The organism is Sunxiuqinia dokdonensis (assembly GCF_001270965.1).
GTDB classification, from domain to species: domain Bacteria; phylum Bacteroidota; class Bacteroidia; order Bacteroidales; family Prolixibacteraceae; genus Sunxiuqinia; species Sunxiuqinia dokdonensis.
On sequence record NZ_LGIA01000148.1, the window covers coordinates 1 to 57,671 of the forward strand.

Annotated in this window: 51 protein-coding genes (1 of these 51 running past the window's edge); 25 read left to right on the forward strand and 26 right to left on the reverse strand. The window is 44.5% G+C overall.

Features of this window, described 5'->3' with window-relative positions; genetic code table 11:
• Positions 1-161: 161 nt before the first annotated feature.
• The 3 genes from NC99_RS08915 to NC99_RS08930 all read right to left on the reverse strand — a co-directional run bounded on the left by NC99_RS08915 (position 162) and on the right by NC99_RS08930 (position 2,576).
• On the reverse strand, positions 162-563 hold the full coding sequence (locus NC99_RS08915) for a hypothetical protein (protein WP_053182528.1): 402 nt from the start codon (positions 561-563) through the stop codon (positions 162-164).
• 261 nt (positions 564-824) lie between these two features.
• Entirely contained in the window at positions 825-1,691 is an 867-nt protein-coding gene (locus NC99_RS08925) for a transglutaminase-like domain-containing protein (RefSeq protein ID WP_053182534.1), read from the reverse strand.
• A gap of 15 nt (positions 1,692-1,706) precedes the next feature.
• Positions 1,707-2,576: a nucleoside phosphorylase gene (locus NC99_RS08930; RefSeq protein WP_053182537.1), complete on the reverse strand. Its 870-nt coding sequence runs from the start codon at positions 2,574-2,576 to the stop codon at positions 1,707-1,709.
• A 177-nt stretch (positions 2,577-2,753) separates the two neighbouring features.
• On the opposite strand from NC99_RS08930, the gene NC99_RS08935 reads away from it, so the two are divergent.
• Positions 2,754-3,572: a prohibitin family protein gene (locus NC99_RS08935; protein ID WP_053182540.1), complete on the forward strand. Its 819-nt coding sequence runs from the start codon at positions 2,754-2,756 to the stop codon at positions 3,570-3,572.
• Between the two features lie 63 nt (positions 3,573-3,635).
• Positions 3,636-4,115, forward strand: coding sequence for a PaaI family thioesterase (locus NC99_RS08940; RefSeq protein WP_053182543.1), 480 nt, complete (start codon positions 3,636-3,638; stop codon positions 4,113-4,115).
• 33 nt (positions 4,116-4,148) lie between these two features.
• Here the strand turns inward: NC99_RS08940 and NC99_RS08945 are convergent, their stop codons facing one another.
• The 3 genes from NC99_RS08945 to NC99_RS08955 form a co-directional block, all read right to left on the reverse strand.
• Positions 4,149-4,412: a hypothetical protein gene (locus NC99_RS08945; protein ID WP_053182546.1), complete on the reverse strand. Its 264-nt coding sequence runs from the start codon at positions 4,410-4,412 to the stop codon at positions 4,149-4,151.
• Positions 4,413-4,629: 217 nt separating this feature from the next.
• Positions 4,630-5,667: a Gfo/Idh/MocA family protein gene (locus NC99_RS08950; protein WP_053182549.1), complete on the reverse strand. Its 1,038-nt coding sequence runs from the start codon at positions 5,665-5,667 to the stop codon at positions 4,630-4,632.
• A 78-nt stretch (positions 5,668-5,745) separates the two neighbouring features.
• Positions 5,746-6,279 (reverse strand): hypothetical protein, encoded by a 534-nt coding sequence (locus NC99_RS08955; protein ID WP_053182552.1) that lies wholly within the window; start codon positions 6,277-6,279, stop codon positions 5,746-5,748.
• Positions 6,280-6,651: 372 nt separating this feature from the next.
• Here NC99_RS08955 and rlmF point away from each other — a divergent pair, with 372 nt between their 5' ends.
• A complete protein-coding gene (gene rlmF, locus NC99_RS08960) occupies positions 6,652-7,623 on the forward strand; it encodes a 23S rRNA (adenine(1618)-N(6))-methyltransferase RlmF (RefSeq protein ID WP_053182555.1) in 972 nt (323 codons plus the stop codon).
• A gap of 8 nt (positions 7,624-7,631) precedes the next feature.
• Here rlmF and NC99_RS08965 read toward each other — a convergent pair whose 3' ends face one another.
• The 3 genes from NC99_RS08965 to NC99_RS08985 form a co-directional block, all read right to left on the reverse strand.
• Entirely contained in the window at positions 7,632-8,330 is a 699-nt protein-coding gene (locus NC99_RS08965) for a PhnA domain-containing protein (protein ID WP_204374954.1), read from the reverse strand.
• 457 nt (positions 8,331-8,787) lie between these two features.
• Positions 8,788-9,279, reverse strand: a complete 492-nt coding sequence (locus NC99_RS08975; protein ID WP_157624726.1) for a leucine-rich repeat domain-containing protein — start codon at positions 9,277-9,279, stop codon at positions 8,788-8,790.
• Positions 9,280-9,715: 436 nt separating this feature from the next.
• Positions 9,716-12,970 carry a S41 family peptidase gene (locus tag NC99_RS08985; RefSeq protein ID WP_053182570.1) on the reverse strand — a complete coding sequence of 1,085 codons (3,255 nt, stop codon included), beginning with the start codon at positions 12,968-12,970 and terminating at the stop codon, positions 9,716-9,718.
• A 258-nt stretch (positions 12,971-13,228) separates the two neighbouring features.
• Between NC99_RS08985 and NC99_RS08990 the strand changes: the two genes are divergently transcribed.
• From NC99_RS08990 to NC99_RS09000, 3 genes are all read left to right on the forward strand, one after another.
• The gene (locus NC99_RS08990; protein WP_053182573.1) at positions 13,229-13,837 is read left to right on the forward strand and encodes a histidine phosphatase family protein; all 609 of its coding nucleotides are present in this window, start codon (positions 13,229-13,231) and stop codon (positions 13,835-13,837) included.
• Between the two features lie 215 nt (positions 13,838-14,052).
• Positions 14,053-14,646: an HAD hydrolase-like protein gene (locus NC99_RS08995; protein ID WP_053182575.1), complete on the forward strand. Its 594-nt coding sequence runs from the start codon at positions 14,053-14,055 to the stop codon at positions 14,644-14,646.
• A gap of 22 nt (positions 14,647-14,668) precedes the next feature.
• A complete protein-coding gene (locus tag NC99_RS09000; RefSeq protein ID WP_053182578.1) occupies positions 14,669-15,595 on the forward strand; it encodes an AEC family transporter in 927 nt (308 codons plus the stop codon).
• Here the strand turns inward: NC99_RS09000 and NC99_RS09005 are convergent.
• The 3 genes from NC99_RS09005 to tsaD form a co-directional block, all read right to left on the reverse strand.
• Positions 15,572-16,549: a CobW family GTP-binding protein gene (locus tag NC99_RS09005; RefSeq protein WP_053182581.1), complete on the reverse strand. Its 978-nt coding sequence runs from the start codon at positions 16,547-16,549 to the stop codon at positions 15,572-15,574. The genes NC99_RS09000 and NC99_RS09005 overlap by 24 nt on opposite strands.
• Before the next feature lie 142 nt (positions 16,550-16,691).
• Positions 16,692-16,820 carry a hypothetical protein gene (locus NC99_RS22560; protein ID WP_262509306.1) on the reverse strand — a complete coding sequence of 43 codons (129 nt, stop codon included), beginning with the start codon at positions 16,818-16,820 and terminating at the stop codon, positions 16,692-16,694.
• Positions 16,821-16,957: 137 nt separating this feature from the next.
• Complete coding sequence (gene tsaD / locus NC99_RS09010) at positions 16,958-17,995, reverse strand: tRNA (adenosine(37)-N6)-threonylcarbamoyltransferase complex transferase subunit TsaD (RefSeq protein ID WP_053182583.1); 1,038 nt, start codon at positions 17,993-17,995, stop codon at positions 16,958-16,960.
• 128 nt (positions 17,996-18,123) lie between these two features.
• Here tsaD and NC99_RS09015 point away from each other — a divergent pair, with 128 nt between their 5' ends.
• From NC99_RS09015 to NC99_RS09030, 4 genes are all read left to right on the forward strand, one after another.
• Positions 18,124-22,479: a translocation/assembly module TamB domain-containing protein gene (locus NC99_RS09015; RefSeq protein WP_204374955.1), complete on the forward strand. Its 4,356-nt coding sequence runs from the start codon at positions 18,124-18,126 to the stop codon at positions 22,477-22,479.
• A gap of 150 nt (positions 22,480-22,629) precedes the next feature.
• Entirely contained in the window at positions 22,630-23,337 is a 708-nt protein-coding gene (locus tag NC99_RS09020; protein ID WP_053182590.1) for a MotA/TolQ/ExbB proton channel family protein, read from the forward strand.
• A 5-nt stretch (positions 23,338-23,342) separates the two neighbouring features.
• Entirely contained in the window at positions 23,343-23,753 is a 411-nt protein-coding gene (locus NC99_RS09025; RefSeq protein ID WP_053182593.1) for an ExbD/TolR family protein, read from the forward strand.
• Positions 23,753-24,754, forward strand: a complete 1,002-nt coding sequence (locus tag NC99_RS09030) for a cell envelope integrity protein TolA (protein ID WP_053182595.1) — start codon at positions 23,753-23,755, stop codon at positions 24,752-24,754. Before NC99_RS09025 ends, NC99_RS09030 begins: the two co-directional genes overlap by 1 nt.
• A gap of 9 nt (positions 24,755-24,763) precedes the next feature.
• Here NC99_RS09030 and NC99_RS09035 read toward each other — a convergent pair whose 3' ends face one another.
• From NC99_RS09035 to NC99_RS09050, 4 genes are all read right to left on the reverse strand, one after another.
• Positions 24,764-25,513, reverse strand: coding sequence for a shikimate dehydrogenase family protein (locus NC99_RS09035; protein ID WP_053182598.1), 750 nt, complete (start codon positions 25,511-25,513; stop codon positions 24,764-24,766).
• On the reverse strand, positions 25,510-26,445 hold the full coding sequence (locus NC99_RS09040; RefSeq protein WP_053182601.1) for a DUF368 domain-containing protein: 936 nt from the start codon (positions 26,443-26,445) through the stop codon (positions 25,510-25,512). Before NC99_RS09040 ends, NC99_RS09035 begins: the two co-directional genes overlap by 4 nt.
• Positions 26,446-26,554: 109 nt before the next feature.
• Positions 26,555-27,256 (reverse strand): 16S rRNA (uracil(1498)-N(3))-methyltransferase, encoded by a 702-nt coding sequence (locus NC99_RS09045; RefSeq protein WP_053182605.1) that lies wholly within the window; start codon positions 27,254-27,256, stop codon positions 26,555-26,557.
• A 129-nt stretch (positions 27,257-27,385) separates the two neighbouring features.
• The gene (locus NC99_RS09050; RefSeq protein ID WP_053182607.1) at positions 27,386-27,880 is read right to left on the reverse strand and encodes a SixA phosphatase family protein; all 495 of its coding nucleotides are present in this window, start codon (positions 27,878-27,880) and stop codon (positions 27,386-27,388) included.
• A 128-nt stretch (positions 27,881-28,008) separates the two neighbouring features.
• Between NC99_RS09050 and NC99_RS09055 the strand changes: the two genes are divergently transcribed.
• The 3 genes from NC99_RS09055 (at position 28,009) to NC99_RS09065 (ending at position 29,973) form a co-directional block, all read left to right on the forward strand.
• Positions 28,009-28,518: a metallophosphoesterase family protein gene (locus NC99_RS09055; protein ID WP_053182610.1), complete on the forward strand. Its 510-nt coding sequence runs from the start codon at positions 28,009-28,011 to the stop codon at positions 28,516-28,518.
• A gap of 76 nt (positions 28,519-28,594) precedes the next feature.
• On the forward strand, positions 28,595-29,245 hold the full coding sequence (locus tag NC99_RS09060; RefSeq protein WP_053182615.1) for a helix-turn-helix transcriptional regulator: 651 nt from the start codon (positions 28,595-28,597) through the stop codon (positions 29,243-29,245).
• 5 nt (positions 29,246-29,250) lie between these two features.
• Positions 29,251-29,973: a DUF3307 domain-containing protein gene (locus tag NC99_RS09065; protein WP_162231186.1), complete on the forward strand. Its 723-nt coding sequence runs from the start codon at positions 29,251-29,253 to the stop codon at positions 29,971-29,973.
• Between the two features lie 15 nt (positions 29,974-29,988).
• On the opposite strand, the gene prmA is transcribed toward NC99_RS09065, so the two are convergent.
• Together prmA and tpiA are read right to left on the reverse strand one after the other, a co-directional pair.
• On the reverse strand, positions 29,989-30,819 hold the full coding sequence (gene prmA / locus NC99_RS09070) for a 50S ribosomal protein L11 methyltransferase (RefSeq protein ID WP_157624730.1): 831 nt from the start codon (positions 30,817-30,819) through the stop codon (positions 29,989-29,991).
• Between the two features lie 75 nt (positions 30,820-30,894).
• Entirely contained in the window at positions 30,895-31,653 is a 759-nt protein-coding gene (tpiA, locus tag NC99_RS09075) for a triose-phosphate isomerase (RefSeq protein WP_053182624.1), read from the reverse strand.
• Between the two features lie 444 nt (positions 31,654-32,097).
• Here tpiA and NC99_RS09080 point away from each other — a divergent pair, with 444 nt between their 5' ends.
• Entirely contained in the window at positions 32,098-35,178 is a 3,081-nt protein-coding gene (locus NC99_RS09080; RefSeq protein WP_053182627.1) for a PAS domain-containing protein, read from the forward strand.
• Positions 35,179-35,220: 42 nt separating this feature from the next.
• On the opposite strand, the gene NC99_RS09085 is transcribed toward NC99_RS09080, so the two are convergent.
• The 3 genes from NC99_RS09085 to NC99_RS09095 all read right to left on the reverse strand — a co-directional run bounded on the left by NC99_RS09085 (position 35,221) and on the right by NC99_RS09095 (position 38,973).
• The gene (locus NC99_RS09085) at positions 35,221-35,568 is read right to left on the reverse strand and encodes a DsrE family protein (protein WP_053182631.1); all 348 of its coding nucleotides are present in this window, start codon (positions 35,566-35,568) and stop codon (positions 35,221-35,223) included.
• 21 nt (positions 35,569-35,589) lie between these two features.
• Positions 35,590-38,346 (reverse strand): glycoside hydrolase family 2, encoded by a 2,757-nt coding sequence (locus NC99_RS09090; protein WP_053182634.1) that lies wholly within the window; start codon positions 38,344-38,346, stop codon positions 35,590-35,592.
• Between the two features lie 129 nt (positions 38,347-38,475).
• Complete coding sequence (locus tag NC99_RS09095; RefSeq protein ID WP_053182637.1) at positions 38,476-38,973, reverse strand: YkgJ family cysteine cluster protein; 498 nt, start codon at positions 38,971-38,973, stop codon at positions 38,476-38,478.
• 201 nt (positions 38,974-39,174) lie between these two features.
• Between NC99_RS09095 and purL the strand changes: the two genes are divergently transcribed.
• From purL to rplT, 5 genes are all read left to right on the forward strand, one after another.
• The gene (gene purL, locus NC99_RS09100) at positions 39,175-42,864 is read left to right on the forward strand and encodes a phosphoribosylformylglycinamidine synthase (protein WP_053182640.1); all 3,690 of its coding nucleotides are present in this window, start codon (positions 39,175-39,177) and stop codon (positions 42,862-42,864) included.
• 241 nt (positions 42,865-43,105) lie between these two features.
• The gene (gene thrS / locus NC99_RS09105; protein ID WP_053182645.1) at positions 43,106-45,055 is read left to right on the forward strand and encodes a threonine--tRNA ligase; all 1,950 of its coding nucleotides are present in this window, start codon (positions 43,106-43,108) and stop codon (positions 45,053-45,055) included.
• A gap of 60 nt (positions 45,056-45,115) precedes the next feature.
• On the forward strand, positions 45,116-45,637 hold the full coding sequence (gene infC / locus NC99_RS09110; RefSeq protein WP_082326394.1) for a translation initiation factor IF-3: 522 nt from the start codon (positions 45,116-45,118) through the stop codon (positions 45,635-45,637).
• 36 nt (positions 45,638-45,673) lie between these two features.
• Complete coding sequence (gene rpmI, locus NC99_RS09115) at positions 45,674-45,862, forward strand: 50S ribosomal protein L35 (protein ID WP_449450983.1); 189 nt, start codon at positions 45,674-45,676, stop codon at positions 45,860-45,862.
• 98 nt (positions 45,863-45,960) lie between these two features.
• On the forward strand, positions 45,961-46,305 hold the full coding sequence (gene rplT, locus NC99_RS09120) for a 50S ribosomal protein L20 (protein WP_053182655.1): 345 nt from the start codon (positions 45,961-45,963) through the stop codon (positions 46,303-46,305).
• A gap of 71 nt (positions 46,306-46,376) precedes the next feature.
• Here rplT and NC99_RS09125 read toward each other — a convergent pair whose 3' ends face one another.
• Together NC99_RS09125 and NC99_RS09130 are read right to left on the reverse strand one after the other, a co-directional pair.
• The gene (locus NC99_RS09125) at positions 46,377-47,372 is read right to left on the reverse strand and encodes a Gfo/Idh/MocA family protein (RefSeq protein WP_053182658.1); all 996 of its coding nucleotides are present in this window, start codon (positions 47,370-47,372) and stop codon (positions 46,377-46,379) included.
• Between the two features lie 111 nt (positions 47,373-47,483).
• A complete protein-coding gene (locus NC99_RS09130; RefSeq protein ID WP_053182661.1) occupies positions 47,484-48,023 on the reverse strand; it encodes a 3'-5' exonuclease in 540 nt (179 codons plus the stop codon).
• Positions 48,024-48,212: 189 nt separating this feature from the next.
• On the opposite strand from NC99_RS09130, the gene NC99_RS09135 reads away from it, so the two are divergent.
• From NC99_RS09135 to NC99_RS09160, 6 genes are all read left to right on the forward strand, one after another.
• The gene (locus NC99_RS09135; protein ID WP_053182664.1) at positions 48,213-49,520 is read left to right on the forward strand and encodes an OmpA family protein; all 1,308 of its coding nucleotides are present in this window, start codon (positions 48,213-48,215) and stop codon (positions 49,518-49,520) included.
• 211 nt (positions 49,521-49,731) lie between these two features.
• Entirely contained in the window at positions 49,732-51,525 is a 1,794-nt protein-coding gene (gene argS, locus NC99_RS09140; protein ID WP_053182667.1) for an arginine--tRNA ligase, read from the forward strand.
• Positions 51,526-51,971: 446 nt separating this feature from the next.
• The gene (gene ffh, locus NC99_RS09145; RefSeq protein WP_053182668.1) at positions 51,972-53,300 is read left to right on the forward strand and encodes a signal recognition particle protein; all 1,329 of its coding nucleotides are present in this window, start codon (positions 51,972-51,974) and stop codon (positions 53,298-53,300) included.
• Between the two features lie 18 nt (positions 53,301-53,318).
• The gene (folD, locus tag NC99_RS09150) at positions 53,319-54,194 is read left to right on the forward strand and encodes a bifunctional methylenetetrahydrofolate dehydrogenase/methenyltetrahydrofolate cyclohydrolase FolD (protein ID WP_053182671.1); all 876 of its coding nucleotides are present in this window, start codon (positions 53,319-53,321) and stop codon (positions 54,192-54,194) included.
• 97 nt (positions 54,195-54,291) lie between these two features.
• Positions 54,292-55,104, forward strand: a complete 813-nt coding sequence (locus NC99_RS09155; RefSeq protein WP_053182673.1) for a M48 family metallopeptidase — start codon at positions 54,292-54,294, stop codon at positions 55,102-55,104.
• A 118-nt stretch (positions 55,105-55,222) separates the two neighbouring features.
• Entirely contained in the window at positions 55,223-55,621 is a 399-nt protein-coding gene (locus NC99_RS09160; protein ID WP_053182675.1) for a DUF3276 family protein, read from the forward strand.
• Between the two features lie 46 nt (positions 55,622-55,667).
• On the opposite strand, the gene NC99_RS09165 is transcribed toward NC99_RS09160, so the two are convergent.
• The 3 genes in view from NC99_RS09165 to NC99_RS09175 are tightly spaced (at most 4 nt apart) and all read right to left on the reverse strand, a layout consistent with a single transcriptional unit that may run on beyond the window.
• Positions 55,668-56,405: a TerB family tellurite resistance protein gene (locus NC99_RS09165; protein WP_053182678.1), complete on the reverse strand. Its 738-nt coding sequence runs from the start codon at positions 56,403-56,405 to the stop codon at positions 55,668-55,670.
• Positions 56,398-56,985, reverse strand: a complete 588-nt coding sequence (coaE, locus tag NC99_RS09170) for a dephospho-CoA kinase (protein WP_053182887.1) — start codon at positions 56,983-56,985, stop codon at positions 56,398-56,400. Before coaE ends, NC99_RS09165 begins: the two co-directional genes overlap by 8 nt.
• Positions 56,986-56,989: 4 nt before the next feature.
• A protein-coding gene (locus NC99_RS09175) for a CdaR family protein (protein WP_053182681.1) crosses the window boundary here: on the reverse strand, positions 56,990-57,671 show its 3' portion. The gene runs 314 nt beyond the window's last position; only the last 682 of its 996 coding nucleotides appear in the window; its start codon lies off the right edge, out of view — the gene reads right to left on this strand; it ends in the stop codon at positions 56,990-56,992.

Below are 57,671 nucleotides of genomic sequence, written 5' to 3' on the forward strand. Positions count from 1 at the left end.
ACCTGTTGATAACCAGTGATTTATTTTGTTTTTAAGGATTGACTAAATAGTCATTCATGGTCATTCAGTGGTCATTCAGTGGTTTCTAACGATCGATGACAATAATTGACAGCAACGACAAAACAAATCGTTTAAACAGACAATCATATTTGAAGAGTAACCTACGAAGCTTCAGCCAGAAGTTGGATGGCTTCCTGCTTTAAAACCGAGGGCAATTGAATTTTACGCCGCTCGATGCTGAGCAGCCACTTGCGGATTTCTTCGCTATCCAAAGTATAGAGCACATCGCGAAATTCATCAATTTGTTCGTCGCGGTATTCGTTTGGATTGACTCCCTGGTAACGGTCCAGCTCTTCATCTTCGAAATAGACGATTTCATCGGGATTTTTCAGCATCTCTTCAAAATCGCACACCTCGTGCGCACCGCAGCAGTCCAGGGCAACATTCACTCCTTCATCGCTTGCATCGGCTTCCGGATCCTTTTTCCCAAACCGATTCGACAGCCAGGTTCCAACGACCAACAACACGAACAATCCAACAATAATTCCTACTAAAACCAGCATAACTTATTTCCTTCCTTCATCGAAATAAACAACTCAAACCAAAGAGCGTTGAAAATCAAACTCCTTTTTTTGAATGAATTGGCTGGCAAAGTTAGCATGAAAAATAAAATTCCTGATGAAATCATCTTCTGAATTAGCGATTTATTTTCATGCTGATCCGCATTCGTTTTCAGGCTTGTTTTTGAGATTAATGACCTCGCAACGATTAGCCTTCTGGCCAAATCAATGCGCTAGTGGGATAATCAATATCCGGCAAAGGCCTTAAAGGAAATCAGCGATTCGATTTAAGTCGTCAACTTTATCTTGATAGCCCAGCGACTGATAACTTTCGATCAGGCTTTCCAGTAACTTTTTAATCATGATTTTGTCTTCGCACGGTTCATAGAAATCGTCTGTTCCAAACTGTTCGTTTCTGTTCAGAAAAAAATCAACCTCTTTTCGTCCAATGATAGCGCCCTTGTTGGACGGATTGATGTAGAACAAAATGGAAGACTTATAATCACTGCCGTGAACTTCGCGTGCCAGTTCAGGATCAATATAGGCCAGCAGGGGTGTTTTGGGGAAGTTGATAAACTGAACCGGAAATTTCAATTCGCGGGCAATCAAGGCATATAAAACAGCAACCGAAATGGCATTGCCTTTTTTCGTTTCGAGCAGCTGGTTGATGTAGCAATTTTGTGGTGAATGCAGGTGGCTTAGATTCACCGAAAATTTGTTGGTGTCGTAAAAAATGTGGTTTAATACGGTGATTTTCTCAAGCGAGGTCAGTTTATTGTTGATCTCAAGCCAAACATCATTTGAAATCTTCTGAATTTTTGACTTGATCGTTTTCAGCTTCAGGTCGGGATATTGATATTGGCTAATCAGGAAAAAGCCTTCGAACAAATCGACTTGTTTTTGATTGCCCCAGTTCAGGATTTTGGTTCGGGTTTCGGCAAATTGGATTTGTTGAATAAGATTTTCAATCCGCGACTGAATCAGTTCGTCCAGGCTGGTCTCCCATATTTGCTCCAATTGCTGAATTATTCGCCCGTCTTCGCAAAGCAGTTGTTGTTCAACTTCGTGAAAAACTGCTTCGTCCGGGTCATCCAGTAAAGCGATCAATGCCTGCAGTCGTTCATTTTTCATCCTCTATCATCACGATTAAGTGGTTAGTTTGTCTAAAACCAACTGAACCAGTTTTTTCATATGTGGGTGGTAATTTTCGCTGGCTTGTTTTGTTGTTCGGTTGGCAATAATCAGGCAAACGGTTAATGCCTCGTGCCCAAGCAAAGCAGAAAGCCCGTAAATCGCCGAGCATTCCATTTCATAGTTGGTTATCTGAAAATCATTATAATAAAAACACTCAATTTTTTCGTTTAAATGCGGATCGGCGGTTTCCAATCGAATAACCCGGCCTTGAGGACCATAAAAGCCCGGGGCCGAAATGGTTACGCCTGCGTGAAAGCTGTCGTCTTTCATCAGTTGGTACAAATAGTCAGATGAATCAACGACGTAAGGTTTAGCCAGATGCGGATTCCATTCGGTGTGAGCAATGAAATTGCGTTCAAAGTCGAGATCAGAGATAAGCGCCCTGTCGGCGTAGAAATTCAGCAAACCATCAAATCCAATCGCTTTTCGGGATATGACATACGAATTAACCGGAAGGTCTTTTTGTAAGGCTCCCGAGGTTCCAATGCGAATAATTCTGAGTGAGCGTTTTTTCTCGCTGATCTCTTTTGTGTGCAGGTTGATGTTGACCAGCGCATCCAGCTCATTGAGAACTATATCGATGTTGTCGGTTCCAATGCCGGTTGAAATTACGGTTATTCGGGTATTGCGGTAAGTTCCAGTGGTCGATACAAATTCGCGGTTTGCAATTTTAAATTCGGTGCTGGAAAAATGAGATGCGATTAAGTCAACGCGGCCTGGATCTCCAACCAAAAGAACGGTATCCGCTACTTGTTCTGGTTTTAAGTGGAGGTGAAAAATGCTTCCGTCCTCATTAATAATCAATTCTGAAGAACCAATCATATAAATATGTTTTTTTGGTCAGGTCAAATCTAAACAAAAAAAGTTGATTTAGCCAAGGCCTTGTTATTATGAATCAGCTATATTAACAGCTTTTTACTAAGATTTAACTGTTTATTCGAGGAAATCTTTAAAATTCTGTTACATTTACTTTCTAGTCAATTTATAAAAATTATACCAATGGATTTCAATTTCAAAAAGTCTTATTTAATTATCGCAGGTGTTGTTGTCGTTGTACTGTTGTTTTTCGGAAGCAGCATGTTTATTACCATTCAGCCCGGTGAGCGCGGTGTTATTTTCCGTCCGTTTAGCTCAGGTTTAGACAAAGAGAGTATTTATATTCCGGGTTTTCACATTGTAGCTCCCTGGAACACTTTGTTTGTTTACGATGTGAAAGAGCAGGCCCGGGAAGAAACAATGGATGTGCTGGATAAAAACGGATTGTCGGTAAATGTTGATGTGTCCGTGCGTTTTAACCCAATGTATGACAAGATCGGTTACCTGCACGAGGTTTTTGGAACACGTTATATTGACCAACTCATTATTCCTGAAGTTCGGTCGTCGGTGCGACAGGTTGCCGGGCGTTTTACTGCCGAGGAAATTTACTCGACCAAACGTAGTGAGGTAGAGGCTTCAATTATTGAGGAAACCGGAAAGATTCTTGAGAAGAACAACATTGCCATGCGCGCGTTGTTAATTCGGTCGATCAACCTCCCGGAAAAAATAAAGGCAGCTATTGAAACCAAGCTCGAAGAAGAGCAAGCTTTTTTAACCTACCAATATACTTTGCAAACAGCAGAGCAAGAAGCGGAGAAAAAGCGTATTGATGCGGAAGCGATTGCCCGTTACAATCGAATTATTGATGCATCGCTGACGTCCAGCATTCTAAAGCAACGTGGAATAGAAGCTACTTTGGATCTGGCAAAATCGCCCAATTCGAAAGTGGTCGTCATTGGTAGCACCAAAGATGGATTACCGCTGATTTTGGGAAATAACTAAAAGCAAATCCCCATATAAGCCGGCAAGCCTGATTGGTTTGACCGGCTTTTTTATTCAAAAAAGATGAAGAAAATTATCAATGTACATCGCCATGATGATCCGGAAGTTTACCGATGCATTGGCTGCTCACCGCATAATCCAATCGGTTTGAAACTGGAGTTTTGGGATGATGGCGAAAGTATTATTTCGAAGTGGAACCCACGCCGCGAGTTTGAAGGCTGGGTGGAGGTACTGCATGGCGGAATCCAGGCTACCCTGTTGGATGAAATTGCTGCCTGGGTGGTTTATACAAAATGCAAAACAGCCGGCGTTACAGCCGAATTAAAGGTGAAATACAAAAGGCCGGTTTTTACAACCCGGGGCGAAATTTTAATGAAAGGGCGGTTGGTGGAAATGAATAAGCGATTGGCTGTTATCCATGCGCAGTTGTTCAATGCTGAAAATGAACTTTGCGCAGAGGCGGATGTCAAGTATGTCATTTTTTCGGAGGAAGTAGCCCGCAAAAAATATCACTACCCGGGCATTGATGCTTTTTACGAATAGAAATTATCAGGAGTTTGCGGCTGCCGGTCGTCTTTAGGCCGGATCAAGTTCCTCAATCATCGGAAACCATGGAGCGATGATGGAGTTTGACCTTGAACTTTGAATGGTGTCGGGTTTGTCATCAATCACCGGAGCTTCTTCCTTTGGTGCTGCTTCGGGTTCCGGAATCTCGATTTGCTCAACGGGAGCCGTAATGATGACACTATCGGTTGCAAATGGTTGTTCAAGTTCAACCTGGTGTGTTAATTTCAGGCCTAACAAATAAAAAATGGAAGATGTGAGAATAATTAACTTCATAACTGAATGATTGAATGCAACCAAAATTAGGTTTTTTTAATTCAGGTTTTGGTGATTTATCGACGAACAGCCTGTTTTTTTCTTTAAAAAATGTTAATGAAGCTTCCAAAAGCTGATTTCTTTTATGCATTTGGCCGGCGGGTAGTCAAAAAGGACACATGATGTGTTGCCGAATTCAAAAATCTGCTCCAAAATAGTTGTTTTTTTATTGTATGATTTACTCTGCTCGTTTGGCCAAAAGTTCGTTTTCATTGGGACTTTTAAAGTCGTGTTTTGGGAAAACGATACCAGCATCGGCCCGAACGCGATCCAGTATTTCCAATTGGTCAAGGGTGATTTGAAAGGACATCATGTCGCTTTCAATTTTGCCTGCATCCAGACATTGCATCACGTGGGCGGCTTCGTACTGGTAGCCTTTTCCTTCAATTGGTTCAACCGGAACCACTTCTTCAAGTTCCATTCCTTTTTCCCAAATGCTGATTTGCGCATTGGCGAACCAGCGTTTATTGAGTCGCAAATAACCCTGTTCGCACCAGTATTCGGTTTGAATGGACGAATGAGACGCGAAGCTTGAAACCAACGATGCCATCGCGTTGTTGGCGTATTTAAAGCTCATGATGATGCTTTCTTCGCAGTTTGTAAATCCAAATTGGGTGTGGGTTTTTATTTCGGTCGGTTTCCCCAGTGCCATCAGCGAGGCAAAAATCGGGTAGATTCCGATATCTAAAAGTGACCCTCCTCCAAGGTCAATATTATAAAGCCGCTGGCTGGCATCTTTTTCGGCATTGAAAGCAAAGTCGGACCGCACCATTTTTAGTTTGCCCAGCTTTTCCGACTCGAGAATCTCCGTTGCTTTCAGAAAGGCTGGCTGAAACCGTGTCCAAAAGGCTTCCATCAGAAAGGTGTTGTTTTCTTTGGCACAGGCAATCATTTCGCGGGCTTCGCGGGCGTTGATGGCGAAGGCTTTTTCGCAAAGGGTGGCTTTTTTGTGTGTGAGGCAAAGCAGCGCGTGTTCGTGATGATGAGAATGGGGAGTGGCAATATAAACAATGTCCACTTTTGGATCTTCCACCAATTCGGTATAGCTGCCGTAGGCTTTTTCAAAACCTATTTCGTTGGCAAATTGCTGTGCCCGCTTCAGGTTTCTGGATGCGGCAGCGTAGAGCACGGCATTGGGAAGCAGTTTAAGGTCTTCGGCAAATTTGCGGGCAATTTTTCCGCAACCCAGAATTGCCCAGCGATATTGTTTTGTCATGATGATCGATTTTTGGCGAGCAAGATAAACAATATCACACGAACTTTTCGAAAAAAAACAATTTCGCTTGATGCTAAATCAGGGAGTCAGCTTTTTCAGTTCGAAAATGAAGGCCTGAAGTTCTTTCTTATAAAATTCAAAATAACTTGTCAGGTCGTCAATTTTTTCAAGAATGAAATCGTTCAGTTCATCATCCGTGGAAATATGAGCCATTTTATCCAGGAAATCCCAGCGATGACTTTCAAACCAATTTTCATCACGCAGTTTCCGGCGGCCTCCATAGCGGCTAAAGTAGTAAATGTAAACGTCACTTACATGGTACAAACTCGGATCCTCAAGTAAACGGTTGAGCCCCCCCGAAACGGATCGTAGCAAAAGCCAATACCGATTAAATTCTTCACTGAATTCACATAGGTACTTTAGGTTTTTAATTTTGACGTAGAACTCGTGGATTTCGTGTTTGATCAGGTTGGTTTCAAGTTCATCAATCACATCCGGAATTTGAGTAACAAATTCTTCTATGAATTCATTCTTTAATTCAGGATCAGCATTATTTTTTGTAATACCGTACGCTTGATTGAAATATTTATAAAACCTTTCCGCAGGAGTCATATTGTATGCTATTGGTAGGCTAATGTCAGACATTTATTCTTAATCGTCAATAAGTTATATCAAGGAGTTATTGAATCAGTACTTTTGGTTAGCAATGTACCACATACACTGACCAAAATAAAGTGCATCTTTTCGATTATGGGACAACATTTTCAAAAACAAGCGAAAAACCATTAAAAATCGATCGGCGTTTTCTTGGGTTGCCAGCCCGATTTAACAAGATTTTGCGCATGTCCTATTGTAGAACATAAGCAAAATGCGAATTGTTTATGCCGAAAGCGAATCCGTGTCATCGAATTTCAAAAAAATGATTGCTGACTTGCTTTTAGTTTGAACTCGGTCTAAATTTGGGACCTCGCAAAATCAATAGGCATGCACTCAAAAAAGAAGGTTCACCCGAACGAAAAATCGAACTTGCACCCGCGCAATAAAAACCGCGGCCGTTATGATTTTGGTCGGTTGGTTGCTGCTTGTCCGGAACTGGCTCCTGTTGTAAGGCAGAATGCTTATGGGGACGAATCGATAGATTTTGCTGATCCTGAAGCGGTTAAAGCGCTGAACAAAGCCTTGTTGGTTGCGAGCTACGGATTAACTTATTGGGACATTCCTGATGGTTTTTTATGTCCTCCGGTTCCGGGGAGAGCTGATTACATCCATCACCTGGCTGATTTGCTGAGCCGGGACAATGGAGGACAAATCCCCACCGGTTCATCCGTCCGCTGTCTTGATGTTGGCACCGGAGCCAATGTCATTTATCCGATTATTGGTGTGATGGAATATGGGTGGACATTTGTAGGCTCCGATATTGATGAACATGCATTGGAGTCGGCCCGTAAAATTATTCTTCAAAATTCAGAATTGACCGGAAAAATCGACTTACGCCAGCAAACGAATTCCAACGATATTTTCAGGGGGATCATTCAACCCAACGAACGGTTCGACCTGACTGTTTGTAACCCGCCGTTTCATGCTTCGCAAGCAGAGGCTGAATCGGGAACCATGCGTAAGCTTCGGAACCTGAATAAGGCGACCAGCGGGAAATCGCAGTTGAACTTTGGTGGCAGGCATCATGAATTGTGGTGCGAAGGCGGCGAGGCAGCCTTCGTTCGGAAAATGATTCAGCAAAGCCGGCAATTTGCCACTTCTTGCTTGTGGTTTTCCACTTTAATGTCGAAACAGGAAAAGCTAAAGGGTGTCTATCGCGCGCTCCGGCAGGCTGAAGCCAAAGAAGTTGAAACCATTCCGATGGGGCAGGGCAACAAAACCAGCCGGCTGGTTGGCTGGACATTTTTAAGCAAAGCCGGGCGGCAGGAATGGGTTAAGAAGAGATTTTTGAAGATATGAAAGGGTCGTTAGTTCGTTTTTTTGACAAACTTGGTCAAAATCACAATTTGCTGGCCGTTGACGCGGCCTTCAATTTGCTCCGGATTGTCGTGTACAATGGAGATTCCCCGCACCGCTGTTCCGCGTTTGGCGGTGAAGCTGGTTCCTTTCACATTCAGATCTTTGGTCAGCACCACGGTATCGCCAGCCTGAAGCGCTACGCCATTGCAGTCCATGTGTTTGGCCTGCTGGCCAAGGTCGCTGTCTCCTTCGCCGTTTGCTTTGGCCCAGGCCAGTACGTCGTCTTCCAGGTAAAGCATGTCCAGCAGGTTTTGCGCCCACACTTCGGCTTTCAAGCGGTTGAGCATGCGCCAGGCCATCACCTGAACAGCGGGCTCCTGGCTCCACATGCTGTCGTTCAGGCAATGCCAGTGATTCATATCAATGGCTTCCGGGTTTTCGATCTGCTCCAGGCAACGATCGCATAAAAGAATGCTTTTCTCCACCGCGGTATGGGTTGTTGGTGGAATCTCATAAGCACGCAATTCGTTGGTTGAACGGCACAATTCGCATGTTGATCCGCTTCGCTCGTGTAGTTTCTTCTCCAGGCTCATCTTCGACAATGGTGTTAAATGGGTTCGATATTTTATTTTTTGAAGGGCCCAAAGATAAGCCAGAAAAATCGAAAGGAGGCCATCCTGCTTCTTTATTTCACGCTTCTCGGCCATTCCATGGTCTTTGGCAAGTGTTCCACGGTTCTTGGCAAGTGTTCCATCCTCCTAGTGGACAAGTCCGCGAAGACCGTGGAACAGTCTATGATTACCGTGGACAAGGAAATAGCATTCATGGAACAGTCCGTGCTCTTCGGCAAGTATTCCATGCTTATCATGGAACAGTCCACGAAGACCGTGGAATAGTCCATCGTTATCGTGGAACAGTCCATCGTTATCATGGACAAGTCCACGGACATCATGGAATCAGCGATCCCCAACTTCAGCTGGGGCAGGAGCACCATCATTAGCCCCCGGATTCATCCGGGGGACACGAAACAGCCTGCAGCAAGCGGGCTTTAGCCCAAAACCTATTTGGCCACTCAGCGGGTTTGCCCCCCAGCCGAACGCTTGCGAGTGCGGGCTTCACTCGAAGTGAAACCCTCACTATTCCAAACTCGGTTAGATGTCCAATTTACTTTTCTCCAGGGTTATATTTGAAATAGTATAGGTGGTCCATTGTGCGAATATGTGCCGGGATTTCGCGGATGCGAGTGCCGACCACATCCACCAGCATCAGGTTTCGGCAGCTGCTTAGGTTGGGCAAATCGGTCAAGGCTGCATTGCCGGTCAGATGCAGCTGTTCAAGTTTGGTGCAGTGGGAGAGTAGCGAGTTTACTTCGATCAGCTTGTTGTTTCGGACAGATAAAATCCGCAGGTTGGTCAGGTTGTTGATCCAGTTTGGCAGCTCGGTCAGCTGGTTGTTGTCGAGGATCAGCACTTCAATGCCCGGCAAATTGGTGCTGATCGGCACTTCCTGCAAATTTTGATAGCTCAAATCCATGATTCGTTGGGGAGTACTCGTTATTCCGCGTCCTTCAAAGAGTTCTACCGGATTGCTTTCCTGCGAAAACACGGATAAACTCAAAAGAAGCAGCATTATGGGTAACAGTTGTAGTCGTTTCATCTTTCTAAATCATTGTTTCTGTATCAATAACGTATTAATCTGGCATTTCGTTTCTTAAAGGTTTATTTTGGTTGTGTGGACCCGAATGGCACTTCGGCGGGGGCGTTGCCCCAAACCCCAGTCCCTTTTTTGCCTTGATGCCAAAAAGGAACCAAAAAAGATCAAGGCTGACGATGCTTTGGCTGGAAAACTACGGATCAGTCACCCCCCGAAAACCAACTCCGATCCTGAATACAGGATCGTCAAACAGGGTTTTCTTAGCCAGTCCCTTCGCTGTTTCCTTCCCTTGATTTCCAAAGCCAAACCCTCGTAGGCCACCTAAGCCCGCTTGCTTGAAGGCTCTTCTTGCGCCTCCACGATCCAGGACGAGGGGGAAAAAGTGTAAAAAACAAAAAAGGAGGCCAAATGACCTCCTTTCTTGTTTGTATGAAAAAATCTATTTTGTCTTGTCTGGTGCCTCCGGCACAGGCGGCAGCGGTTTGTATTCTGTTTTCACTTTCTCCTTGATCACTTCGATGGCTTTTTCCAACTGGGCATCCTTACCCAGGTATTCCTGGTGTGGATCATTGTCCAGTACGATGTCCGGATCAACACCGTAGCCTTCAATGATCCACTCGCTTTCCTCTGATGAATAAGAGGCGAATTCGGGCTTGTTCAGTTCAGCGCCGTCAATAAAAGGAAGCGATCCGCTGATGCCAACAACACCACCCCACGTGCGTGTTCCTATGACGGTTCCCAGATTATAGTGTTTAAAGGCGTAGGGGAATAAGTCGCCGTCCGAGGCCGAGTAGCGGTCAATCAGCAGCACTTTTGGGCCAAGCATCATTTGCCCGGGAACCGGCGTTGGATGCGTCGCGTTGCGTCGAATGTTGGCTCGCTGGGCCACCCGCTGCAAGCGCTCAATCAGCATGGGCGAAACATTGCCGCCGCCGTTTCCGCGGTCATCGATAATCAGGCCTTTTTTGTTGAGCTGCGGATAAAATAATTCGGTGAACTGATTCAGTCCGTTCATACCCATGTCGGGCACGTGAATGTATCCCACTTCGCCGTTGGTGGCTTCATTCACCTTCTTAATGTTGGTTTGAACCCAGTTGTAATAGTACAGGTTCGACTCATCAGCGATTGGTGTCACCAATACCTGGCGGGCACCGCTTTCCGACGGATTGCTGTTCAGGGTCAGCTCCACTTCCTTGTTGGCTTTTCCAACCAGCAGCGAAAACAAATCCCGGGTGGTTTGTGTGCTCACCCCATCAACGGCGATGATATAGTCACCGGGTTTGGCGTTTACACCTACTTCTTTCAGCGGTGAGCGCAGGCCTTTGTTCCAGTTGGCTCCGTTCAGTATTTCATCAATTTTGAAATAGCCTGAGGGGTCTGCACTAATCTTGGCTCCCAGCAATCCGGTTTCAATTCGCTTGGGTTCCGGCCGGTCGCCACTTTGCACGTAGGCGTGCCCCACATTCAGTTCGCCAATCAATTCGCCAATAATGTAGGTCAGGTCGTCGCGGTGGCGGGCATGCGGAACCAGCACGGCGTATTTCTGGTGCATCGCTTTCCAGTCCAGCCCGTGCATGTTTTCAACGTAGAAGAAGTCACGCATTTGCCGCCAGCTTTCGTCGTAAATCTGTTTCCATTCGGCCTGGTAATCCACCCAAACCTTCATGTTCGACAGGTCAATGGTTTCTTCCAAGTTGACTTTTGAAGTGGGCAGATCGATCACGCCCCATTTGCGGTCTTGCACCACCAACATTTTATTGTGGTTCGCGGAGATACCAAAATTGAATTTTCCCAAAACCGTTTCTTTCTTCTTATCCAAATCATACAGTTTGGCATTGCGATCGTCGCTGTAATCAATGTAGTAAACCTTGTCGCCCACACAGGATACATTGTAATAATTTGAAGCAGAAATTGGAAGTGAAACAATCCGATCGGCCAGTCCGTCGAGGTCAATCTTTACGGTTTTGTCATCCTGTTTTTCATCGGCTTTGTCGTCTTTTTTATTCTTTTCTTCCTTCGGCGCTTCTTCCACTTTTACGGTGTCATTTTCCGGTGCAAATGGCGATTTGGTTTCATCCGATAAAATAGCCAGGTAAATGCGCGACATCTTGGTGTAGGCGTGATTCCACTCGGTTTGGCTGTAGGTTGGGTTGAAATCGCGTGCCGAAACAAAGACGATGTATTTGCCATCGCTTGAGAACGATGGAGAACCGGAGTCGTACCAGTTGTCGGTTACTTCGTGCAGGTCTTTGCTATCCACCGAGTAGAGCATGATTTTCGAGAAGCGGTTATCTGACGACTCCGCAAACGTAATCCACTTGCTGTCGGGCGACCAGTTGTAGGCTCTGATTAAACCGTACTCGGACGTTTGAACTGTAGTTACTTTTTTCGAGTCGATATCGACATAGCGAAGCCGGTGCTTGCGGTCGGACCACATAATTTTTTTGCTGTCGGGCGACCATTCGAGGCTGAACTTGTAAGTGTCCGCATCTTTGGTTAACTGAATGGGTTCGCTATCGCCTTGCTGATCCTGAATGTAAACTTCAAACTCATCGGACTGATCACTCAGGTAGGCAATGTATTTGCCATCAGGTGACCAAACGGCACTTCGTTCGTGTGCTCCCGGTGTTTTGCTCAGGTTATAGGTGATTCCTTTTTTTGCCGGAGCATTGAACACCTCGCCACGGGCCGAAAAAACAACACGCTCGCCGTTGGGCGAAACATCGCCATCGGTAATTCGCTTTGAGGCATCTGTCCATTCGTTGCGGGCATAGATAAAATCGTTGTCAATTTGAACCGGAACTTTCACTGGTTCCTTGTCGGTCACATTCATTTTATAGAGGTAGCCGCCGTTTTCAAACACAATGTAATCGCCGCCAATTGAAGGGAATTTGACATCGTATTCGGTAAAATCCGTCACTTTCTCAACCGCTTGGGTTTTGGTGTTATACACAAAAATATTCATCGTGCGGTCGCGGTCCGACAGAAAGAAGATCTCATCGCCGGCCCACATCGGAATAATATCCTGCGCCTTATTGTCGGTTAGGTTTTTAACTTCTTTTGAGTTGAAGTCGAACAGCCAGATGTCGTCGGCCATGCCACCTTCGTAATATTTCCAGGTACGAAACTCGCGGAAAACCCGGTTGAAGGCCAGTTGATTTCCATCGGGCGAGTAGCTTAAAAAACCACCTTCGGCCAAGGGGAGCTCTGTTGATAAGCCACCTTCGACCGGAACCTGGAACAGTTGTCCTTTAAACGAGTTGAAGCTTTGCTTGCGCGAGCGGTAAACGATGTTTTTGCCGTCCGGCGTCCAGCTCATCACAATGTTGTTTGGGCCCATACGGTCCGAAACCTTGTCGCGGCCCAGGGTGGCGGTGTGCGTTAGTCGTTTGGGGCTTCCTCCGCTGGCTGGCATGACAAACACTTCGGTGTTGCCATCATACTGCCCGGTAAAGGCCAGCTGGCTTCCATCCGGTGAAAACCGGGCAAACAGCTCGAAGCCCACATCGTTGGTCAGCTTGCGGGCTGTGCCGCCGTCGGCATCAACAGAATACAAATCACCAGCATAGGTAAACACGATTTGATTGCCGGAAATGGCAGGAAAACGAAGCAGCCTGGCTTCGTCGGACTGCGCCGAAACGAGATTGATTCCCAGCAGGAATACAAAAACAAATGAGAGATAAATTTTAAGCATACGGATTCAATTTAATTTATATGATTAAGGTTGTAAGTGCGTTCAATAAACTATAGGTATCATTTGGTCGTTTCAATTACACGATTTTTAAATCGATTTCTTTTTTGATAACAATTGATTGGCGGAAAGGTTATTTTAGCATAAAGTGATGTTGCTAAGGAGTGGCTTCTGAACAGATTCTGAAACTATTTGTCCTTATTTGTATCCCGAATTCGGGAAATTCGATGGATTTGCACTTGAAAAAGCTATTATTTGACTATGATTAAACTGATGATTATCCGCCACGGCGAAACGATTGAAAACGCCGGTAATATTTGCCAGGGGCAGCAGCATGGATGCTTGTCCGAATTGGGAATTCAACAGGCCCGGAATTTAGCTTCGAGCCTGAAAAACGAGGAGATCGATGTGATGTATTCGAGCGACTTGCAGCGTGCGATGGACACGGCCGCGGAGATTCTGAAGTTTCATCCGATGCTGGCATTGAAAACCGACCCGCTTTTGCGTGAGCGTTCCTTGCCTTTGTGGGAAGGAAAGCCATTTCCCAAAAACTGGAAGTGGGAGTACTTGCCCGAAGGTTCTGAAACCAATGAAGATATGATGAATCGGGCCTCCCAATTCATTCAAAAATTACTGGCGACAACGGATGGGAAAAGTGTGGCTGTGGTGACGCATGGCGGGTTAATTCGGGCTTTTCGCACGGTGATTGCCAACAAGCCGGCCGCGGATTATTTTTCGTGGGACGTGAGTAAGAATACTTCGGTGAGCCGAATTGAATTGCACCCAAACGGGAAGCACAAGCTGGTGGAGGTCAACAACACCGATCATCTGGATCTGGAAACGCCGGGAACTGCGCAGCTGTTTTCGTGAGTGCGGCGCCATCTTTTTTTTTGTGGTCATTTAGTGGTCATTCAATTGTTTTAAATGATTAATGAGTTGGTAGCCACGGCAGGACAAATGGACCTGTAAGCGGATGTTTTTAAATTAATAGAAGATTAAATTCTCCGGATATTGGAAGGGACGCCCTCAGGGAAATTTTTAGCTGCAAAAAAAAGCGTAAATTCGCCCCGAACTTCAAGAAAAGAATGATGATACTAGATAAACACCCGGACGCAGAGGCTTTGATTTTTGATTTAGATGGAACACTGTCCGATTCGCTTCCGGTACACATTGCCACCTGGTACACCGTTTGCGAACACTACCAATGCCAATTCGACCCGTCAATTATTGAAGAAATGACTGGCATGCCTACCATTGAATTTGCCCACCGCATTATCCGCGACAATGGCCTGAAAGGCGTTGATCCGGAAGAGATGGTGCGTATGAAACAGCAAACGTTTTGGAACAGTATCGACAAACTTCGACCGCACGAGTCGGTGATCAGCCTGGTGCACCAGTATCATGGCAAAATTCCGCTGACAGTGGGCACCGGCGCCAGCCGCACCAGTGCCGAATTGCAGTTGAAAGCTTTGAAAATCTATGATTTGTTTGATGCCATTGTTACGGCCGATGATGTGACCGAGCACAAACCCTTGCCCCAAACCTTTTTGAAGTGCGCCGAGTTGGTCAAGATTAGCCCCAACAAGTGCCATGTTTACGAAGATGGCGTTTTGGGCATGCAGGCCGCCCAATCGGCTGGTATGTTTTTAACTGACGTGCGTCCGTTTCTGAAAAATTAGCCGATTCAATTAGACTGATCTCATGCAAAACTACTGGTTGTCATTTTCGACCATCCTTCCGCTTTTTTTGGTGGTTTTTGTTGGTCTGGTTTTCAGCCGCACCAAATCATTTAAAAAAGAATGGATTGACGTGCTGAACGACTATGCCCTGTGGATTGGTTTTCCGGCACTGATTCTGGTGGCTTTGTTTAAGCTCGACGTTCCGCTGTCGGAATATATTGGCCTGGCGGCTTGGAATTCGGCTTACATTGTGTTGTGCATGCTGCTGGCTTTTCCGGTGGCCAAATTGTTTCGGCTGGACACCGATACCATGCGCACCTTGGTTTTGGCCTTGTCGTTTGGCAACGTGTCGTACCTGGGCATTCCGGTTTTGATGAATGTTTATGGGCTTGAAATTCTGGCTGAGTCGACCTTGTTGTCGGCCATCTATTTGTTGTGGCTTTTCACTTTAGGTATTGTTTTGGTTGAAGTGATGGGCGAGCACGATGTCAACCCGCTTGTTGTGGCGAAGAACCTGCTGCGCAATCCATTACTTATCGCCGTGTTGCTCGGTTTGCTGATTACCATTCTGAAAGTTGAAGTGCCCGAAGTTTTGGTCAAAGGGCTCGATTTGTTTGCCAGCTCGGTAACCGCGGTGGTTTTATTTTCGCTGGGCTTGTTCTTGGGCACGCACCCCTTTGGAAAGCTGAAGGAGTGGTTGCCGGTGGCTGGGTTTTCAATCGCTATTTTGCTGGTTCTGCCTTTGGCATTTTATGGCGCCATCCAGTTTTTTGGCGTGTCGTTCGATATTCGGGCCAGCGTGTTGGAAGCTGCCATGCCCATGGGATTTACCCCTTATGTGTTGGCGGTAAAATACAAGCTAAACGCGACTTTTGCCTCGAAGGTGGTGGTGTTGAGCACGATGCTCAGTGTTTTTACGCTTCCCTTATGGATTCAGATCCTTGGCTAGATACTTGTTTAGTTCGTAGGCGATTCGTTCAAAATCAATTTCCTTCCCGATAAATACAAGCCGGTTTTTCGGTGCTTCGCCTGGCATAATCAGGCTGCCCTCCGAATAGCTTGTGCCACCGCCAACGGATTGCACCACAATTTTGTTGGGGCTTTCGTGTGTGAAGAGGATGCCCTTGATGCGGTAGATCTGCAGTTGGTTAATGGCTGCAAAATAGTCGAACCAATATTTGAATCGCTCGAGTTTGATATGGCCCGAAAATTCGTGGGTGAAGGTGGTGTACTTTTTCGATTCAACCAAACGAAACATGAAAGGCTCGGCCATTTTCTGTTCCAGCCTTCCCTGCACGGTTTCGGCAAAGTTGTCGAGCTGAAAATCGTTGTCTTTGCCAAATTTGGTGGCGATTGTTTCAGCGGTTCCATTCCAGGCCGAAAGCCTTTTGGTGATCTCGGCCAAGGTGGTTTCCGAAACCAGGTCGGTTTTGTTGATGATAAGCAGGTCGCTCAGGATAACCTGCAGTTGTTGTTCGCGATCGCTCATTTGCTGCTCGAAGTTTTGGGCATCAACCAGGCAGACGCTTCCCGCGAGCGTATATTTCTCCTTCAACTCCTGGTCTGCATAAAAAGGCTTGATCACATTTGAAAGATCAGCCACGCCGGTGGTTTCAATCAGGAGGTAATCAATTTCACCGGCTTTTTCGGCCAGGTCGAGCAGGGTGAGGGAGAATTCGTTGGAGATGGAGCAGCAGATGCACCCATTGCTGAGGTCGAAAATATTCTCGCTCCGCATGCCTACAATCAAATCCTGATCGATGGATTGCTGGCCAAATTCATTTTCAACCAAAGCCAGTTTAAGGTGCTGGTGATTGCGGATGACTTCGTTGATAAAGGTGGTCTTTCCGGCTCCAAGAAAGCCGGTGACAATGACGACGGGTATTTTTTTATCTAGTTTCAAGTTTCGAGTTTAAAGTTTCAAGTTTCGGGTTTCGGGTTTCAAGTTTCAAGTTTCGAGTTTCGGGTTTCGGGTTTCAAGTTGTCCAACCACTGGCGCTAGCTTTGAGGATTAAGCGACAAGCTGTAAATTCCAAATTCAAGGTTTAAGTCTGTTTCGCCTGTTTCTTCCATGCCTTGCGGCGCATTTTCCACTCCTTGAGGTGCTTTCTGTATTCCTTAGCCTGCTTGCCACGTTCCTTCACGTGCTTTTCGCTTTCCTCAGAGTGATTCATATGTTCCTTAGCGTGCTTTTTGCTTTCCTCAACGTGCTTTATATGTTCCTCAACATGTTTTTAAGCTTCCTCCGCAAGCATGCAGTTTTCCTCAGGCTGTGTTTTTTCCTCCTCACCACGCCCGTCCTACTTTCTCTCTAATCGTTAATGCTCATTCGGGCAAAGGGAACGGCATCCTGGGCGGCAAACTGTCCTTTCTTGAATTTGTAGTAGCCTGTAATGGCAATCATGGCGGCATTGTCCATGGTGAAGGCAAACTTGGGAATAAACAGGTTCCATTTGCGTTTTTCGGCTTCGGCTTTCAGGGCATTTTGCAAACCCGAGTTAGCCGACACCCCTCCGCCAACCGTTATTTCTTTAATGCCGGTTTGCTTGGCCGCTTTCACCAGCTTATCCATCAAAATATCGATGATTGTTTTTTGCAGTGAAGCACACAAGTCGGCCTGGTTTTCTTCAATAAAGTTTTCGTTTTCCTTGATTTGGTCGCGCAGGAAATACAAAAAGCTTGTTTTCAGTCCGCTAAAGCTGTAGTCCAGATCCTTGATGCGCGGCTTTGAAAATTCGAATGCGTTAGGGTTTCCCTCCTTGGCCAGTTTGTCAATTAGCGGGCCTCCGGGGTAGGGCATGCCCATCACCTTGGCGCACTTGTCGAATGCTTCGCCGGCCGCGTCGTCAATAGTTTGGCCAATCACCTCCATTTCCAGATGATCCCTGACAATAATGATCTGCGAATTTCCTCCGGACACCAGCAAATTGAGGTGTGGAAATCGGGGTTCGCGAAATTCAACGCCTTCTTCCTGAATGAAGTGAGCCAAAACATGCCCCTGCAGGTGGTTGATTTCAATCATAGGAACTCCGGCAGCCAGCGAAAAGCCCTTGGCAAACGAGCTTCCAACCAAAAGCGAACCCAGCAAACCCGGGCCACGGGTGTAAGCTACAGCCGAAATTTCGTCGCGGCTGATTCCGGCCTGCTTAATCGCTTGGTCGACCACCGGCACAATGTTTTGCTGGTGTGCCCGCGAAGCCAGCTCGGGTACAACGCCGCCGTAGGCCTCGTGAACTTTTTGGCTGGCTATAATATTCGACAGCAGAACACCGTTCCGAATGATAGCGGCTGAGGTGTCGTCGCACGATGACTCAATCCCTAAAATGATGATATCTTTTTTGTTATTCATGAAAACCAATTTTCAGCGAAGAATTCAATTATTTTAATTGTTGAACCTAACGATTTACGTGGAATTTAGTTTATTTTGTTTTCAAATTGCCGAGGGACAAAAATATCAAAAAATCGATTAAAATAGTATTGTGGGGTTTCGGGATCCTGGTCATCCTGATGCTGGGAGCTTATGTGGCTTTCCAGTCAAGTGTCGTCCAAACTTTTTTGGTCAGGCAGATCGCCAATAACCTGTCGGAGCGGCTGAATACGAGGATAAGCTTGAAAAGCGTGGATATTCGCTTTTTCAATCAGCTTATTTTAAATGAATTTTTGATTGAAGATCAGCAGCAGGACACTTTGTTTTATGTGGGTCGAATGGCCGCATCGATTGATGATTTGAGTGTGAAGCGAAAAATGATCAACTTGTCGTCGCTCGATATGGAACAGACCAAACTCTTTGTTTCGCTCACCGAGGAGAATTTGCCCAATTACAAGTTTATTTTCGATGCGCTGCGCTCCAACAAGCAACAAGGCAGCTGGGATTTTATTTGCCAGAATTTTCTTTTTAGCGATACCCGTTTGGGGTATTCATACTATAAAACAGAGGAGCCGCGAACCATTGACCTGTATGATGTTCATTTAGATGTGAGTGATTTTGTGTTGCACCACGATTCCTTGTCGTTTAGCATCAACAACATGAGTTTGGACGACCGCAGGGCCTTTCGACTGAGTTCGTTAAGTACAAAGCTTGTTTCATCCAATCATATGGTAAAACTCCAAAATCTTCGGGTGGCCACGCCACATTCGGCTATTGTCAATGCCGATGTGACCATTGATCAGTCCGAAATGCACGAGGGTAAGGATTTTTCCTCATTAAAACTGGATATCGATTTAAAGGAAACGGTTTTGGATTTTGTGGACCTGGGGCAGCTGGTGCCTTCAGTGCGGGGAATGGATTTGAAAATGGACCTCTCGGGCCGGGTCTATGGAAGCATTGCTGATTTGAAAGCCAAAGATTTGCAAATGAGCATTGGCGAGAATACCCGTTTGGTTTGCGATTTTTATACCAATGGCCTGCCCGATTTAGATCAAACCTACATTTCGCTCGATTTGAAAAGCTCGACAGCCGATTTTAAGGATTTGAGTCAGATTAAATTACCCCATTCATCACAATCGGATTACTTGCAGTTTTCACCGCTTTTGCACGATGCAGGGGTTGTTCATTACGAAGGAAATTTTACTGGTTTTTTGAGTGATTTTGTTGCCTACGGAACGGTTCGATCCAATTTTGGCGAAATAAGAACCGACCTTTCTTTTGTGCCCCTGCAAGGAAACCGGCTAAAAGTCAATGGGAGTTTAAAGACGGTTAATTTCGAGTTGGGTGAGTTTACGCAATACGATAAGTTCGAACAGATTACCTTTAACGGGAAGGTCAACGGGTCGTTTCATAAAGTTCGCCGGGCGTTTAATGTTGCGGTTGAGGGCGTTGCCGATAGCCTGATTTTTAATGACTACAAATTTAAGAACCTGACACTTGACGGCACGGTTCAGGATCGAAAATTTGAAGGGAATTTGACGGTTCATGATCCGAATCTCGAAGCTGGCTTTGTTGGGAAACTGGATTTCAATGCCGCTGTTCCGGAATTCGATTTCGAACTGAACCTGGATCATGCCAACCTCGTTGCCCTCAATCTTGATCACAGCTATGACAAGTCGTTGCTTTCGATGATGTTGAACGCCAATTTTACCGGAAACAGCATCGATAACCTGGATGGAAATATTCAGGTTGCTGAAGGACAATACGTCAATGAGTACGATACGCTGGATCTGAATAGTTTAAGTGTGAGTACGTATTATGATGACGTAGCACACCTTCGGGTTCGCTCCGATTTTGCTGATGCCCATATCGCCGGAAACTATTCGTTCCTGACACTGGGCGGAAGTTTTAAAAATCTGATTCATCGCTATTTGCCGTCTTCAGGAATTGAGCTTAACGAGGGAATGACCATGAACCAGTTCAATTTTGAGGTGATGGTGAAAGATATGGAGCCAATTACACGAACGCTGATTCCGGAGTTATATGTAGGGCCGGCGGAGATTAATGGCCGTTTCGACGATGAGGAACTGACCCTTGATTTGGTTGCCAATATTCCGAGAATGGAGTATCGCGGCCTGGTGTTCAATGGCTATTCGTTGTCGGTTCACACCAACGACAAAATTGAGTTGAAGAATCGGCTGGAAGAACTTCAACTTAACGAAAGCCAAAGTATTTTCAACCTGGCCATTTTGGCCGATGCTGCCGATGACCGGCTGAATTCGAAATTGGTGTGGAACAATTTTCATACGCAAACCTACAGCGGCGAATTGGAGACCCAAGTCGATTTCTTGAAGACAGGTTATGACCGTACCCACGTTGAAATGGAGATTTTACCATCGCGGATTTACCTCGCTGATACCCTCTGGACTGTTCATCCTTCGCAGATTACGATTGATTCAACCAGAATAGCCGTAGATAACTTCCAAATTTCGAACAAAAACCAGCAGTTTACTTTGGATGGCGTGGTGTCGAAAGACAACAGCGATCGGTTGAATTTGACGGTGAATGACTTGAACTTGGGACACTTGAACTCGCTGGCCCGAAAGAATATTGAAGTAAAAGGTATTTTGAATGGCTCGGCCAGTGTGTTTGATGTTTATGAACGCGCCTTGTTTTTATCGGATTTGAGAATCGGCGATTTGAGCTTTCGAGATCATGAAATTGGTGACCTCAGCATTGTTAGTAAATGGGATCGGCAGTCGGAGGAAATTCAATCTGAATTGCAGATTGACAGCAGAAATCACCAGGCTTTCTATGCTTATGGCACGTATACGCCGGCCAACGATTCGATTGATTTTTTTGCCAGTTTGAATGATTTGTCCCTGACCATCTTGCAGCCCGTGTTGCAAAATAGTTTTCAGAATATACGTGGCCGTGGAACCGGCGATGTGTGGATTCATGGAAACTCAGAGAAGATATTGCTTGATGGTGATGTGCTCGGATTGGATGCCGGGTTGGCGATGAAGGCACTTCAGGTCGATTATTATTTTAGCGATACCATTAGTTTTCGCTCCGACTCCATTGTGTTTGACCAAATTCAAATTACCGATTATCAGGGAAACAAAGGTGTTTTTGACGGCTCCATCCGGCATCATAACTTTCAGGACATGCGCTATGACCTGAGTTTACGCACTTCGCGTTTGATGGCGATGAATACGACCGCCAGAGATAACGAACGGTTTTACGGTAAAGCCTTCGCCCGCGGAGTCCTGCAAATCAACGGGCGCGGGAAGGATGTCAATCTAACATCGACAGCAACCAGCTTGAATGGTACCGCCATCAATATTTCGTTGGATTATGAAGCAGAAGCGCAGGAATATGATTTCATTCATTTTGTGAATAGCGACACGCAGGATGCCGAATCGCAGGATCGGAGAGCGCGACCCGATAAATCGAATGTTAAGATGAATTTCGATTTTGACGTGACGCCCGATGCACTTGTCCAGCTGATTTATAATTCGCAGATTGGCGATATGATTCGATCGCGGGGAACAGGCGATTTGCAGGTTCGGATTGACCCGGATTTCAATATTACCATGTTTGGAGAGTATCGGGTAGAACAGGGCGACTACTTGTTCACCCTTCAAAATGTAATCAATAAGAAGTTTGAAATTGCCAGCGGAGGAACAATCCGGTGGAATGGTGATCCGTATGATGCCACGATCGACTTGGAAGCTATTTATCGGTTAAAGGCTTCGTTAACCGAGCTGTTTCCCAATTCGGTTGAAGATATTGACTATTCGCAGCGCATTCCGGTGACTTGCGAAATCTTTCTGACTGAAAACCTGAATAATCCGTCAATCGCTTTCGATATTAATTTTCCAACAGCGGAGGATCGGATTAAAGATCAGGTACAACAATTTGTCAGTACCGAAGAGGAGATGAACCGGCAAATTCTGTCGCTTTTGGTTTTGGGGCGTTTTTACACGCCCGAATACCTTCGTGGTTCTTACCAGGCTTCCAATTCCAATGTGGTTGGCTCAACAGCCAGCGAGCTATTCTCCAATCAGTTGAGCAACTGGCTTTCGCAAATCAGCAACGATTTCGACATTGGGGTGAATTACCGGCCCGGAAATCAAATGTCGGACGATGAGATTGAGTTGGCTTTGAGTACGCAAATTTTTAACGACCGGGTCACCCTCAATGGAAACATTGGCAACAACAGCGCAACGAATACGGCCCGATCGAACAATAACAACATTGTTGGCGATTTTGATTTGAACGTAAAACTGACCAACAATGGTAAGCTTCAACTGAAAGCCTATAACCGTTCAAATAACAACCTGATTTATGAAACTTCGCCTTATACTCAGGGTATTGGTATTTCGTACCGCGAAAACTATGATAATTTCAATGAGCTCTGGAATAAAATGAAGCGATTGTTTGGTATCCGGGACGAGGAATGAGGCATGAAAGTTGTATCTTAGCTGCCGGTCAGAACAGAGATTCTGATGTTGCTTTGTGGAGTAGCAACTTTGTAAATATTCATTATTTTTGAGGGGTGTAATAAATGCTTTTATACCTCGTTTTTTATGTGTTCCTCTAAATAGAAATTTATGTTTGGATATATTTTTTTGCAAGTTTCAGGTGCAGCTGCCGATAGTCTTGATGTGATGGCAGAGTCAGCAGGACAAGACGGGATTGTTACCCGCTTTTTTGATTTGGCGCTAAAAGGTGGCTGGATTATGATACCGATTTTGGTGCTTTCATTGATTGCGGTGTTCATTTTTTTCGACCGGTATTTTGCCGTTAAAAAGGCCGGAAAGGTCGACGATACATTACTTGAACGCGTGAAAGATTACATTTCGCAGGGCAACATCGAAGCTGCTTTGTCGCTGGCTCGTTCGCAGGACAACCCAACGGCCCGCATGATTCAGAAAGGGATCAGCCGGATTGGACGTCCAATGACCGATGTCAATTCCGCGATTGAAACGGTTGGAAACCTCGAAATTGCCAAGCTCGAAAAAGGACTGCCGGTATTGGCCAGCGTGGCGGGCGGTGCGCCTATGATCGGTTTCCTTGGAACTGTAATCGGAATGATCCAGGCATTTTACGACATGGCAAACGCCGGTAGTAATATCGACGTCACCCTACTGTCATCAGGTATTTATCAGGCTATGGTTACAACAGTTGCTGGATTGACCGTTGGTATCATCGCTTATTTTGCCTACAATATTTTGGTTGCCAATGTTGAGAAGGTAATCTTTAAAATGGAAGCAGCAACTTCCGAATTTCTTGATCTTTTAAATGAACCAGCAAGATAATCGCAATGGCCCTAAAACGAAGAAATAAAGTTGATGCCAGTTTCAGCATGTCCTCCATGACTGACATTGTGTTTTTGTTGCTGATTTTCTTTATGGTGACTTCCACTTTAATTGCTCCCAATGCATTGAAACTTCTGTTGCCCCAAAGTAACAATCAAACGGCTGCAAAACCGATGACCACGGTTTCAATCACAGCTGATTTGAAGTATTTTGTCAATACTGGCGGCGAAGTTGAACGTGTCGCATTTCACGAAATAGAACCTGCGCTGCAATTGGCTGTTGGCGACAATCCGGAGGCTTATGTGTCGTTGCATGCTGATAAGTCAGTTCCGATTGAGCAAGTTGTTAAAGTGATGAATATTGCCAAACGGAATAAATATAAAATGATTTTGGCCACCGCGCCGGAAGGACGTTAATGAGTTACCTTGCAGAACATAGAAAGGGATTTGTCGGGACAATTATTTTTCACGTGATTGTTCTGGTTTTGCTCTTGTTGTTTGGATTTTTCACCCCACTTCCATTGCCGGGCGAAGAAGGAATTCTTGTCAACTTTGGCAATTCCGAACAAGGCAGTGGACCGCAGGAACCTGCACCCAGCCGCCAAACTTCTCCACCTGTTGTTCAAGAGAAAAAAGAGGTTACTCCACCGCCTGTTACGCCACCACCGCCCACTCCGGCAGCCTCGCAGCCCGAGGTGAAGGAGGAAGTGATGACCCAGGATTTTGAGGAAACCGTGGCGATTGATGCAGCCAAAAAGAAGCAGGCCGAAGAAAAAAAGCGTTTGCAGGAGCAGGAAAATAAAAAAAGGCAAGAAGAGCTTGAGCGGCAGCGAAAAATAGAACAAGAAGCGCAACGTCAAGTTGAACTCGAGCGTCAGCGCCAGGCCGAGTTGGAACGCCAGCGACTGGCCGAAGAGGCTGAACGCCAGCGAAAAGCAGAAGAGGAACGCAAGCGTAAGGAAGCTGAACAACAAAAAATTGCGGAGATTAATAATCGGGCATCGAATGCGTTTGGTGCAGGTGGCGCCGGAACGAGCGATTCTGAAAGCACCGGGCAGGGAGTTACTTCCTCTGGAGGAAACCAGGGTTCGCCCAATGGTTCGGCCAACTCCAATAATTATATGGATGGAGGCGGACAAGGAGATGGGATTTCATATGATTTGGGTGGGCGCTTACCCATAAATCGAATTGAACCTAATCACCCAGGCGAAGAAGAAGGTAAAGTTGTTGTGACGATTCGGGTTGACAAATCTGGCAGAGTTATTAGTGCAGAAGCGATAGCGCGTGGATCTACAATTTCCAGTGCTCATTATTGGAAAGCTGCCGAAGAAGCTGCAAGGAAAACCCGTTTTGAAGAAGGTCCCTCAGCTGAGGCCGTTCAGCGGGGGACCATTGTTTACAATTTCCGATTGAAATAAAAACGAGTCTTATTCTTTCCAGATTTTCCAAGCTTTTTCGGCTTGCAGGTGAAGCATTTCCAATCCATTTTTAGTTGCTGCCCCCTTCGATTTCCCTTTTTTCATAAATAAGGTTTCTTCCGGATTGTAAACCAGATCGTAAAGAACGTGATCGGACGTTAGAAACTCATAAGGAATTGCGGGGCAGTTGTCGACTTTGGGATAAGTGCCGAGTGGAGTCGCGTTGATAATAATCAGATGCTCTTTTAGTATCCGTTCATCAATTTGATGATAACTCAACTCATTTGGCGCCAATTCGTTTTTTGTTGTTGCAGAAATGAAATCGATTTTGTGTTTGTTCAGCACATATTTGATTGCTTTTGATGCGCCACCTGTACCCAGAATCAAGGCCTTTTGATGTTTGGTTGTCAACATCGGTAATATCGAATGCTCAAAACCGTAGCAGTCGGTGTTGTATCCTTTTAGTTTGATCTGGTTGTTGTCGTGGATTATTTTTATGGTATTCACTGCCCCGACTTCTGCCGCCTGTTCATCGATTTCGTCAAGAAAAGGGATGATGGCCTGTTTGTACGGAATGGTACAATTCAGACCGGCAATGTGATCGTTCGTTTGGAAAATAGCCGGAAAATCGTCGATCTGGTCCAGTTCAAAATTCAGGTATTCGCGATTCGTCAATCCTTCCTTTTCAAACTTATTCTGAAAAAATCCCTTCGAAAAAGAATACCCCAGTCGATATCCAATTAGTCCGTATGTTTTCATCTCTGTAAGCGCTTCGATATTCCTTCAACAATAAAAATAAGAGCAAATCCGGCAATGGCCAGACTGACAGCACCTAGCAGTTGCGGCGAATGACCGGTTATTGCTTCGTAGTTTGCAGGCAAAACGTTTTGTTCCAAAAGCGGTTTCACTTCCCCATGGCGGTCGATAAAAGTCTCAATCACTTCTTTCCATGGCCACACTTTGTTTAGCGAGCCAATCATGAAACCGGCCAGCAAGGCAATGGTTAAGTCATAAAAGCGCTTTAGCAGCCAGCTGAGTAAGTTCGAGAACAACACAATCCCGATAGCGGCACCAGTCATAAATACCGCAATAACTGGCAGGTTGAAGCTCGAAACAGCACCCAGAATAAATTTGTACATGCCAAGAAGCACCAAAATAAAGCTACCCGAGATGCCCGGTAAAATCATGGCGCAGATCGCGATAGAACCAGATAAAAAAACAAAGATGTAACTGGTGTGCGCTTCAGCCGGAGTAATTACAGTGATAAAATAAGCAATCACAGCACCTGCAACAAGCGCAAAAATAGTCGCCGTATTCCAGTGGCCAATATCCTTTCCAACATAAATCGCAGAAGCTACGATCAATCCAAAGAAGAAAGACCAGATTAATATAGGATGATGATTGAGTAAGTACTCCAATCCTTTGGCCAACGATAATATGCTAATGCCGATGCCAAGCACAACGGCGAATAAGAAATTGCCATTTATTTCATTCCAGAAAGCTTTGAATTTACCGGTGAAAAATAATTTCAACGAGTTGAAGTTGACGGATTTTATCGAGTTAATTAGTTCCTGGTAAATTCCGGTGATAAAAGCAATGGTTCCTCCGGAAACCCCGGGAACAACATCGGCAGCGCCCATGCCCATTCCTTTCAATGTGAGCAAGAAATATTCTTTTAATGTTCGGTTCATATTCGTTTTTTTGATGAAAAGCAAAAATAGGTCAGGAATTAGGAAATTGAAAGCGCTGATGAATTTTTTAATTGAATTTGACTTTAATAAAATATCGGTCAGTTTGAGACTACGATTTGAGCAGGTTGACCGTATGACAGGCTACAACAGCAGCGGTTTCGGTTCTCAAGCGGCTTTGGCCCAAGCTAACCGGGATCAATCCGTTCCGGATGGCTATTTCAATTTCCTCTTCGGAGAAATCGCCTTCAGGGCCAATCAGAATTAAGTTGGATTGACTGGAGGCCAATTCATTCTTGAGTTCCCGCTTGTCCTGGTCATAGCAATGCGCGATAAAACGCTTGCCGTCCCAGTCCGATTCAAGTACTTTTTTTAGCGGAGTTAGTGGGTTTAATTTTGGCAAGTAAGCTTTTAACGACTGTTTCATGGCTGAAATAATTACCTTCTCAAGCCGTTCGGTTTTTATCACTTTTCGTTCCGAATGATCACATAAGATTGGTGTAATTTCGTCCACTCCAATTTCTGTGGCTTTTTCAAGAAACCATTCAAAACGATCAATATTCTTTGTTGGTGCTACCGCCAGATGGATGTAGTGATTTCGTTTGTTGAACCCGCTCACCGTTTTTGTGACTTCAATTCCACACCTTTTTGGATGCGCATCGACTATTTGAGCCTCAAAAAAGTTTCCTTTGCCGTCAACCAATTCGATTTTGTCGCCATTCGCAAGTCGCAAAACACGAACAGCATGTTTTGATTCTGTTTCGTCGAGGTAGAAAATTGGGCCGGTGATGCCTGGCGTATAAAATAGCTGCATAAGAATTGTTTTTACAAAAATAGTCAATCACAGTTCGGCAGAAAGAAACAGCACAAAATATAAATCCCCGGAATTTCAAATCTGATTTTCCGGGGAGAAAGCTAGGTTGTCAATATTTTAAACACCATGCTATTTTAGCATTCTGGGTGTGAGGTGGAATGCCAAATCTCCACCTCGCGCGGAAACCTCTTTCCAACTTTCAACATCAAAATCAACCGCGACAGTTGAACAGGTCGGCATATCACTGTTGAATAACTTAACTAGATTATTGGTAAGATGATAAACCAGCGGGTTGTGACCAAAAACAAAAACAGTTTGTACTTCCTCTGAAATTTCACGCAAAAGATCAACAAATTCCTGGGTAGTCATTCCCTCATATAAATCTTCCTCTATTTGGATTGAATGAATTGAATAACGAAAATTCTCAGCATAAATTTCAGCTGTTTTTAAAGCCCTTTTGGCAGGACTTGAAATAATAAGATCAGCTTTAATCCCATCGCCGATTAATTTTAAACTAATCTGGTTCGCATCATTTTTACCCCGATCCCGTAGCTTTCTGTTAAAATCATCATCATAACCATATGGCACCGCTTTCGCATGGCGAACAATCACAACTCTTTTCATTTGATCAGTATTTCTATGTTAGAATTAATTTTAAAACTGAGATGTCAATTAAAAGTTCGGTATAAAGAAACAATTATTCAGGCAAAATTACCCTATTTTCGTAGCTCAAGCGCTAATAAAATTTATTGATGAAGAGGATTGGATTGCTATCAGATACCCATGGCACCCTAAGCGAACGAATCATTCGTTTTTTTAAAGAAGTAGACGAAATTTGGCATGCCGGTGATATTGGTACAGAAGAAGTAGCAGATAAACTACTGAGCCTAAAACCACTTCGTGCAGTTTATGGAAACATTGACGGACATGTTTTGCGCCGCATGTATCCTGAGAATGTTCGTTTTTTTTGTGAAGAAGTTGATGTGCTTATGACCCATATTGGAGGCTACCCCGGACGATATGACCCACGAATAAAAAAAATGATCTACTCCAGTCCGCCCCAGCTTTTTATTTCTGGTCATTCACATATTCTTAAAATAATACACGATAAGAAAATCAATTGCTTGCATATCAATCCGGGAGCGGCAGGAAATAATGGATTTCATCATGTTTGTACCGCCGTACGATTCAAAATTGACGGCGGTAATATCAAAGATTTGGAAGTTTTGGAATTTGAGCGAGCAAAGTTAAAAATAGAATGATTGATCTATAATTGTAGAATATAGAATAAATGATTAATAAATTGCAAATATAGAATAATGTAGCTATTTTTGGGCTATGGAAAAGATTGCCGTTATATCAGCAGACATTATAAATTCTTCAAAGTTTGAAGAACATGCATTTATTGATACGATGCACGTACTTGAAGAACCGGCCGGAAATTATTTGGTTAATCGCGGAGAACCCGTATTATCGAGCCGAGGAGACAGCTTTCAGTTGATGACAGCAGAGATCCGAAATTCATTTTTCAAAGCCATTTTTCTGAAATCATATTTCAAAAAAAAGCAAGTAGGCTTAAAGGATAAAAAAGGAAAAGGTACCATTGATATTCGAATTTCCCTGGCCGTTGGCCTGTCGAAAACAATCCCCGAAAACATTGGGAAAACGATGGAGGAACCATTTGTACTTTCCGGCAGGGCGCTTGATCAGATGAAAAGGAAAAAACAAACATTTGTTATAACCACCAGCCACGAGGAATACAATAAAGAGCTTGAATTGTCTTGTGCTTTTTTGGACAACCTTTTTGATGGCTGGACACTGGCACAGGCTGAGGTTATTTATTATCTTGTTCAGGGTTTTAAGCAAACAGAAATTGCAGGCTTGTTGAATTTGTCGCAACCGTCGGTTAGCAGCCGAATTCAGCTCGCCCGATGGAGTTTAATCGAGAAAATGAATACTCGTTTTCTTCAAATTATCGAGAAAATATAATGGCAATGATTTTATTTATCAGACTATTAATCGCTCATTTACTTGCCGATTTTTTGTTGCAACCCGGGTCGTGGGTGAAAGATAAAAATGAGCACGGAATTAAATCACTAAAATTATTTTTGCATGTATTGGTGGTTACGGCCGTATCTGTAGTTTTCACGCTCGACTATTTTTCGTGGCAAATTCCCGTGTTCATATTCTTGTTTCACTACCTGATTGATTTAGCCAAAATTTATTTCATGCCACCTAAAATTAACCAACTGGTTTGGTTTTTGACAGACCAGTTCTTTCATATCCTTGCTATTGGTGCTATTATTGCCATCGTTGGTGGATACTCCGTCCAGTGGTGGGCAACATGTGCAAGTTTAGTTTCAACTCCCGAGTTTCTTGTTGTGTTGCTTGCCTATCTTTTTATTATCTGGCCATCTATGATTATCGTTAATCTGGCAACAAAGCGTTGGCAGATTCAAATTAAACAGCATGTAGAGCCAGGTTTGCAAAATGCCGGAAAGTGGATCGGAATTCTGGAACGTGTTCTGGTGCTGACTTTCGTACTAACGGCACAATTTCAAGCCATTGGATTTTTAATTGCAGCCAAATCCATTCTGCGAATTTCCGTTAAAAGCGAAGATAGTGCCCGGCTAATATCGGAGTACGTGTTGATTGGCACCTTTATCAGTTTTACCCTCGCTATTTTAACCGGACTCCTTGCAAACTCCGTGTTCTAGTTTATCTAAATCGAACTACTTTTGAAAGGCGCAGGCAATCCATTTATTCCGTTCCTTTATTTCGATTTTTGTCAGCAACAATTCCGAAGCTCGTCCTAGAATGTCTTCCAAATCATTTTCGTAGAACCCACTAACGATTAATAATCCACCTTCGTCCAAAACCGAGGTATATCTTTCAATATCCTGAAGGATGATGTTTTTTTGAATGTTTGCCAGAATTACATCAAATCTTTGCAGTTGTAACAGCTTCACGTCACCGATAGAAGCCGTGAGATTGCTGATCCTGTTCAGGCGCGAATTTTCCACGGTTGCTTCATACGACCAATTATCGATATCAATAGCCGTAACACTTTTGGCCCCTAGCATCGACGCATAGATTCCCAGAATTCCTGTGCCACAACCCATATCCAGCACCGTTTGTCCTTCCAGATTGAGTTCCGAAAGATGTTCCATCATCAGGCTGGTGGTTTCGTGGTTGCCAGTTCCAAAGGCCATATTCGGCTCAATTACAATTTCGTACTGAGCTTTGGGATATTCTTGATGAAACGGCGCACGAATCAACACCTGGTTATTGATCAGCAGAGGTTGAAAATAGTTTTTTTCCCATTCTTCGTTCCAGTTGATGTCTGGCATTTCTTCCTTCGAAAAATCAACTTGAAACGGAACATCGGCAAGACAAGCGCTAATATCACGAGTTGCCACTTTGTCAACAGGAAAAAAGGCGTCCACCGTATCCTCCGTTTCATCAAAACTTTCAAAATCGAGCTGTGAAAGGTAAGCGATTAAAATTTCGCGGTTGGTTTCGTTATCTGGCAATAGCCTGAATGTGGCTTTTGTGTACTTCATTTTTTCTTTCAAAAATAAAAAAAGCCACCCGGCAAAAACCAGATGGCCCAATTCATAGTTCGTTTTATCGTCTTACTAATATGCGTTAATGATAGCCAGAAAATCTTCAGCTTTTAACGATGCACCACCAATGAGTCCGCCATCGATGTCAGGATTGGCAAAAAGTTCGTTGGCGTTTTTCGGGCTGCAGCTTCCACCATACAGAATTGAAGTTTCTTCGGCAACCGCAGCGCCAAACTTGTCAGCAATTAATCCGCGAATGAAAGCCAGCATTTCCTGAGCTTGCTCCGAACTTGCAGTTACACCAGTTCCAATGGCCCAAATTGGTTCGTAAGCAATGATGATTTTTGAAAAATCTTCAGTAGAAAGATTAAAAACCGTTTCCTCCAATTGGGTTTTTACAAAGTCGTTTTGAGTTCCGGCTTCACGAATATCTAAAGCTTCGCCACAGCAATATATTGGCGTTAAGCCATTTTCCAGTGCCAGTGCCACTTTTTTATTCAGAATTTCGCTGGTTTCACCGTAGTATTCGCGTCTTTCAGAGTGGCCTAATATTACATATTCGGCACCTGTTGATTTGACCATCGCTGCTGAAACTTCGCCGGTAAACGCACCTTTAGCCTCGGCCGCACAGTTTTGCGACGACACACCAATCCTGCTCGTGTCAACTGCATTAACTACGCTGGTAATGTGCGTAAATGGCGTTCCAAGCACAACTACAACATCTTTGGCACCTTCTTTAGCTACCAATTCGTTTACAGCTTTCGCCAATTCAACACCTTCCTGAATGGTTGTATTACATTTCCAGTTACCGGCAACAACTTTTTTTCTCATTTTTTTATTTTTTTGATGGATAGTGATTCAATATTTCTGTGCAAAATTAAGAAAAAGGAAATCAACGCAGCTATATATTCAATCGTTGATTTAGAATTTAACTTTTGGTTAAACCGGTTTTTCTGTGTTGAAATGATTCGTCGAACGTATGCAAGTTGAAGATTATTTTAGTTGATATTTAATCAGTTGTAAAGAAGCCCGGAGAACTGGTTTTTAATAAAACTAAAGTGAGTTTTCGAAGCCAGCACGATATCCATTATGTGTTTTTCAACAGGTTTAGCTCAGTTCTGAATTCAGATTGTATTCTTTTACATCATAGTAAGGGGTTTATTATCAGCCTGTATTATTTTTTGTTTTTTATTGAAGGGGAGGGCCTGTCAAAATGAACAAATCAAAGTTTTAAATATTTCAGTATTTTTAGCCGCTGAACAAAATTTTAGAGATATGGACCGTCTTTTTGTTCTGTTGGGGAGCGAATTTAGTTATCAGAAATTTCTTCCTTTAATGAATGATTTGCAAGAGATAAACTTCTCGTGTTTTAGTAGCTATGATCTGGTTGTAAAAGCCATTGCTCATACTACTCCAACTGCGATTTTGATTCATGCGTCTGATTATTTTCAGATTATTTCGGGTTCAAAACAGAATGATATAAACGCTTTGGATGTTCCAAAAATTATTGTGGGCGGAACAACAAACCCTGATATTCTATCAGGTGCGCAAACGCACTTTTTGCCTGAGAGTTTTACTGATGCCCGGTTTCTTTCCTTGTTCAATGATGAGATTTTGAAAAGGCCGGTTGCGGTCCATTCAGCAAAAATTCTTGATTTAATCATTCATCACATTCCCATTGCCCTTTTCTGGAAAGATAAAAATTTGAATTACCTGGGCTGTGACCAGATATTTTGTAACGATCGGGGTTTTAGTAGTCCGGCCGATGTGGTTGGCCTCACCGATTTTGATTTGTATCCCGCTGATGTAGCTGCAAACAACAGGAACATGGATAAAGAGGTCATCCGGTCGGGCAGGCCGTTGTTGAATTACGAAGACGAGGAGGTTACTGCGAGTGGCGATGTTGATATTTTGCGTAAAAGTAAAATTCCGGTGAAAGATTCTACTGGAGAAGTGATTGCGGTTATGGGGCTGTACGAGCGGATTACCGATCAGGTTCAAATTCAAAAGAGCTTAAAGGATGAACAGCATTTCTTGCAAATGTTGATGGATAATATTCCGGATACAATTTATTTTAAAGATCGGGATTCGAATTTTCTCAGGATCAACAAATCTCAGGCACAGACCATTGGGTTGAATGATCCGGAGGCTGCCACTGGGAAATCGGATTTCGACTTTTTCGATATGGATCATGCCCGGCAAGCTTTTTTAGACGAGCAGGAGCTCATGAAAAATGGAAAACCGTTGATCAATAAGTTGGAGTATATTAAAACGGCCACTGGACATCGGTATGTTACTGCATCCAAAATTCCTTTGAAAGACGAAACCGGTGCCTGCATCGGTTTGGTTGGACTTAGCCGCGACGTGACTGCGGAACATTTATTCAAACAAGAACTCAGGCATGAGCAAGAGCTTTTGAAGTCACTGATGGATAATATTCCAGACAGGATTTATTTTAAAGACACGCAGTCTCGATTTGTTAGAATTAATAAAGCCCATTTTACATCGTTTGGAATCGAAGATGAACAGGAAATTATAGGGAAAACCGATTTTGACTTTTTCCCGAAGGAGATTGCAGAGGATTTGTACGCACGGGAAAGAGCTGTTCTTAAAACCGGGATCCCGCAAATTAACGACATTGAGAAGACAATTAATCCGGATGGTTCTACCGTGTGGTCTTCTGTTACAAAAGTGCCAATTAGGAACGACCAAGGAGAGGTAATAGGGCTTGTCGGCATATCGCGTGACGTTACCAAAGAGGAATTGGCCAGGCAAGAGTTAAATCGAGCCAAGGAAAAGGCCGAATATGCCAATCGAGCCAAGAGCCTGTTTTTGGCCAATATGTCACATGAGATCAGAACGCCAATGAACGGAGTGATTGGCATGGCCGACATTTTAAAACGCACCGATCTTGTTCCTTTCCAACGAGACTATTTGGACGTTATCATTAAATCAGGGCAAACCCTGCTGTCGATTATTAATGATATTTTGGATTTTTCAAAAATCGAATCCGGGAAAATGGAGTTGGAGTTTGCTCCTGTAAATATTCGCACCGTTGTTGAAGAGGTGGCCGATGTGCAGATTATCCAGGCCAATGAAAAATCACTCGACTTTTTAACCTATGTTGACCCGAATATTCCCGAATATATTTCTGGAGATTATGTGCGATTGAAGCAAGTCATTACGAACCTATCCAACAATGCGGTCAAGTTTACGGCCAAAGGAGAGGTGTGCGTATCGGCTGAATTGGTTCAGACAATAGGTGACGAGCACGAGTTGCTGTTTGCCGTCAAGGATTCTGGGATCGGCATCCCCAAAGTTCATCAGGACAAATTATTTCAGTCGTTTAGCCAGGTCGACAGTTCCACTACCCGGAAGTTTGGCGGTACTGGATTGGGCTTGGCGATTTGCCAGAAACTGGTGGCGGCCATGGGCGGAAAAATCGAACTAAAAAGCGAAGCGGGTCAGGGAGCTGAATTTTCATTTCGCTTGAAATTTAAAGAAACAAAAGGCAAGAATAATTCCTTTAGGCTGAAAAGTGTTTCATTCGAAAACTTACACGCCTTGGTTGTTGATGATAACAAGACGAACCGAAACATTTTCAGGGAATATCTTGAAAGTTGGAAAGTGAATGTTCATGAGGCATCTGGCGGTGACGAAGCGTTGGCCGAAATTGCCAGGTTGAGGGACAAGGGCATTTCGCTTGATTTTGCGCTGTTGGATTTTCAAATGGCCGAGATGGATGGTATTGAGCTGGCCCGAAGGTTCAGAGAAATTTGTGATCTCAAATCACTTCGAATAATTATGGTTTCATCAGTCACCGATGCCATTAACCGCAACGATTTATCAGGATCTGATTTTGATTTTTACCTGAACAAACCAGTGAAGTTGCAACAGCTGTACCAAGTTATTGCTTCGGTGATGGGTAAACCCAAAAGTAAGGAGAAAATACATCAGGAGATTGAAGTGCTGAAGTCCGATTTACAGCACAAGCGGATTCTGATTGTTGAAGACAACCCGGTGAATATGAAAGTAGCCTTGCATTCGATCGATGGAATTTGCCCTAATATTACTTTGGCCTATGACGGAAAACAAGCTGTTGAAGAGTTTCAGAAGGAACAGGTTGACTTTATTTTGATGGATATACAAATGCCAGTACTGAACGGCATAGAAGCGACCAAACAGATCCGGGAAATCGAAAGGCAGAGCAATGTCACAAGTCCGGTAAAGATTATTGCCATGACTGCCAACACCATGAAGGAGGATGTTGAATATTGTTTGGAAATCGGAATGGATGCTTTTCTTGCAAAGCCTTTTCGGGTTGACGACCTGATGGAGGTGCTTAATTTTGATTAGTGAAAAGATCCAATCGTCTGAATTACAAGCCCGAATCCTGTATTAAAAGCTGAGTGAATGCCAGCCATCTTTTAAATAGTCGCTTAGCTCTTCGCCCATGCCTTTAACGTCAATATTCATTTTTTCGAACTGAGCGGTCACGCCATACGTATCGGTGCAGCGTTTGCAGGCTTCTACCTGAACTCCCAATTCTTGCATGGCTTTGATTTTGGTCTGAAGCATTGGGTTTTCGCTCAGCAATTTAGCCGATGGACCCCAAACGACCAACACCACCTGTTCAAACCAGCTATTTTTTTTGGCGGCTTCGGTATACATGAGGCAAACTTTCTCGGCCACTTCAGGATCGCCGCTTGTCCATAAAACCACAATCTTATTCGTGTTTGTATTCATCTTCAATTAAAGTTTTGGAAATCAGTTAAAATCGAAAGTCAATCTCATGGTCAGTTTTCCTCCATCCATTTTTGCAGAACTAAATTGATTTGGCATTGATTGAGGGCCGAGATTGTCCGGGCCCTTAAATTTTGTTCCAATGGCGTTAATTCCGTGAAGAAAAGAGATATCTCCAGCCGGATACTCCAGTTTCGTTCTTGCTGGTGCTGCGGGTTCGTCGGGTGTAAGCATACGCAGGAAAATGTCGTTGCTGCGCACATACACAGTAAATCCTAAATTGTCCTTTCCTTCAATTTCAGCCCAATAGACTTCAGAATGATACCCTTTAAACTCCGGATAAATGAAGCCTGATTCGCCGGTTATCGTGTTGTTGTATGCCTTTTCCCACAGTCCGAAGTTCACACCTTTCATCCGGTTTTTGTACACGCGGTAAGGTCCATTGCCCAGCCATTTCATCCCGGCGACATTGTCTTCAGGAAAATCGAACGTGATTCCGGCAAACTGACTGCGGCCCGTCGGTTCGTAAGCCACTTCCAAATCAACGAGTCCATGGCCATCAATCGTCCATTTCGCGTAGTCGGCGTTTTCATAGGTCACTTCAATTCGTAAATTATTATCTACGAATGAAGTGCTAAAATGCTTCACCGTTTTTTCGCGACTTACGAACAATGGCCCGTTAGACAGCGGAATTAGTTGCCCTTGCTTTTTTATTTCGGTGATGGTGCCATTCGTTTTTTCGAATGAAATGGTGATCTCGCCGGCGGTGACCGTCAGATCTGAATCTGTTTCGTCAAGCGTGGGTTTTAATGCGGAAGTTTCAGTCAGAAGTTCCTGCGCTTTCACTTGCGCTTTTTTTACCGGCCAGGTCCAGGTGTTTATGTGCCGTCCGTGGGGATCAACCGCCGTTATTCGGAGCGCGTCAAGCGCTTGCCAGTTGGCCGGCAATTTCACCTGCATTTGACTTTTGTTACCCGGAGCGAGATTAAGTTTAAGCTTTTCTGTCGAGTCAATAATCTCAGTAATCCTTTGGCCCGGACCAGAAAAACTGACCCACTCAGCAGCGAAGGAGCACTGGCTGAGGTCGGTGAAAAAATAACGGTTTTCGATGTTGAAAACACCGTTGAAATTTGGTGTGATGTAACGCTTTTCAAATTGAATGGGCGCCCAGATCTCTTTAATGGTGAAAAAACTGCCTTCCCTTTCGTTATATGGCCCAAGAATTCCGTCGGGAGCATGGTTGCCATCGCTGTCCAACTCGTTGTCGCCGTCGGTGCGTTCAACCGACTCATCGGCAAAAACCCACAGGAAGCCACCGGCGCAAAGCGGGTCGTTCCACATCCTGAGCCAGTAATCATCCAGCCCGGCGCCATGCCCACCGTCGTACAAGCCATGCAGAAATTCTGTGGGAAAATAAATTTTTCGCTTGCTGAATCCGTCCAGCGACAAATAGTCGTAGTCGATGTAGTGCAAGGTGTTGGTCATTTCGTAATCCTGCCATGGATGAATGACGATTCGTTGCTGAATGTCCAGCTCGGCAAAGTCGTCGTTCAAGCTGTTGTTTTCACCGCCTTCATTCCCGTTGGCCCAAATAATGACTGATGGATGATTCACGTCGCGGGCAATCATTTCTTCCAATAATTTTCGACCCACCACGTCGTCGTATGATGGTTTTTGCCAGGCCGTAAGCTCGTCAATAACCACCAGTCCAAGCGAGTCGCACACTTCCAGAAAATGCTTGTCGGGCGGATAATGCGACATGCGCACGGCGTTCATGTTCATGTCTTTCATGAGATTAACAGCGGTGATGCTCAAGTCTTTTGATGATGTTCGCCCAAATTTGGGATGAAAGGTGTGGCGGTTTACGCCCTGCATTTTTATTTTCACGCCATTCAAATATATGCCATCGCTTTCGCGCACTTCAACGGTGCGGAAACCAATGCGCTCGGTGTGCCGGTGAATCACCTGCTTGTTTTTATCCAAAAGATTGAAAACAGCTTGGTACAAGTTCGGAAACTCCGGCGACCAGGTTTGCGGATTGTTAAAGGTTCCGGAGACCCGCGAAACGTGACCCGTTATGTCTGACCTAAATGAAGCTTCTGTTTCGCCCGCCAGGGTTTGAATATCGATCCGGATTTGTGATGCATTTTTTGCATTCGTAAGGTAAACATCCGCCTTGAAATCGCCATTGGCTTGTGCGCCAATGGCAACACGATGAATATTTGTTTTCGGTTTTGCTTCCAGAAAAACGGGACGGAAAATACCGCCAAAAATCCAGAAATCGGCTTTACGTTCGGCCAGGCTAACGGATTCGTTGTCGGAATGTTTTTTAACAAACACTTCAAGCTGGTTTTCCTGGCCAATATTGAGCAGTTTGGTAATGTCGTACCTGAACTGGTAAAAAGCTCCCTGGTGAATTGGTCCCGCCAGTTTTCCATTAATTTTCACTTCGGCATCCGTCATCACCCCGTCAAAAACAATCGCGATTTCCTTATCTTTCCAGCTTTTAGGGATATTGAACCGGTAGCGATAGCGCCCGGTTTCGTTCATCCGTTTTTCGAAAGGAACGTGCCCGTAATCGTAACTGCCAAAGCCTTGCTGTTCCCAACACGACGGAACCGGGATGCTGGTCCATTCACCCGAGTTCTGGCCTTCAGAACAATAAAAGTCCCAATTCACGGTGTTTTCGGCACCGGTACCTGACAAATAGATTGTTTCGGTTTGTTGCGCCATTGTAGATAGGGAAAGTAGGACGAGTGAGAGTAGTGTGAACAGTTTCATGCGAAATGGTTTAGGTTTTCAGTACAATTACGCCCGAAAGCGAGTGCATGCAAGATAAAGAAATTATTGCTCTCACGGAATTTGGACCGAGCTAAATTGGATATTGCCATGCCTCAATCCCTCAATCCTTCATCCCTTCAATTTGTGAATCGGGATCAGGTCGAATTCGCCGTAAGGAAGCTCGTGTTCTTTTAGAAATTCCTTATTTAGCATGAACAGTTGGCTGTTGAATTTGTCTTGGGGAAAGGTATTTTCGGGCGTGAAGTCGTCATCGTCGAACTCGGTAAAGTTCAGTTCGCAAGCCGACAATTCCCATTGGTCATCATTCATAAAAAGGAGTGGCAAGCCATGTGTTCGGCAAATTACGGGGCGGTGTTCGTAAATCTGGCAGGCGTGATCTTTCAGGAAAATGCAACTGCCGTCAACTGATTCCTGCATCTCCACAGGTTGGTCCTTTAGCGCTTGTTTTATCGCCTCAAATTCGATGGGAAATACTTGGTAGTCCATGCAACACAAGTCGCAGCCCTTCTTGCAGGCGAGATGTTTTTGATGCGTGGTGGAAAGTTTGTCTGTTAGTTGATCGACCTGCTTCCGGAATTGGTGGTATTTTTTTTCTGAATCTGTCATGGTTCTGAACTTCGGGGCAAAGGTAGGAAAAATTGGGCAGCGCATTAAAACCGGGTTGAAACACGCTGGTTCACTGTTAACAAATCCGCCTTATTATTCACAATCATCGGTTTTCAGAATCATTCGAATGTTTCTTCCTGAGGAATTTTTATCTTTGTGGCGTGTTATATAACATATCACTTAATCATTAACCGATTCAACATGATTTTATTCTTCAAGACCCTTCAAGGCAGCATCATTGCTGTTCAAACCACTGTTTCTTTTTCCGACGAAGACATTCAAAAACTGAACTGGTTGCTTGGTGAAGCTACCCTGGTTGCGCAAGACAAACTAAGCGGTTTTTTTGTTGGCCCCCGAAAAGAAATAATTACACCCTGGAGTACCAATGCGGTTGAAATTACCCAAAATATGGGACTCGAAGGCATTGTGCGCATGGAAGAGTTTGTTGAAGTGCCGGACCGTTCGGCAGGTTACGACCTCATGTTGAAACGTTTGTACCAGGATTTGGATCAGGCGATTTTCACCATCAACAAAAAGCCGGAGCCCATCCTCGAAATCGACGATATTGCCGCATACAACAACCAGGAAGGGCTGGCCTTAAGCGAAGATGAAATTGACTATCTGAATTCGGTGGCCGAAAAAATGGGCCGCAAGCTCACCGACGGCGAAGTGTTTGGCTTTTCGCAGGTGAACTCGGAGCATTGCCGTCATAAAATTTTCAACGGAACTTTTGTGATTGACGGGGTGGAGCAGGAGATGTCGCTCTTTCAAATGATTAAGAAAACATCGAAAGAAAATCCCAATAAAATTGTTTCGGCCTACAAAGACAACTGCTCGTTTGTGCAGGGGCCTGTAGTGGAGCAATTTGCACCCAAAACGCAGGATAAGCCAGACTTTTTCGAAGTAAAAGATATCGAAACCGTGCTTTCACTGAAAGCCGAAACGCATAACTTTCCAACCACTGTTGAGCCGTTTAACGGAGCAGCAACCGGAACAGGCGGTGAAATTCGCGACCGGATTGCCGGCGGAAAAGGCAGTTTGCCCATTGCGGGAACTGCGGTTTATATGACTTCGTATCCGCGCACCGAAGATGCCCGCAGCTGGGAACAGGCCACCGAAGAACGCCCGTGGCTGTACCAAACACCCGAAGAAATTCTGATCAAAGCCTCGAACGGAGCCAGCGACTTTGGCAACAAGTTTGGCCAGCCGCTGATTACTGGTTCGGTACTCACCTTTGAGCATTTCGAAAATTACAAGAAATACGGTTACGACAAAGTGATCATGCTGGCCGGTGGTATTGGCTTTGGTGCCAAAAAAGACAGCCTGAAAGATAAGCCGGGCATTGGCGACAAAGTGGTGCTACTGGGTGGCGACAACTACCGCATCGGAATGGGTGGCGGCGCAGTGTCGTCGGTAGCTACCGGCGAATTTGAAAATGCCATTGAGCTGAACGCCGTGCAGCGGGCCAATCCCGAAATGCAAAAGCGGGCCTACAATGCCATTCGTGCGCTGGCGGAATCGGACGACAATCCCATCATCTCTATTCATGACCACGGTGCCGGCGGCCACCTGAACTGTCTGTCGGAGTTGGTTGAGGAAACCGGCGGAAAGATCGACACCAGCAAGTTGCCGGTTGGCGATCCTACCTTGTCGCAAAAAGAAATCATTGGCAACGAATCGCAGGAGCGCATGGGCCTGGTGATGCGCGAGAAGCATGTGGATTTGCTCAGGAAAATCGCTGATCGCGAACGGGCGCCCATGTATGTGATTGGTGAAACAACCGGCGATATGCAGTTCACCTTCGAGAATTCGAAAACCGGTGAAAAACCAATCGACTGGCAGTTGGCCTATATGTTTGGAAATCCGCCGAAAACAGTTTTGACTGATACGACGGAAAAAGCCAATTTTGCCGACTTGGCTTACGATCAAGCTCAAATTGAAACGTATTTGGAAGACGTGCTTCAACTGGAAGCTGTTGCCTGTAAAGACTGGTTGACCAACAAGGTGGACCGCTCAGTAACCGGACGCATTGCCAAGCAGCAGGGAGCCGGTAAACTGCACCTTCCTTTAAATAATGTTGGCGTGATTACGCTGGACTACCAGGGCAAAAGTGGTTTTGCCACCACCATTGGTCATGCGCCGGTTGCCGGAATGATCAATGCTGAAAGTGGTTCCATTCTTTCGATCGCCGAATCGCTCACGAACCTGATTTGGGCACCCATGCCGGATCAAATGAAAAGCGTTTCGCTGAGCGCCAACTGGATGTGGCCGGCAAAAAATGCCGGCGAAAATGCACGGATTTACAAGGCGGTGAAAGCCGCCAGCGATTTTGCCTGCGCTTTGGGAATCAATATTCCAACGGGAAAAGACTCCATGTCGATGACCCAGAAGTACAAGGACGATGTGGTTTATTCGCCGGGAACGGTGATCATCTCCGCTTCGGGCGAAGTGACGGACGTGAAGAAAGTCGTGGAGCCGGTGGCGGTCAATGATACCAGCAAACCACTTTACTATATTGATTTGTCGTCGACTCCGCTGGTTTTGGGTGGAAGTGCCTTCGGGCAAATCATCAATAAGCTGGGACAGGATGCGCCAACCGTGGCTGATCCTGCTTACTTTTTGAAGGCGTTTAATGCCGTTCAGGAGTTGATTGAAGACGAATTGATTTTGGCCGGTCACGATGTGGCTTCGGGCGGTTTGATTACCACTTTGCTGGAAATGTGTTTCAGTGATAATGAGACTGGCTTGCGTTTAGACTTGACCGGCTTGGGTGAAGCGGATTCGGCCAAGGTGTTCTTCAATGAAAACCCGGGAATCGTGATTCAGGCAGCCGATGCGGAAACACTCGAGTCCCGTTTAAATGTGGCCGGTGTGCGCTTCGTCAAAATTGGCCAACCTGCCGGGAAACGTGCTTTCTCGGTTAAGAACTTCAACGCTGAATTTGACTTGGATATCGATTCCCTGCGCGAGTTGTGGTTCAAATCATCATACCTGATGGACCGCAAGCAGAGTGGGGAAGAACTGGCCCTGGAGCGTTTCAAAAATTACAAGCGAAATGAGCTGCATTACGATTTCAAAAACTTCACCGGAAAAGCAGGCGACTATGGCATTGATTTGAATCGTCGCACGTCAAGTGGAATTAAAGCGGCCATCATCCGCGAGAAAGGGGTGAATGGTGATCGTGAAATGGCTTACATGATGTACCTGGCTGGTTTGGATGTGAAAGATGTCCACATGACTGACTTGATTTCGGGACGTGAAACACTGGAAGATGTTAACCTGATTGTGTTTGTTGGTGGCTTTTCAAACTCCGATGTTTTAGGCTCAGCCAAAGGATGGGCCGGCGCTTTCAAATACAATGAGAAAGCCCGCGTTGCTTTGGAAAACTTCTACAAGCGAAATGATACGCTTAGCCTTGGTGTTTGCAATGGTTGCCAGTTAATGGTTGAACTTGGCCTGCTTTATCCGGAGCATGAACAGATGCCGAAGATGCTACACAACGAGTCGCACAAGTTCGAATCGGCTTTCGTGAATGTGGAGATTGCCGAAAATGACTCGGTCATGCTGAAGTCGATGGCCGGCATGAAGCTGGGGGTTTGGATCGCCCACGGCGAAGGGAAATTCAGCTTGCCATACAGCGAAGATCAATATCATATTCCATACAAATACAGTTACGATTTTTATCCCGGAAACCCGAATGGTTCGGATTACAATACGGCTTCCATTTGCTCGAAAGATGGTCGTCACCTGGTCATGATGCCGCATCTGGAGCGTGCATTCAAACCTTGGCACTGGCCGTATTATCCGGCTGACCGCAAGAAAGACGAAGTGGCACCGTGGATCGAAGCTTTTGTAAACGCACGGGAATGGATCAAAAAGAATAAACAATAAGAAACAAAAAGGCTCTCATTTTGGGAGCCTTTTTTCATGCCGATATAATTTCGCGAACCATCCAATCGAAATTCAGAAGATGCATTGATGTGCGGTGATTTTGCTGTTGAATTTGCCGTGGGATTATTTGTGATGGGGCAGTGTTGCTCAACTGCTTCGAAATTATGGGTTAACCCTTGTCGTGGTCAGCTAATAATACTTATCTTTGCAGCCTGAAAATAAAACGCACAAATCAATACGGATGATTAAAATAACATTACCAGATAACAGTGTTCGCGAGTTTGAAAGTGGAATTACCGGACTGGAAATCGCGAAAGCAATCAGTAACCGGTTGGCAAAAGATGTGTTGGCCATTTCGGTTAACGGCTCGGTTTGGGATTTGAACCGGCCCATTTCTGACGATGCCAGCATAAACCTACACACTTGGGATGACCGCGAAGGAAAGGAAACTTTCTGGCACTCGTCGGCTCACCTGATGGCCGAAGCAATCGAAAGTTTTTATCCGGGAACCAAATTTGGAATCGGGCCTACTGTTGACACCGGCTTTTATTACGACATTGATTTGCCCGCAGGAAAGCAGCTTTCAGAAAAAGACCTGGAGAAGATTGAGCAAAAAATGATTGAACTGGCTCGTCAGAAAAATGAGCTGGTTCGTCAGGATATTTCGAAAGAAGATGCCTTGCGCATGTTCACCGAAAAAGATGATGAGCTGAAGCAGGAACTGATCAGTGAATTGGAAGACGGAACAATAACTCTGTACAACCAGGGTAACTTTACAGACCTATGTCGTGGGCCGCACTTGCCTAACACTGGCTATGTAAAAGCGGTTAAACTAACATCGATTGCAGGCGCATACTGGCGTGGCGATAAAAAAAATAAAATGCTGACCCGAGTGTACGGCGTAACCTTTCCAAAACAAAAAATGCTGGAGGAGTACCTGGTGATGCTGGAAGAAGCCAAAAAACGCGACCACCGGAAGATTGGCAAGGAAATGGAGCTGTTTACTTTCTCGCAGGAAGTGGGACAGGGCTTGCCCATGTGGCTGCCCAAAGGAGCCATGCTTCGTCAGCAGTTAGAGGATTTCTTGAAAAAAGTACAAAAGAAATTCGGCTACGAGCAGGTGATCACACCACACATTGGCGATATCAATTTATACAAAACGTCCGGCCACTATGCCAAATACGGTGCCGATTCGTTCCAAACGATAAAAACTCCCGCCGAAGGCGAAGAGTACATGCTAAAGCCGATGAACTGTCCGCACCACTGCGAGCTGTATAAGTTCAAGCCTCGTTCGTACAAAGACTTACCCGTGCGCATGGCCGAGTTTGGAACCGTTTACCGTTACGAGCAAAGTGGCGAGTTGCACGGTTTGACGCGCGTTCGCGGATTTACTCAAGATGACGCACACATCTATTGCCGTCCCGACCAGCTGAAAGACGAATTTAAAAAGGTGATCGATATTATCTTCATCATTTTCAAAGCATTGAATTTTGAAGATTATACAGCACAGATATCCTTGCGCGACCCGAACAAACCCGAGAAGTACATCGGATCGACCGAAAACTGGGACAAAGCAGAACAAGCCATTATTGAAGCAACCCAGGAAAAAGGTTTGAGAACAACCACTGTTTTGGGAGAAGCGGCATTTTACGGGCCAAAACTGGATTTTATGATTAAAGATGCTTTGGGCCGCAGCTGGCAGCTGGGAACCATTCAGGTAGATTACAACCTGCCTGAGCGGTTTAAGCTCGAATACATTGGTTCTGACGATAACCGTCACCGCCCGGTCATGATTCACCGCGCACCCTTTGGATCAATGGAACGTTTTGTGGCTGTTTTAATTGAACATACCGCCGGAAAATTTCCTTTATGGTTAACACCGGAGCAGGTAGTTATTCTGCCCATAAGCGAAAAGTATAATGAATATGCAGAAAATCTTTCAAGTTTTCTAAATAATTCCGATATTCGCAGCTTAATTGACGACCGGAATGAAAAGATCGGTCGTAAAATCCGGGATAACGAGTTAAAACGTATCCCGTATTTGTTAATAGTGGGTGAAAAAGAAGCAGAATCGGGTATGGTCGCAGTGCGAAAGCAGGGCGAGGGAGACCAGGGAACGATGACCAAGGAAGAGTTTGCTGAATTCATCAACAAGGAAGTGAAAGAACAATTAGCATCATTTTATAACTAAAAAGAATAGGAGGTTTTTCTTATCGCAATAAAAAAACGCCCATATCGAGGAGGAAGAAGAGTGGACACTGCTCCACAGCACAACATCAATCAGCGTATACGTGCTCAGCAGGTACGCTTAGTTGGTGATAACATTGAAAATCAAGGCGTATATCCGTTGTCGGAAGCATTAAGAATGGCTGATGAAATGGAGTTGGACTTGGTTGAAATTTCACCCAACGCAGATCCTCCGGTTTGTAAAGTTATAGATTACAAGAAGTTTCTTTATCAGCAAAAAAAGAAACAAAAAGAAATGAAAGCCAAAGCCGTGCAGGTGGTGGTTAAGGAAATTCGGTTTGGGCCGAATACCGACGATCACGATTTTGAGTTTAAGCTGAGGCATGCTGAGAAATTCTTAAAAGAAGGAGCTAAAGTAAAAGCTTATGTGTTCTTTAAAGGTCGGTCGATTTTATTTAAAGAGCAAGGTGAAATTTTGCTTTTACGGTTTGCCACCGAGTTGGAAGATCTCGGAAAGGTAGAGCAGTTGCCCCGCCTGGAAGGAAAAAGAATGACCATGTTTATTACACCTAAAAAGAAGAAGTAACATTCTTCGAATATAAAAATTAGAAAGATGCCAAAAATGAAGACGAAATCCGGTGCAAAAAAGCGGTTTAAATTAACCGGCTCCGGAAAACTGAAAAGGAAGCACGCTTATAAAAGTCACATCCTGACTAAAAAAGGCACAAAGCAAAAAAGAAACCTGACCTATTGGGGAACGGTTGCCAAGTCGGATGAGAAAAATGTGAAGCTGATGCTTAACATGAAGTAATTCAATCCTTTTCAAAATTATTAAGAGTATATAACAGAGGGAATTAGCTGTAAAGATCCGGTAGCTGCCGGACGCTAACCGCTCATAAATCGAAGATTATGCCAAGATCAGTAAATCACGTAGCATCTCGGGCTCGTAGAAAAAAAATCCTCAAGCAAACAAAAGGCTATTGGGGTGCCCGTAAAAACGTTTGGACAGTAGCAAAAAACGCTCACGAAAAAGCATTGGTTTATGCTTACCGTGACCGGAAAACAAAAAAGAGAAACTTCCGCGCATTGTGGATTCAACGTATTAACGCTGCAGCACGCCAGGAAGGACTAAGTTATTCTCAGTTAATCGGCTTGTTGAAAAAGAACAACATTGAAATCAACCGTAAAGTATTAGCTGATTTAGCGTTGAACCAGCCTGAAGCTTTCAAAGCTGTAGTTGGAAAAGTAAAGTAAGTAGGAATTACAGGTGAAATAAACATGAATTAAAAAACCTCGCAATTTGCGAGGTTTTTTTGTGCCTTTTTTTACAGAACAATCCATTGGTTATTTTTGGCACTGGCCACAATCCCGTCGATGGCGGTCATGTTTCCAACAGCGTCTGAAAGTGGCGTGGGGACTTCCTCGTTGCGTAGGATGGCATGCGCAAAGGCATCGGCCTGCAAAGTGTATTGATCAACCGCATCAAAAACAAACGATTCGGTCTTCTCCCGGGTTCGTAGTGTAATCTGGCTCGGTTCGTTTGGAGGTGCATTCACGGGTATTTCAATTTGGATGTGCCCGTGGTCTCCAAAAATATTGGCCTGCTGAAAGGGCATAAGCTGCGTGGAACACGTAAATGTGGCACTTTTTCCAGCTGAAAACTGTAACATTCCTGAACTAAGCCGGTCGGTTTTCATGACGGGATCAAAATCCATCTGTCCGGCCACTTTTACAGGTTCTTCATCAAAAATAAACCGGGGGAAAGAAACACAGTAACAGCCAATGTCCATCAAGGCGCCGCCTCCAATATCGGCTTTATTTCTGATGTTTTCAGGGTCGACATTGTAGTACGAGAAGAAGGACTGAACCAGGCTAACCTGCCCAATCTTTCCCGATTGAACCAGCTCCCGCGTTTTTTCCCATTGCGGATGGAAGCGATACATGAAAGCTTCCATTACTTTGAGGCCTGGGTATTTTTTTGCGGCCTCAACCAGAGCTTTGGCTTCGTCGGCATTCATGCCAATCGGTTTTTCGCAAAGCACGTGTTTTCCGGCTTCCAAAGCCTTCATGGTCCAGTAAACATGCAAATGGTTGGGTAGTGGGTTATAAATGGCATCAATATCCGGATCCGACAGCAGTTCTTCATATGATGCGTAGCGTTTGGCAATACCCAGCGCATCTGCCACTTCGTTGGCGCGCGAAATCTTACGCGAAGCAATGGCCTCCACACGACAAAAGTTGCCTTTTTGGATGGCCGGAATCACTTTCTGAACGCCAATCTTTGCCGTGCTTAAAATACCCCATCTAATTTTTGTTGTCATAAGTTTATTGTTTGATTTCTAATATTGACTTTGCTTCTCGTGTTGCGATGACAAGTTATGGAAAAAGGGAAGGGTTTAAAAGTATTTCGCAGAGATGTTTTTCGGAGTTGATCAAAATAGCTTCGGCTGTATTATCTGTCCATTAACAGCTGGATGGATGTGTTTATTCAGAATAATTTCGAACAGTTTGACTGTTGCCAAAGCATCGCCGCCAGCCCGGTGCCGGCCATCGATCCGGATTTGTAAATCATCACAAAGTTTGCCAAGCGAATAGGACGAATGTCCGGGGAGGTATTTGCGGCTCAACTTGACCGTGCACATGGTTTTGCGCTTGTACTCGTAGCCCAGCCGCCGGTATTCCTGTTGGACAAAACGGTAGTCGAAGCTGGCATTGTGGGCCACAAAGGTCGTTCCCTGGGTGAGTTCAACCACTTTTTTGGCCACCTGATAAAACTTTGGAGCATCGGCCACCATGTGGTTGTCAATACCGGTTAGTTTTGTAATGAAATACGGTATGTGGCACTCCGGGTTGATTAAACTCACAAACGAATCAACCACCTGAGTTCCGTTGTGAACATAGATGGCGATTTCGGTAATTTTTCCGTTCTGCGCACTTTGGCCGGTCGTCTCGATATCAACAATACTAAACAAGTTATCCTCTTTTTTTGGTGAAAATAATAAAAATGCCTTAGCTTTATTAAAAATTAAAATTTAATGATTCGGCGGGATTCTTGGCACGGCGCATTTAAACGTTTAAAATGTTTGTGCTTTTTGTCTGTCTGGCATGATTAAATTTGAAAATAGATAACATCTTTAACCATTCACTTAATTACTTACACTATGAAACGAATAATTGTTTTGTCTTTTTTCCTTTGCATTGGAATGATGCTTCACGCACAAACTGCAGAAAAGAAATGGGCGGTTGGTCTTGGTGGTGGCGCCTATTACGGAAATTCGAAGGAAGGTACTGGTTTGATTACCGAGTTCTACTTTAGCAGGTATCTAAATCCATCGTTTGATTTGATGCTGCTGAATAATTTCGGCCTGGCCAATACCGAAGTCACCAATACTTTGGATTTTAGCAGTACTTTTTTGAATTTGAGATATAAGTTGAATAATGGCTATATCTTTCAGGAAGAAAGCAAGGTGCAGCCCTATTTGTATGGTGGCCCGGGTTATATTTTCGATAACTCAACCGAAGGGGTCAACTGGGATGCCGGCTTAGGATTTAAGTTCCCGCTAAGTTCAAGTGTTGCCCTCTTTGTGGAGGGAGGTTTTGTTGAAGGCTTGCGTGGCGAAAAAGCTGTGGAAGAAGGCACTTATACCGAAAGCTTCTGGAAAGGTGTTGGAGGTATTGAAATCAGCTTTGGCGGCTCGAAGGACGCCGACATGGATGGCGTACCAGACAGAAAAGATGATTGCCCAAATACACCGGAGGGTGTTGCTGTTGATGCACGTGGCTGCCCAATTGATACTGATGGTGATGGTGTGCCTGACTATAAGGATGATTGTCCGACGGAAGCCGGAGAAATTGCTTTGGACGGTTGTCCTGACCGGGACGGTGATGGCGTAGCCGACAAAGATGACGATTGTCCGGATACTCCGGGAGTAAAAGCGCTGAAAGGTTGTCCGGATAGCGATGGTGATGGCGTAGCCGACAAGGATGACAAATGTCCGGATACGCCTCAAGGCTATAAAGTTGATTCAAAAGGTTGCCCGATTGACAGCGATGGCGACGGCTTGGTCGATGAAGAAGATGATTGTCCGACCCAAGCCGGGCCAGTTGAAAACAAAGGTTGTCCGTTGTCCAAAGCCGAATTTGATAATTTGCTGTTCGACTTTGACAAAAGCACATTGAAACCTGCTGCCATGGAGGAACTGAACAGTTTGATTGAAGCGATGAAAGAGAATCCGGAATTGAGAGTTAGTCTTTACGGACATGCTGACGAAATAGGGACCGCAGCTTACAATATGAAGCTTTCTGAAGCCAGGGCTAAAGCAGCAAGGCAGTACTTAGTTGACCATGGTATCGCTCCCGAACGAATTGCAACCGTTCAGTGGTATGGATTGTCGAAGCCCATTGCTCCGAACGATACTGAAGCTGGCCGTGCAAAGAACCGAAGGGTGGAGATAAAAGAAGATAAATAGGCATCACTTAAAAATGATCTTGATTGAAAGGGCTCTGCGAAAGCAGGGCTCTTTTTTTTCGGTTGAATAAAGAGTCCGCTTTTCAGGGAGAAACTATTATCTTTGCGGTTCAAAAAATGGCCGACATCACAAATTAATTTTTTATTCATGCTGGTTTTTTTCGCATGATAAATTTTCTTCAAAAACGACATTAAAATAATTCACAGAGCTTATGAATATTGACCAAATTATAAAGAGTAAAATTGTTGAGGCTGTTCAGGCGCTTTACGGACAAACAATCCAAGCGGATTCAGTTCAAATTCAAAATACCCGAAAAGATGTTGAAGGTGATATGACTGTGGTCGTTTTTCCTTTCCTGAGGATTTCCCGAAAATCACCGGAACAAACAGCAACCGAACTGGGGGAATACCTGAAATCCCATGTTGGGGCGGTGGACGATTTTTTGGTCGTCAAAGGCTTTCTGAATTTGCTGATTTCAAAAGCATACTGGGTAACAGTTTTGGAGGATGCTGCCAATAATCAAGAATTTGGGCTGACTCCGGCCAACGAAAATTCGCCCTTGGTTATGGTCGAGTATTCATCGCCCAATACCAATAAACCCTTACACCTGGGCCACATTCGAAATAACTTGTTGGGTTATTCAATTGGCGAAATCATAAAAGCCAACGGCAACAATCTGGTCAAGACCAATATTGTAAACGATCGTGGAATTCATATCTGCAAATCCATGTATGCCTGGCAAAAATGGGGCGAAGGAAAAACACCTGAAAATACAGGCGTGAAAGGCGATCACCTGGTTGGCGATTTTTATGTGTTATTCGATAAACATTACAAAGCAGAAATCAGTGAGTTGATGGCTAGTGGACTGAGCAAGGAAGAGGCCGAACAACAGGCCCCATCTATTGTTGCGGCGCGCGAAATGCTGCTGAAATGGGAAGCCCGCGATCCGGAAGTGATTAAGCTTTGGGAAATGATGAACCAGTGGGTGTACGATGGTTTCGACATCACCTACAAGGAACTGGGTGTTGATTTTGACAAAATTTACTACGAGTCGGATACCTACCTGGTTGGTAAAGAAGAAGTTTTGCGAGGGTTGAAGGAAGGCCTGTTTCATCAGCGCGAAGACCAGTCCGTTTGGGCCGATTTGACCGCAGATGGCTTGGATGAAAAAATACTTTTACGCAGCGACGGAACTTCGGTGTATATGACCCAGGACATTGGAACCGCCAAGTTGCGTTTCAATGACTACAAAATTGACAAAATGATTTATGTGGTTGGAAATGAGCAAAATTATCATTTTCAGGTCTTGTCGGTTTTGTTGGATAAACTTGGTTTCGATTGGGGTAAAGGGCTGCACCACTTTTCATATGGAATGGTGGAACTTCCTCATGGGAAAATGAAATCACGCGAAGGAACCGTTGTCGATGCGGACGATTTAATGGCCGAAATGGTTGATGTCGCCCGAAGAACCTCTGAAGAGTTGGGAAAACTCGAAGGCTATTCGGATGACGAATTGGCCGAAACATACAAAACAATTGCTTTGGGAGCCTTAAAATATTTCATGCTGAAAGTAGATCCCAAAAAGAACATGCTTTTTAACCCGGAAGAATCGATCGATTTTAACGGAAATACCGGACCTTTTATTCAGTACACCTATGCTCGTATCCGCTCGGTGATTCGGAAGGCCGAAGCCAGCGGTATTCAGGTGACAAAAAAGCTGGATGTCGCCCTGTCAATTTCAGAAAAAGAGCAGGAGCTGATTAAGTCTCTGTCGCTTTTTCCGGCGGCAGTTAAAGAAGCAGGGGATACTTACAGTCCGGCAATTATTGCCAATTACATTTATAGCCTGGTGAAGGAATTTAACCAGTTTTATCACGATCATTCCATACTGGGAGAGCAGGACGAAGCGATTCGTAATTTTAGGTTGGTGTTGTCGCAAACCATCGCGAATGTTGTGAAATCGGGAATGAACTTGTTGGGAATTCGTGTGCCGGAACGCATGTAAAAAAGGAAATGAAAAAAAGGGGGTCAAAATTGACCCCCAGATTTCTACAAAATTGCGATTCGTGAAAAAGGGACTTTATTTTCTCGTTGACACAAGCAGTCTTTGTGTTCTCTAACTAAAACTGCCCGTTCATAACTTGTGAGCGAATTGATGTATTGAATTCTTTCAGGTAAACTTAACTGTCGGATGTTTTTGTAAGCACAGGTCTCGATTTCCTCTCTCATCGGACATCCAAAAACAAGTCCGTAGTAATATGAATTATCTTCTTTCATCTTCCCCTACGTTTAATCGATTTGTGCACCAAAAGAACTCACAACTGTTTATTCTGTTTTACAGAAAAAGGTAACCCCTTAAATCAATCTTTTTTAATGAAATTTTAAAATTTGCCTTTATTTTATTTTTGTATTTTTGCTGACACTTGAAAATAAATCCATAAGCTTACGAATATGTTTGAGAATTTGAATGAAAAGCTGGAACGGTCGTTTCAGTTGCTCAAAGGACAGGGACGAATCACCGAAATTAATATAGCCGAAACTTTAAAGGAAGTGCGTCGCGCATTGCTCGATGCCGATGTCAACTTTAAGATCGCCAAGTCATTTACCGAGACTGTTAAGGAAAAGGCGCTGGGACAGGATGTTTTGTCGGCTGTGAAGCCTGGCGAAATGATGGTCAAGATCGTACACGACGAACTGGCTGTACTCATGGGTGGTAAGTCTGTTGACATTAACCTGACCGGAAATCCAACGGTTATTTTGATTGCCGGCTTGCAAGGTTCGGGTAAAACCACCTTCTCCGGTAAACTGGCCAAATTAATTAAAAGCAAGCGTGGAAAACATCCGCTATTGGTGGCCGGTGACGTGTATCGTCCGGCAGCGATCGACCAGTTGAAAGTTTTGGGCGGACAAATCGATGTGCCGGTTTATACCGAAGAAGGCAGTAAAGAGCCCGTGAAGATTGCCCAGGCCGCAATAAAACATGCCAAAGCCAATGGACACGATGTGGTCATCATTGATACAGCGGGTCGATTGGCGGTGGACGAAGAAATGATGAAGGAAATTAGTGCGGTAAAACAAGCGGTTTCTCCTCACGAAATTCTGTTTGTGGTCGATTCCATGACCGGGCAGGATGCGGTTAACACAGCGAAAGAGTTTAACGACCGCTTGAACTTTGACGGTGTCGTGCTGACCAAACTTGATGGTGACACGCGCGGTGGAGCTGCGTTGTCTATTCGCACCGTGGTTGACAAGCCAATCAAGTATGTTGGTACCGGCGAGAAAATGGAGGCTTTGGACGTGTTTCACCCGGAGCGGATGGCCGATCGTATTTTGGGAATGGGTGACATTGTTTCGCTCGTTGAAAAAGCCCAGGAGCAGTTTGATGCCGATGAAGCGCGCAAACTGCAAAAGAAACTGGCCAAAAATCAATTCAATTTTGACGATTTCCTGAAACAGATTCAGCAAATCAAAAAAATGGGAAACATTAAAGATCTGGCCGCGATGATTCCTGGTATGGGAAAAGCCCTGAAGAATATGGATATAGACGATGATGCTTTTAAGCATATCGAAGCAATTATTCATTCGATGACCCCGGCTGAGCGCGATGATCCTTCTTTGCTGAACGGATCGCGCAGAAAACGTATAGCCAATGGCGCAGGAACCGACATTCAGGAAGTGAACCGACTGATCAAACAGTTTTCTGAAACAAGAAAAATGATGAAAATGGTTTCGCAAGGGAAAAACATGGGACGCATGATGGGAAACTTACCAAGACGATAAAACCTGTAAAAGAATAGCATGAAGTTAATTGATGGAAAACAAACCGCAACGGATATTAAAAAAGAAATTGCAGCTGAAGTTCGTGAACTCGTGGCAGCCGGAAATAAAAAGCCTCATCTAGCCGCCATCCTGGTTGGACACGACGGCGGTAGCGAAACCTATGTGGCCTTTAAAATTAAGGACTGCGAGGAAGTCGGATTCAAATCAAGCTTAATTCGGTTTGAAGACGATGTAACCGAAGAAGAGCTGCTGGCCAAAGTGGAAGAATTGAATCGAGACAAGGACGTGGACGGCTTTATTGTTCAGTTGCCGTTGCCCGGCCATATTTCAGAACAAAAAGTAATTGAAGCCATTGATCCAAAGAAAGATGTGGATGGTTTTCACCCCATCAATGTGGGGCGCATGGTCATTGGCTTGCCCTGCTTTGTCTCGGCTACTCCCGATGGAATTGTCGAGTTGTTGAAACGCTATCATATTGAAACTTCAGGAAAAGATTGCGTGGTTGTTGGACGAAGCAATATTGTTGGCCGGCCGATGAGTGTCTTGATGTCGCAGAAGGCCATGAATGCAACCGTTACCGTTGCTCATAGCCGGACGAAAAACCTGAAGGAGTTGTGTGCCAATGCCGATATTCTGATCGCTGCTTTGGGAGCGCCCGAATTTATAAAGGGAGACATGGTGAAGGAAGGCGCTGTGGTGATTGATGTGGGTACAACCCGCGTTAAATCAGATCAAACCAAGTCGGGTTTTAAACTGAAGGGAGATGTTGCTTTTGACGAAGTTGCTGAAAAATGCTCCTATATTACGCCGGTTCCGGGCGGTGTGGGGCCAATGACGCGTGTTGCCCTGCTGAAGAACACGCTTTTGGCTGCTAAACGAACGATTTACAAATAAATTGGTTTCAAAGAATTCTTAAAAAGGTGGCTTAGTCGGTCACCTTTTTTTAATTGGATTGTTTAACTTTATATCAGAAACAAAGAAAACAATAAAGATGAAAAAGAATAATTTCCTGAGTTTTATGATTTTTTTGGCGCTTGCATTTTTTCTTGAATCGTGCAGTACAGTGCCTTTAACAGGTCGCAGTCAGGTTAATTTATTGCCTGAGTCGAACTTGGTCGAAATGAGCTTGACAAGCTATGATCAATTCCTTGACACCAATAAACTATCAACCAACCAGCAGCAAACTGCTATGGTGAAACGGATTGGTGCAAATATTTCGAAGGCTGTGGAGCAGTACTTGACAGAGAACGGCTACGAAAGTTATTTGCAATACTTCCAATGGGAGTTTAACCTGGTTGAAAATGAGGTGCCCAATGCTTGGTGTATGCCCGGAGGAAAAGTGGTTGTTTACAGCGGAATTTTGCCGCTCACAAAAACCGAAGCGGGTTTGGCAGTCGTTATGGGGCACGAAGTTGCCCACGCGGTTGCCCGCCATGGAAACGAACGCATGAGCCACTCGATGTTGGTGCAAATGGGTGGAATTGCCTTGGGTGAAGCGATCAAGGAAAAGCCGAATGAGACGCAGGCTATCTTTTCGGCGGCTTATGGATTGGGCTCACAAGTAGGCGTAATGTTGCCATTTTCGCGCCAGCACGAGTACGAAGCTGACAAAATGGGCCTGATTTTTATGGCCATTGCCGGGTATAATCCGCAAGAGGCTGTTGCTTTTTGGCAGCGAATGGCCGAAAATAGCGGACAAAAACCACCTGAGTTTATGAGTACCCACCCGGTAGACAGTAAGCGAATTGCGGCTTTGAACGAGATTATGCCCGAGGCGATGAAATACTACAAGTCAAATAAATAGGTAGTAAAAAATCGGGTCAAAAAAATAATTTGCTGTTTATTAACAGTTTTAAGCTATTTTCCAAATAATTCTTTATTTTTGATAGTTCAAAATAGGATATAACTTAATTACGTGAAAGATGGAAGGCTTTGATAAAAAAGATGAAATGCACGAGGGTGACAGTAAATTTAGAGAAGAAATCTTTTCAAAAGCTGTAAGGGCTGGGAAAAGAACCTATTTTTTCGATGTAAAAGCTACTCGGAAAGATGAGTACTATTTGACGATGACTGAGAGTAAAAAGCGTTACGATCAGGATGGTAATTTTCACTTCGAAAAACACAAAATCTTTTTGTACAAAGAAGATTTTGAGAAGTTTTCTGATGGGTTGAGTGAAGTCATTGACTTTATTAAGGCCAGTCAGTCAATGGAAGATGCAGAGATTGAAATTGATATGACAATGTCTGAAGATGAAGAAGAAGTAATGGCAACAAAAGATTATACGAACGTTGATTTTGATGATCTAAAGAGCGATCGATAACTCTTTGAAGGTATAGAAAAAAGGCTGCTTTGTGAGCAGCCTTTTTTTATGCAAAAGCGCGTTCTTTTTTGATTTTTTCGTAAGCCTCATTCACTTTCTGAAACTTTTCCTTGGCTGCATTCTGAAAATCGGTTCCCAAATAGCTCACCTTGTCCGGATGATATTTCATAGCCATTTTCCGATAGGCCTTTTTGATTTCTTCATCCGAAGCAGATTTCTCGACCTCTAATATTTTGTAAGCGGAATCGGTATTTGGAACGAACATCGACTGGATTGAGTCCAAATCTTTCGCGCTGATTCCCATGTTTCGGGCGATCAGTGTGATCATATTCATTTCCGTCGGATCGACTTTCCCATCAGCTTGTGCAATTCCAAACAAAAAATGCAGCAGCTGCAAACGCGACGCATAATCCATGTTCTTTTGAATTTGCCGGCAAACATCGGCAACCGGTATGTTCTGATTGAGCAGGTCGCGCAGCATTTTAACAGCTTCCTGCGCCGAGCTTGCTCCAAAAGAGCGAACAAAGAACTGCTTTACGTAATCGAGCTCCGATTTTAGTACTTTGCCGTCTGCTTTCATCACTGCGGCTACCAGTACCAGCAAGCTCATGACGTAACCACCGGTTGTTGTCCGGGCTGTTTGTGATGTTTGTGTGCCGTTTTGAGAAAGATTACCGGCCTCGCCGTCAACCATTGATCCGACGACAAATCCAACAATTCCTCCTATGGGACCAAAGAATGCCCATCCTAAACCGCCGGCTACCCATTTTGCAAATTTACCCATGCTTTCTAAATTTTTGATCTAGTTCAATTAATACAGGAAGTATCAATTCCTGGTTGTCATTTTTAATAATATAATCGGCCAGTTTCCTTTTTTCTTCATCCGGCCATTGTTTGGCTATGCGTTCTTTAATTTCTTGCATCGAACGCTGGTCTCGTTTCATCACCCTCGCAATTCGGTCTTCTTCGGGAGCGGTTACCAGCATGTTAAAGTCCATTATCTGGTAAAATCCACTTTCAAAAAGAATAGCAGCCTCATGAATAATGTAAGGCGACCGTTGCTTATTGCACCAATCGAAAAAATAATTGCGTACTTCGGGATGCACTATCGCATTGACTTTTTGCAGCAAAAGTGGCGAATTAAAGATGATGCCAGCCAGTTTTTTTCGGTCAATGGTCTGGTTTTTCTGGTAAATGTCTTTCCCGAAATGAAGGATCATTTTACTGCGGACAACGGACGATTCGTTGATGATTCGTTTGGCTTCCAGATCGGCATAAAATACCGGAATTCCCAATAAGCTGAAAAAATGGCAAATGGTGGATTTTCCACTGCCAATTCCACCTGTGATACCTACTTTAAACATACTTTTATTTTTCAATGAGGTACTCAATTTTCTTTGGCAAAAAGTCAACCGACTTCAGATGATTTGGAATGTTCTCCAAAGTAACCGGCAAATAGTCAACTTTGTTTTCAATGTCGGCATACGATACCGAGGCTCTAAAATCGGAGGGATCAATTTCAGAAAACCGGCTCAATCCAATCATAAAGCTAACCTTAACTTCAGCCGGGAAAAAGTTGATTTTAAAGTTGTCCGGGATACTGTCGATGGTGACTGGAATGGCCAGTTGTTTCTCGGTGTATTCTTCAACCGGAATTTGGATGGTGACCTTTTTGGGAGCGAACTCAACAATATTGATCGTTTGAAGAGAGGCTGTGCGTTGCACCGAACCATCGAGTGTTTTGAGGTTTTGTGCTACGGTTTTGACCTGTGTCAAGGTGTCGAGTATCGATCGTGGCCCCATCACATCAACCGAGTCGGGAACGACACTGATTTCATCGTACAAATAATGTTGCTTTTTCAGTTGGAAGGTAACAATTGGGGTCACTTTTTTCTTTTGGGTGACAATTTGGTCAAACTGAAAATACACGGTGTCGGGTAAAATGCTCGTGACATTCAATTCGCTGCTGATTTGATCAGCCATGTTTTTTCTGTATTGCTGGCTTGGAATGGCATAGCGATTCTGGTTTTTATCTTCCATCGCTTCTCCG

What these genes read in the sequence shown, in the direction of transcription:
- NC99_RS08915 (WP_053182528.1), bottom strand. Translation starts at nt 563, where the DNA reads ATGCTGGTTTTAGTAGGAATTATTGTTGGATTGTTCGTGTTGTTGGTC.
- NC99_RS08925 (WP_053182534.1), bottom strand. Translation starts at nt 1,691, where the DNA reads ATGAAAAATGAACGACTGCAGGCATTGATCGCTTTACTGGATGACCCG.
- NC99_RS08930 (WP_053182537.1), bottom strand. Translation starts at nt 2,576, where the DNA reads ATGATTGGTTCTTCAGAATTGATTATTAATGAGGACGGAAGCATTTTT.
- NC99_RS08935 (WP_053182540.1), top strand. Translation starts at nt 2,754, where the DNA reads ATGGATTTCAATTTCAAAAAGTCTTATTTAATTATCGCAGGTGTTGTT.
- NC99_RS08940 (WP_053182543.1), top strand. Translation starts at nt 3,636, where the DNA reads ATGAAGAAAATTATCAATGTACATCGCCATGATGATCCGGAAGTTTAC.
- NC99_RS08945 (WP_053182546.1), bottom strand. Translation starts at nt 4,412, where the DNA reads ATGAAGTTAATTATTCTCACATCTTCCATTTTTTATTTGTTAGGCCTG.
- NC99_RS08950 (WP_053182549.1), bottom strand. Translation starts at nt 5,667, where the DNA reads ATGACAAAACAATATCGCTGGGCAATTCTGGGTTGCGGAAAAATTGCC.
- NC99_RS08955 (WP_053182552.1), bottom strand. Translation starts at nt 6,279, where the DNA reads ATGACTCCTGCGGAAAGGTTTTATAAATATTTCAATCAAGCGTACGGT.
- rlmF (WP_053182555.1), top strand. Translation starts at nt 6,652, where the DNA reads ATGCACTCAAAAAAGAAGGTTCACCCGAACGAAAAATCGAACTTGCAC.
- NC99_RS08965 (WP_204374954.1), bottom strand. Translation starts at nt 8,330, where the DNA reads ATGGCCGAGAAGCGTGAAATAAAGAAGCAGGATGGCCTCCTTTCGATT.
- NC99_RS08975 (WP_157624726.1), bottom strand. Translation starts at nt 9,279, where the DNA reads ATGAAACGACTACAACTGTTACCCATAATGCTGCTTCTTTTGAGTTTA.
- NC99_RS08985 (WP_053182570.1), bottom strand. Translation starts at nt 12,970, where the DNA reads ATGCTTAAAATTTATCTCTCATTTGTTTTTGTATTCCTGCTGGGAATC.
- NC99_RS08990 (WP_053182573.1), top strand. Translation starts at nt 13,229, where the DNA reads ATGATTAAACTGATGATTATCCGCCACGGCGAAACGATTGAAAACGCC.
- NC99_RS08995 (WP_053182575.1), top strand. Translation starts at nt 14,053, where the DNA reads ATGATGATACTAGATAAACACCCGGACGCAGAGGCTTTGATTTTTGAT.
- NC99_RS09000 (WP_053182578.1), top strand. Translation starts at nt 14,669, where the DNA reads ATGCAAAACTACTGGTTGTCATTTTCGACCATCCTTCCGCTTTTTTTG.
- NC99_RS22560 (WP_262509306.1), bottom strand. Translation starts at nt 16,820, where the DNA reads ATGAATCACTCTGAGGAAAGCGAAAAGCACGTGAAGGAACGTGGCAAG.
- tsaD (WP_053182583.1), bottom strand. Translation starts at nt 17,995, where the DNA reads ATGAATAACAAAAAAGATATCATCATTTTAGGGATTGAGTCATCGTGC.
- NC99_RS09020 (WP_053182590.1), top strand. Translation starts at nt 22,630, where the DNA reads ATGTTTGGATATATTTTTTTGCAAGTTTCAGGTGCAGCTGCCGATAGT.
- NC99_RS09025 (WP_053182593.1), top strand. Translation starts at nt 23,343, where the DNA reads ATGGCCCTAAAACGAAGAAATAAAGTTGATGCCAGTTTCAGCATGTCC.
- NC99_RS09030 (WP_053182595.1), top strand. Translation starts at nt 23,753, where the DNA reads ATGAGTTACCTTGCAGAACATAGAAAGGGATTTGTCGGGACAATTATT.
- NC99_RS09035 (WP_053182598.1), bottom strand. Translation starts at nt 25,513, where the DNA reads ATGAAAACATACGGACTAATTGGATATCGACTGGGGTATTCTTTTTCG.
- NC99_RS09040 (WP_053182601.1), bottom strand. Translation starts at nt 26,445, where the DNA reads ATGAACCGAACATTAAAAGAATATTTCTTGCTCACATTGAAAGGAATG.
- NC99_RS09045 (WP_053182605.1), bottom strand. Translation starts at nt 27,256, where the DNA reads ATGCAGCTATTTTATACGCCAGGCATCACCGGCCCAATTTTCTACCTC.
- NC99_RS09050 (WP_053182607.1), bottom strand. Translation starts at nt 27,880, where the DNA reads ATGAAAAGAGTTGTGATTGTTCGCCATGCGAAAGCGGTGCCATATGGT.
- NC99_RS09055 (WP_053182610.1), top strand. Translation starts at nt 28,009, where the DNA reads ATGAAGAGGATTGGATTGCTATCAGATACCCATGGCACCCTAAGCGAA.
- NC99_RS09060 (WP_053182615.1), top strand. Translation starts at nt 28,595, where the DNA reads ATGGAAAAGATTGCCGTTATATCAGCAGACATTATAAATTCTTCAAAG.
- NC99_RS09065 (WP_162231186.1), top strand. Translation starts at nt 29,251, where the DNA reads ATGATTTTATTTATCAGACTATTAATCGCTCATTTACTTGCCGATTTT.
- prmA (WP_157624730.1), bottom strand. Translation starts at nt 30,819, where the DNA reads ATGAAGTACACAAAAGCCACATTCAGGCTATTGCCAGATAACGAAACC.
- tpiA (WP_053182624.1), bottom strand. Translation starts at nt 31,653, where the DNA reads ATGAGAAAAAAAGTTGTTGCCGGTAACTGGAAATGTAATACAACCATT.
- NC99_RS09080 (WP_053182627.1), top strand. Translation starts at nt 32,098, where the DNA reads ATGGACCGTCTTTTTGTTCTGTTGGGGAGCGAATTTAGTTATCAGAAA.
- NC99_RS09085 (WP_053182631.1), bottom strand. Translation starts at nt 35,568, where the DNA reads ATGAATACAAACACGAATAAGATTGTGGTTTTATGGACAAGCGGCGAT.
- NC99_RS09090 (WP_053182634.1), bottom strand. Translation starts at nt 38,346, where the DNA reads ATGAAACTGTTCACACTACTCTCACTCGTCCTACTTTCCCTATCTACA.
- NC99_RS09095 (WP_053182637.1), bottom strand. Translation starts at nt 38,973, where the DNA reads ATGACAGATTCAGAAAAAAAATACCACCAATTCCGGAAGCAGGTCGAT.
- purL (WP_053182640.1), top strand. Translation starts at nt 39,175, where the DNA reads ATGATTTTATTCTTCAAGACCCTTCAAGGCAGCATCATTGCTGTTCAA.
- thrS (WP_053182645.1), top strand. Translation starts at nt 43,106, where the DNA reads ATGATTAAAATAACATTACCAGATAACAGTGTTCGCGAGTTTGAAAGT.
- rpmI (WP_449450983.1), top strand. Translation starts at nt 45,674, where the DNA reads ATGAAGACGAAATCCGGTGCAAAAAAGCGGTTTAAATTAACCGGCTCC.
- rplT (WP_053182655.1), top strand. Translation starts at nt 45,961, where the DNA reads ATGCCAAGATCAGTAAATCACGTAGCATCTCGGGCTCGTAGAAAAAAA.
- NC99_RS09125 (WP_053182658.1), bottom strand. Translation starts at nt 47,372, where the DNA reads ATGACAACAAAAATTAGATGGGGTATTTTAAGCACGGCAAAGATTGGC.
- NC99_RS09135 (WP_053182664.1), top strand. Translation starts at nt 48,213, where the DNA reads ATGAAACGAATAATTGTTTTGTCTTTTTTCCTTTGCATTGGAATGATG.
- argS (WP_053182667.1), top strand. Translation starts at nt 49,732, where the DNA reads ATGAATATTGACCAAATTATAAAGAGTAAAATTGTTGAGGCTGTTCAG.
- ffh (WP_053182668.1), top strand. Translation starts at nt 51,972, where the DNA reads ATGTTTGAGAATTTGAATGAAAAGCTGGAACGGTCGTTTCAGTTGCTC.
- folD (WP_053182671.1), top strand. Translation starts at nt 53,319, where the DNA reads ATGAAGTTAATTGATGGAAAACAAACCGCAACGGATATTAAAAAAGAA.
- NC99_RS09155 (WP_053182673.1), top strand. Translation starts at nt 54,292, where the DNA reads ATGAAAAAGAATAATTTCCTGAGTTTTATGATTTTTTTGGCGCTTGCA.
- NC99_RS09160 (WP_053182675.1), top strand. Translation starts at nt 55,223, where the DNA reads ATGGAAGGCTTTGATAAAAAAGATGAAATGCACGAGGGTGACAGTAAA.
- NC99_RS09165 (WP_053182678.1), bottom strand. Translation starts at nt 56,405, where the DNA reads ATGGGTAAATTTGCAAAATGGGTAGCCGGCGGTTTAGGATGGGCATTC.
- coaE (WP_053182887.1), bottom strand. Translation starts at nt 56,985, where the DNA reads ATGTTTAAAGTAGGTATCACAGGTGGAATTGGCAGTGGAAAATCCACC.